55 protein-coding genes and 4 tRNA genes (1 of these 59 only partly in view) are annotated in these 56,473 nt (G+C 72.8%); 11 read left to right on the top strand and 48 right to left on the bottom strand.

The features are described from left to right. From carA to pyrR, 5 genes are all read right to left on the bottom strand, one after another. Positions 1-357 carry the start of a glutamine-hydrolyzing carbamoyl-phosphate synthase small subunit gene (gene carA, locus H300_RS0122900; protein WP_028429238.1) on the bottom strand. Its footprint begins 786 nt before the window's first position, so 357 of the gene's 1,143 nt are visible here — the first part of the coding sequence; it begins with the start codon at positions 355-357; the stop codon falls past the left edge of the window. Further along, positions 354-974 carry a PH-like domain-containing protein gene (locus H300_RS0122895; protein WP_037981600.1) on the bottom strand — a complete coding sequence of 207 codons (621 nt, stop codon included), beginning with the start codon at positions 972-974 and terminating at the stop codon, positions 354-356. Before H300_RS0122895 ends, carA begins: the two co-directional genes overlap by 4 nt. Continuing rightward, positions 971-2,266 carry a dihydroorotase gene (locus H300_RS0122890; RefSeq protein WP_028429236.1) on the bottom strand — a complete coding sequence of 432 codons (1,296 nt, stop codon included), beginning with the start codon at positions 2,264-2,266 and terminating at the stop codon, positions 971-973. The genes H300_RS0122895 and H300_RS0122890 overlap by 4 nt, the downstream gene beginning before the upstream one ends. After that, the gene (locus H300_RS28810; protein ID WP_051270300.1) at positions 2,263-3,291 is read right to left on the bottom strand and encodes an aspartate carbamoyltransferase catalytic subunit; all 1,029 of its coding nucleotides are present in this window, start codon (positions 3,289-3,291) and stop codon (positions 2,263-2,265) included. Before H300_RS28810 ends, H300_RS0122890 begins: the two co-directional genes overlap by 4 nt. Before the next feature lie 90 nt (positions 3,292-3,381). Further along, entirely contained in the window at positions 3,382-3,975 is a 594-nt protein-coding gene (pyrR, locus tag H300_RS0122880) for a bifunctional pyr operon transcriptional regulator/uracil phosphoribosyltransferase PyrR (RefSeq protein WP_028429235.1), read from the bottom strand. A 206-nt stretch (positions 3,976-4,181) separates the two neighbouring features. Between pyrR and bldD the strand changes: the two genes are divergently transcribed. Further along, positions 4,182-4,682 (top strand): transcriptional regulator BldD, encoded by a 501-nt coding sequence (gene bldD / locus H300_RS0122875; protein WP_028429234.1) that lies wholly within the window; start codon positions 4,182-4,184, stop codon positions 4,680-4,682. Positions 4,683-4,811: 129 nt separating this feature from the next. Here bldD and nusB read toward each other — a convergent pair whose 3' ends face one another. The 14 genes from nusB to H300_RS0122805 form a co-directional block, all read right to left on the bottom strand. After that, positions 4,812-5,237 (bottom strand): transcription antitermination factor NusB, encoded by a 426-nt coding sequence (gene nusB / locus H300_RS0122870; RefSeq protein WP_028429233.1) that lies wholly within the window; start codon positions 5,235-5,237, stop codon positions 4,812-4,814. 2 nt (positions 5,238-5,239) lie between these two features. After that, entirely contained in the window at positions 5,240-5,806 is a 567-nt protein-coding gene (efp, locus tag H300_RS0122865; RefSeq protein WP_028429232.1) for an elongation factor P, read from the bottom strand. A gap of 70 nt (positions 5,807-5,876) precedes the next feature. Then, positions 5,877-6,992, bottom strand: a complete 1,116-nt coding sequence (locus H300_RS0122860) for a M24 family metallopeptidase (protein ID WP_028429231.1) — start codon at positions 6,990-6,992, stop codon at positions 5,877-5,879. A 118-nt stretch (positions 6,993-7,110) separates the two neighbouring features. After that, complete coding sequence (locus H300_RS0122855) at positions 7,111-7,998, bottom strand: AAA family ATPase (RefSeq protein ID WP_028429230.1); 888 nt, start codon at positions 7,996-7,998, stop codon at positions 7,111-7,113. A gap of 158 nt (positions 7,999-8,156) precedes the next feature. Then, positions 8,157-8,609 (bottom strand): type II 3-dehydroquinate dehydratase, encoded by a 453-nt coding sequence (gene aroQ, locus H300_RS0122850; protein ID WP_028429229.1) that lies wholly within the window; start codon positions 8,607-8,609, stop codon positions 8,157-8,159. Beyond that, a complete protein-coding gene (gene aroB / locus H300_RS0122845; protein WP_051270299.1) occupies positions 8,606-9,736 on the bottom strand; it encodes a 3-dehydroquinate synthase in 1,131 nt (376 codons plus the stop codon). The genes aroQ and aroB overlap by 4 nt, the downstream gene beginning before the upstream one ends. Further along, positions 9,733-10,245: a shikimate kinase gene (locus tag H300_RS0122840; protein WP_028429227.1), complete on the bottom strand. Its 513-nt coding sequence runs from the start codon at positions 10,243-10,245 to the stop codon at positions 9,733-9,735. Before H300_RS0122840 ends, aroB begins: the two co-directional genes overlap by 4 nt. Then, positions 10,242-11,426, bottom strand: a complete 1,185-nt coding sequence (aroC, locus tag H300_RS0122835; RefSeq protein ID WP_028429226.1) for a chorismate synthase — start codon at positions 11,424-11,426, stop codon at positions 10,242-10,244. Before aroC ends, H300_RS0122840 begins: the two co-directional genes overlap by 4 nt. A gap of 130 nt (positions 11,427-11,556) precedes the next feature. Continuing rightward, on the bottom strand, positions 11,557-12,411 hold the full coding sequence (locus tag H300_RS28805; protein WP_037981594.1) for a shikimate dehydrogenase: 855 nt from the start codon (positions 12,409-12,411) through the stop codon (positions 11,557-11,559). Continuing rightward, positions 12,408-14,267 carry an endolytic transglycosylase MltG gene (gene mltG / locus H300_RS0122825; protein WP_028429225.1) on the bottom strand — a complete coding sequence of 620 codons (1,860 nt, stop codon included), beginning with the start codon at positions 14,265-14,267 and terminating at the stop codon, positions 12,408-12,410. The genes H300_RS28805 and mltG overlap by 4 nt, the downstream gene beginning before the upstream one ends. Positions 14,268-14,357: 90 nt before the next feature. Then, positions 14,358-14,822 carry a Holliday junction resolvase RuvX gene (gene ruvX, locus H300_RS0122820; RefSeq protein WP_028429224.1) on the bottom strand — a complete coding sequence of 155 codons (465 nt, stop codon included), beginning with the start codon at positions 14,820-14,822 and terminating at the stop codon, positions 14,358-14,360. Beyond that, on the bottom strand, positions 14,822-17,494 hold the full coding sequence (gene alaS, locus H300_RS0122815) for an alanine--tRNA ligase (protein ID WP_028429223.1): 2,673 nt from the start codon (positions 17,492-17,494) through the stop codon (positions 14,822-14,824). The genes ruvX and alaS overlap by 1 nt, the downstream gene beginning before the upstream one ends. Next, entirely contained in the window at positions 17,494-17,853 is a 360-nt protein-coding gene (locus H300_RS0122810; RefSeq protein ID WP_028429222.1) for a DUF6167 family protein, read from the bottom strand. The genes alaS and H300_RS0122810 overlap by 1 nt, the downstream gene beginning before the upstream one ends. Before the next feature lie 7 nt (positions 17,854-17,860). Continuing rightward, a complete protein-coding gene (locus tag H300_RS0122805; RefSeq protein ID WP_028429221.1) occupies positions 17,861-18,295 on the bottom strand; it encodes a DUF948 domain-containing protein in 435 nt (144 codons plus the stop codon). 293 nt (positions 18,296-18,588) lie between these two features. Between H300_RS0122805 and H300_RS28800 the strand changes: the two genes are divergently transcribed. Then, entirely contained in the window at positions 18,589-20,898 is a 2,310-nt protein-coding gene (locus H300_RS28800; protein ID WP_051270298.1) for an AAA family ATPase, read from the top strand. A 40-nt stretch (positions 20,899-20,938) separates the two neighbouring features. Here the strand turns inward: H300_RS28800 and rpsD are convergent, their stop codons facing one another. Beyond that, complete coding sequence (gene rpsD / locus H300_RS0122795; RefSeq protein ID WP_028429220.1) at positions 20,939-21,550, bottom strand: 30S ribosomal protein S4; 612 nt, start codon at positions 21,548-21,550, stop codon at positions 20,939-20,941. 122 nt (positions 21,551-21,672) lie between these two features. Between rpsD and H300_RS0122790 the strand changes: the two genes are divergently transcribed. Further along, positions 21,673-22,449, top strand: coding sequence for a DUF2470 domain-containing protein (locus H300_RS0122790; protein WP_486584014.1), 777 nt, complete (start codon positions 21,673-21,675; stop codon positions 22,447-22,449). Positions 22,450-22,502: 53 nt separating this feature from the next. On the opposite strand, the gene H300_RS0122785 is transcribed toward H300_RS0122790, so the two are convergent. The 4 genes from H300_RS0122785 to H300_RS0122770 all read right to left on the bottom strand — a co-directional run bounded on the left by H300_RS0122785 (position 22,503) and on the right by H300_RS0122770 (position 26,669). Further along, positions 22,503-23,867: a replication-associated recombination protein A gene (locus tag H300_RS0122785; RefSeq protein WP_028429218.1), complete on the bottom strand. Its 1,365-nt coding sequence runs from the start codon at positions 23,865-23,867 to the stop codon at positions 22,503-22,505. A gap of 99 nt (positions 23,868-23,966) precedes the next feature. After that, a complete protein-coding gene (locus tag H300_RS0122780; RefSeq protein ID WP_028429217.1) occupies positions 23,967-24,617 on the bottom strand; it encodes a vitamin K epoxide reductase family protein in 651 nt (216 codons plus the stop codon). A gap of 67 nt (positions 24,618-24,684) precedes the next feature. Continuing rightward, entirely contained in the window at positions 24,685-25,944 is a 1,260-nt protein-coding gene (hisS, locus tag H300_RS0122775) for a histidine--tRNA ligase (protein ID WP_028429216.1), read from the bottom strand. 11 nt (positions 25,945-25,955) lie between these two features. Next, positions 25,956-26,669, bottom strand: a complete 714-nt coding sequence (locus H300_RS0122770) for an MBL fold metallo-hydrolase (protein WP_028429215.1) — start codon at positions 26,667-26,669, stop codon at positions 25,956-25,958. A 193-nt stretch (positions 26,670-26,862) separates the two neighbouring features. On the opposite strand from H300_RS0122770, the gene H300_RS0122765 reads away from it, so the two are divergent. Next, positions 26,863-27,696, top strand: a complete 834-nt coding sequence (locus H300_RS0122765; protein WP_028429214.1) for a peptidylprolyl isomerase — start codon at positions 26,863-26,865, stop codon at positions 27,694-27,696. 204 nt (positions 27,697-27,900) lie between these two features. Continuing rightward, positions 27,901-29,130 (top strand): DUF349 domain-containing protein, encoded by a 1,230-nt coding sequence (locus tag H300_RS0122760; protein WP_028429213.1) that lies wholly within the window; start codon positions 27,901-27,903, stop codon positions 29,128-29,130. Positions 29,131-29,277: 147 nt separating this feature from the next. Here the strand turns inward: H300_RS0122760 and H300_RS0122755 are convergent, their stop codons facing one another. From H300_RS0122755 to pgsA, 15 genes are all read right to left on the bottom strand, one after another. Further along, positions 29,278-31,989, bottom strand: a complete 2,712-nt coding sequence (locus H300_RS0122755) for a RelA/SpoT family protein (protein WP_028429212.1) — start codon at positions 31,987-31,989, stop codon at positions 29,278-29,280. Positions 31,990-32,156: 167 nt separating this feature from the next. Then, a complete protein-coding gene (locus H300_RS0122750; protein ID WP_028429211.1) occupies positions 32,157-32,705 on the bottom strand; it encodes an adenine phosphoribosyltransferase in 549 nt (182 codons plus the stop codon). A 17-nt stretch (positions 32,706-32,722) separates the two neighbouring features. Then, positions 32,723-33,859 (bottom strand): protein translocase subunit SecF, encoded by a 1,137-nt coding sequence (gene secF, locus H300_RS0122745; RefSeq protein ID WP_028429210.1) that lies wholly within the window; start codon positions 33,857-33,859, stop codon positions 32,723-32,725. Position 33,860: 1 nt separating this feature from the next. Then, the gene (gene secD / locus H300_RS0122740) at positions 33,861-35,657 is read right to left on the bottom strand and encodes a protein translocase subunit SecD (RefSeq protein ID WP_028429209.1); all 1,797 of its coding nucleotides are present in this window, start codon (positions 35,655-35,657) and stop codon (positions 33,861-33,863) included. 114 nt (positions 35,658-35,771) lie between these two features. Continuing rightward, positions 35,772-36,233, bottom strand: coding sequence for a preprotein translocase subunit YajC (yajC, locus tag H300_RS0122735; protein ID WP_028429208.1), 462 nt, complete (start codon positions 36,231-36,233; stop codon positions 35,772-35,774). 162 nt (positions 36,234-36,395) lie between these two features. Next, complete coding sequence (gene ruvB, locus H300_RS0122730) at positions 36,396-37,463, bottom strand: Holliday junction branch migration DNA helicase RuvB (protein WP_028429207.1); 1,068 nt, start codon at positions 37,461-37,463, stop codon at positions 36,396-36,398. Positions 37,464-37,538: 75 nt separating this feature from the next. Further along, positions 37,539-38,168 carry a Holliday junction branch migration protein RuvA gene (gene ruvA / locus H300_RS0122725; RefSeq protein ID WP_028429206.1) on the bottom strand — a complete coding sequence of 210 codons (630 nt, stop codon included), beginning with the start codon at positions 38,166-38,168 and terminating at the stop codon, positions 37,539-37,541. After that, the gene (gene ruvC, locus H300_RS0122720; RefSeq protein ID WP_028429205.1) at positions 38,165-38,779 is read right to left on the bottom strand and encodes a crossover junction endodeoxyribonuclease RuvC; all 615 of its coding nucleotides are present in this window, start codon (positions 38,777-38,779) and stop codon (positions 38,165-38,167) included. Before ruvC ends, ruvA begins: the two co-directional genes overlap by 4 nt. A gap of 187 nt (positions 38,780-38,966) precedes the next feature. Further along, positions 38,967-39,719 (bottom strand): YebC/PmpR family DNA-binding transcriptional regulator, encoded by a 753-nt coding sequence (locus H300_RS0122715; RefSeq protein WP_028429204.1) that lies wholly within the window; start codon positions 39,717-39,719, stop codon positions 38,967-38,969. A gap of 169 nt (positions 39,720-39,888) precedes the next feature. Next, the gene (gene pdxT / locus H300_RS0122710; protein WP_028429203.1) at positions 39,889-40,497 is read right to left on the bottom strand and encodes a pyridoxal 5'-phosphate synthase glutaminase subunit PdxT; all 609 of its coding nucleotides are present in this window, start codon (positions 40,495-40,497) and stop codon (positions 39,889-39,891) included. Positions 40,498-40,561: 64 nt separating this feature from the next. Continuing rightward, positions 40,562-41,500: a pyridoxal 5'-phosphate synthase lyase subunit PdxS gene (gene pdxS, locus H300_RS0122705; protein ID WP_028429202.1), complete on the bottom strand. Its 939-nt coding sequence runs from the start codon at positions 41,498-41,500 to the stop codon at positions 40,562-40,564. Positions 41,501-41,704: 204 nt separating this feature from the next. Continuing rightward, positions 41,705-42,271, bottom strand: coding sequence for a membrane protein (locus tag H300_RS0122700; RefSeq protein WP_028429201.1), 567 nt, complete (start codon positions 42,269-42,271; stop codon positions 41,705-41,707). 49 nt (positions 42,272-42,320) lie between these two features. Then, positions 42,321-43,478 (bottom strand): glycosyltransferase family 4 protein, encoded by a 1,158-nt coding sequence (locus tag H300_RS0122695; RefSeq protein ID WP_028429200.1) that lies wholly within the window; start codon positions 43,476-43,478, stop codon positions 42,321-42,323. Then, positions 43,475-44,395 carry a phosphatidylinositol mannoside acyltransferase gene (locus H300_RS0122690; protein WP_028429199.1) on the bottom strand — a complete coding sequence of 307 codons (921 nt, stop codon included), beginning with the start codon at positions 44,393-44,395 and terminating at the stop codon, positions 43,475-43,477. Before H300_RS0122690 ends, H300_RS0122695 begins: the two co-directional genes overlap by 4 nt. Then, on the bottom strand, positions 44,392-45,162 hold the full coding sequence (pgsA, locus tag H300_RS28795; protein ID WP_078516238.1) for a phosphatidylinositol phosphate synthase: 771 nt from the start codon (positions 45,160-45,162) through the stop codon (positions 44,392-44,394). The genes H300_RS0122690 and pgsA overlap by 4 nt, the downstream gene beginning before the upstream one ends. Positions 45,163-45,494: 332 nt before the next feature. Here pgsA and H300_RS0122680 point away from each other — a divergent pair, with 332 nt between their 5' ends. After that, positions 45,495-47,162 carry a hypothetical protein gene (locus tag H300_RS0122680; RefSeq protein WP_037981588.1) on the top strand — a complete coding sequence of 556 codons (1,668 nt, stop codon included), beginning with the start codon at positions 45,495-45,497 and terminating at the stop codon, positions 47,160-47,162. A 25-nt stretch (positions 47,163-47,187) separates the two neighbouring features. Here H300_RS0122680 and H300_RS0122675 read toward each other — a convergent pair whose 3' ends face one another. From H300_RS0122675 to H300_RS0122660, 4 genes are all read right to left on the bottom strand, one after another. Continuing rightward, positions 47,188-47,751 carry an HIT family protein gene (locus tag H300_RS0122675; RefSeq protein ID WP_028429197.1) on the bottom strand — a complete coding sequence of 188 codons (564 nt, stop codon included), beginning with the start codon at positions 47,749-47,751 and terminating at the stop codon, positions 47,188-47,190. 123 nt (positions 47,752-47,874) lie between these two features. Next, complete coding sequence (gene thrS, locus H300_RS0122670; protein ID WP_028429196.1) at positions 47,875-49,854, bottom strand: threonine--tRNA ligase; 1,980 nt, start codon at positions 49,852-49,854, stop codon at positions 47,875-47,877. A gap of 200 nt (positions 49,855-50,054) precedes the next feature. Then, positions 50,055-50,129 (bottom strand) — tRNA-Val (locus tag H300_RS0122665). 166 nt (positions 50,130-50,295) lie between these two features. After that, positions 50,296-50,367, bottom strand: a tRNA-Val gene (locus H300_RS0122660). A gap of 285 nt (positions 50,368-50,652) precedes the next feature. Between H300_RS0122660 and H300_RS0122655 the strand changes: the two genes are divergently transcribed. Continuing rightward, the gene (locus H300_RS0122655) at positions 50,653-51,066 is read left to right on the top strand and encodes an SsgA family sporulation/cell division regulator (protein ID WP_003959770.1); all 414 of its coding nucleotides are present in this window, start codon (positions 50,653-50,655) and stop codon (positions 51,064-51,066) included. Between the two features lie 186 nt (positions 51,067-51,252). Then, entirely contained in the window at positions 51,253-51,813 is a 561-nt protein-coding gene (locus H300_RS0122650) for a CGNR zinc finger domain-containing protein (protein WP_028429195.1), read from the top strand. A gap of 21 nt (positions 51,814-51,834) precedes the next feature. Here the strand turns inward: H300_RS0122650 and H300_RS0122645 are convergent, their stop codons facing one another. Beyond that, on the bottom strand, positions 51,835-52,023 hold the full coding sequence (locus tag H300_RS0122645; protein WP_028429194.1) for a hypothetical protein: 189 nt from the start codon (positions 52,021-52,023) through the stop codon (positions 51,835-51,837). Positions 52,024-52,091: 68 nt separating this feature from the next. Beyond that, on the bottom strand, positions 52,092-52,598 hold the full coding sequence (locus H300_RS0122640; RefSeq protein ID WP_028429193.1) for a hypothetical protein: 507 nt from the start codon (positions 52,596-52,598) through the stop codon (positions 52,092-52,094). Positions 52,599-52,739: 141 nt separating this feature from the next. Here H300_RS0122640 and H300_RS0122635 point away from each other — a divergent pair, with 141 nt between their 5' ends. Beyond that, positions 52,740-53,249, top strand: coding sequence for a DsbA family protein (locus H300_RS0122635; RefSeq protein ID WP_028429192.1), 510 nt, complete (start codon positions 52,740-52,742; stop codon positions 53,247-53,249). Positions 53,250-53,306: 57 nt separating this feature from the next. On the opposite strand, the gene H300_RS0122630 is transcribed toward H300_RS0122635, so the two are convergent. From H300_RS0122630 to H300_RS0122620, 3 genes are all read right to left on the bottom strand, one after another. Continuing rightward, positions 53,307-54,155 (bottom strand): GNAT family N-acetyltransferase, encoded by an 849-nt coding sequence (locus H300_RS0122630; RefSeq protein ID WP_028429191.1) that lies wholly within the window; start codon positions 54,153-54,155, stop codon positions 53,307-53,309. A gap of 66 nt (positions 54,156-54,221) precedes the next feature. Continuing rightward, the gene (locus tag H300_RS0122625) at positions 54,222-55,040 is read right to left on the bottom strand and encodes an aminodeoxychorismate lyase (RefSeq protein ID WP_037981701.1); all 819 of its coding nucleotides are present in this window, start codon (positions 55,038-55,040) and stop codon (positions 54,222-54,224) included. A gap of 10 nt (positions 55,041-55,050) precedes the next feature. Further along, positions 55,051-56,118 (bottom strand): chorismate-binding protein, encoded by a 1,068-nt coding sequence (locus H300_RS0122620; RefSeq protein WP_028429189.1) that lies wholly within the window; start codon positions 56,116-56,118, stop codon positions 55,051-55,053. Between the two features lie 112 nt (positions 56,119-56,230). On the opposite strand from H300_RS0122620, the gene H300_RS0122615 reads away from it, so the two are divergent. Together H300_RS0122615 and H300_RS0122610 are read left to right on the top strand one after the other, a co-directional pair. Then, positions 56,231-56,303, top strand: a tRNA-Gly gene (locus H300_RS0122615). 27 nt (positions 56,304-56,330) lie between these two features. Further along, positions 56,331-56,404, top strand: a tRNA-Cys gene (locus H300_RS0122610). The last annotated feature ends 69 nt before the right edge of the window (positions 56,405-56,473 follow it).

Below are 56,473 nucleotides of genomic sequence, written 5' to 3'. Positions count from 1 at the left end.
GCTGATGCCGACGACGCCCTGGGCGTCCAGCTCCTCGTCCAGGGTGCGCACCGAGCGCCAGTTCGATGGCCTGCGGGCCGGGTCGCGGACGACGTAGCCGGCGACCCAGATCCGGTGCGACTCCGGGTCCTCGTCGTTCACTCCGGTGTTGCCGATGTGCGGGGCGGTCATCACGACCACCTGGCGGTGGTACGAGGGGTCGGTGAGGGTCTCCTGGTAGCCGGTCATCCCGGTGGAGAAGACCGCCTCCCCGAAGGTCTCCCCCACCGCACCGTAGGCGCGGCCGCGGAACGTGCGGCCGTCCTCCAGGACAAGTACGGCGGGAGCACTGCCGGCTCCCCGGGCGGCGGTCGTCATCGTGCGCCTTCCTGATCGTGAGCGTCGTGCTGGTCGGCGGCCGCTTCTGCGGGGCCGCCGGAGAGTGCGTCCACGGCCGCCACCCAGGCGGCGTGCTCGGCGGAGGTGTCGGAGCGGAAACCGGAGTCCAGCCGGCGCCCGCCGAGCTGCCAGGTGACGACCAGCAGGCCGCCGGCCGTGGTCACCTTGCCGGCGATACCGGTGTCCAGGCGCGCGCCGCGCAGGTCCGCGGCGGGGATCCGGAAGTCCGCGGCTCCCGGTCGCCGCACGGTCAGGCCGCCGTCGTCGAGCGTGAGCCGGACCCGGCTGCGGGTGCCCAGTCCGTACGCCACGATCCGGTCGAGCCACTGCCCGGCGACGGTGGAGCCGTGGTAGCGCCCGTCCAGGGCGAGGCGCGGCTCCGGCCCGTCGGCCTCGTCCGGGGCGGGGGCCGGTGCGGGCAGGTCGCCCTGGAGGGTGCCTCGCCACTTCCAGCCCTCGCGCATCAGCCAGTACAGCAGCGCCACGAGGAGCAGCAGACCGACCACCCAGCCGATGCGGGCGGCCCAGTCCGTCACCTCCTGCGACCTGGGCTCGGCCGCGCCGTCCGCGAGGAGGGTCAGTATCGAAGGATTCACGCCAGCTTCCCGTCCACAACCGTTGCCCGGCCCCGCAGGAAGGTGTGCATCACCCGGCCCGGCAGCTCGCGCCCCCGGTAGGGGGTGTTGCTGCTGCGGGAGGCGAAGCCCGCGGGGTCCACTTGTCCACGGTAGGCGGGATCGGCCAGCGTGAGGTTCGCGGGCTCACCTGCCGAGACGGGACGTCCGTGCCCGGCGAGCCGGCTGATCGCCGCGGGCCGGAAGGACATCCGGTCGGCGACCTCGGCCCAGCCCAGCAGCCCGGTGTCGACCATGGTGTGCTGGACGACGGACAGGGCCGTCTCCAGCCCGACCATGCCCATGGCGGCGGCGCCCCACTCGCAGTCCTTGTCCTCGTGCGGGTGCGGGGCGTGGTCGGTGGCCACGCAGTCGATGGTCCCGTCGGCCAGCGCCTCCCGCAGGGCCAGCACGTCGGCCTCGGTGCGCAGCGGCGGGTTCACCTTGTAGACGGGGTCGTAGGAGCGGACCAGTTCGTCGGTCAGCAGCAGGTGGTGCGGGGTGACCTCGGCAGTGACGTTCCAGCCCTTGGACTTGGCCCAGCGCACGAGCTCCACCGAGCCGGCGGTGGACAGGTGGCAGATGTGCACCCGGGAGCCGACGTGTGCGGCGAGCAGCACGTCGCGGGCGATGATCGACTCCTCGGCGACGGCGGGCCAGCCGCCCAGGCCCAGCTCGGCGGAGACGATGCCCTCGTTCATCTGGGCGCCCTCGGTCAGCCGCGGCTCCTGGGCGTGCTGGGCGACGATCCCGTCGAAGGCCTTCACGTACTCCAGGGCGCGCCGCATGATGACGGCGTCGTCCACGCACTTGCCGTCGTCGGAGAAGATCCGCACTCCGGCGGCGGACTCGTGCATCGCGCCGAGTTCGGCCAGCTGGCGTCCCGCGAGCCCGACGGTGACGGCGCCGATCGGCTGGACGTCGCAGTAGCCGGACTCGGTGCCGAGCCGCCAGACCTGCTCGACCACACCGGCCGTGTCGGCGACGGGGAAGGTGTTGGCCATGGCGTGCACGGCCGTGAAGCCGCCGGCGGCGGCGGCCCTCGTCCCGGTGAGGACGGTCTCGGAGTCCTCCCGTCCGGGCTCGCGCAGATGGGTGTGCAGGTCCACCAGTCCGGGGAGGAGGACGAGGCCGCCCGCCTCGACAGTACGGTCGCCGGCTCCCGCGGGGGCTTCCAGCGCGGGCCCGACCTCGGCCACCCGCTCGCCGTCGATCAGTACGTCGGCGGTCTCGCCGCCCATGATGCTCGCGCCGCGGATCAGGGTCCTGCTCATGTCTGGTCGCTCTCCTCGGTGACGGTGCCGGCGTTCCGGGACGGGACTGCCGGGTGCGGCTCGGCGAGGGCCGCGGGATCGCTGACGGCCGGCTCCGAGCCGCCGAGCAGCAGGTAGAGGACGGCCATCCGGATGCTGACGCCGTTGGTGACCTGCTCCACCGCCGTGCAGCGCGGGGAGTCGGCCACGTCGGCGGTGATCTCCATGCCGCGGTTCATCGGGCCCGGGTGCATGACGAGCGCGTGCTCCGGCATCCGGGCCATCCGGCGCCCGTCCAGGCCGTAGCGGCGGGCGTACTCGCGCTCGGTGGGGAAGAAGGCCGCGTTCATCCGCTCCCGCTGGACGCGGAGCATCATCACCGCGTCGGACTTCGGGAGCACCGGGTCCAGCTCGTAGGAGACCTCGCAGGGCCAGCTCTCGATACCCACCGGCACCAGGGTGGGCGGGGCGACGACGGTGACCCGGGCGCCCAGGGTGCTGAGCAGCAGGACGTTGGACCGGGCGACGCGGCTGTGCAGGATGTCGCCGACGACGGTGACGTGCCGGCCGTCGAGGTCGCCGCCGACGGCGCCGCCGAAGCGGCGGCGCAGGGTGAAGGCGTCGAGCAGCGCCTGGGTGGGGTGCTCGTGGGTGCCGTCCCCGGCATTGACGACCGAGCCGCCGATCCACCCGGAGGTGGCGAGCCGGTGCGGGGCACCCGAGTCGTGGTGGCGGATGACGACGGCGTCCGCGCCCATCGCCTCCAGGGTGAGGGCGGTGTCCTTGAGCGACTCGCCCTTGGACACCGAGGAGCCCTTGGCGGAGAAGTTGATGACGTCCGCGGAGAGCCGCTTGCCGGCCGCCTCGAAGGAGATCCGGGTGCGGGTGGAGTCCTCGAAGAAGAGGTTCACGACGGTGCGGCCGCGCAGGGTGGGCAGTTTCTTGATCGGCCGGTCCGCGAGCCGGGCGAGTTCCTCTGCGGTGTCGAGGATCAGGACGGCGTCGTCGCGGGTGAGGTCGGCGGCCGAGATGAGGTGGCGCTTCATCTGTTCAGGCTCCGTGGGCTGAAAAGGCCGGGGCGCGCGGGCAGGCCGCGGCACGGCCCGGCGTGCGGGCGCGGCGGGTCGGGCGGGGAGCTACTGCTCGCCGGCCGGGAGGTGGTCGGCGGCCGGGAGGCTGTCGCGCCGGCCGAGCAGCACGTCGTCGCGGCCGTCCTCCTCGGAGAGCCGGACCTTGACCGTCTCGCTGTGCGAGGTGGGCAGGTTCTTGCCCACGTAGTCGGCACGGATCGGCAGTTCCCGGTGGCCGCGGTCGACCAGGACCGCGAGCTGCACCGCTCGGGGGCGGCCGATGTCGCCCAGGGCGTCCAGGGCCGCGCGGATGGTGCGGCCGGAGAAGAGCACGTCGTCCACCAGGACGACCAGCCGGCCGTCGACGCCGTCGCCGGGGATGTCCGTCCGCGCAAGGGTGCGGGCCGGGCCGAGGCGCAGGTCGTCGCGGTACATCGTGATGTCGAGCGAGCCGACCGGTGTCGGGCGACCGGTGATGTCCTCCAGCTTGGCCCCCAGGCGGCGGGCGAGGTGCACGCCGCGGGTGGGGATGCCCAGCAGCACCACGTCCTCGGCGCCCTTGGCGCGCTCGACGACCTCGTGGGCGATGCGGGTGAGGACGCGGGCGATGTCCGGTGCCTCCAGCACGGGACGTGCCGGGGTGGTGCCGTTGATGTTCATACGTGACGGAGCTCCTTCCCCGCCTCACGGGACGGGTCTTAAAGGACGCCGGAAAGTGCGTGCCCACTCTAGCAGGGGGCACGCACCGCCTCGCGGCCGAGCACATCGTCGCTGGTCGGCGCCCGAAGTGGTCCCCTCAGCTTGACGGCAGACATTACGCTGCGTAACCTCACAGTGAGTTACGAAAACCTCATCCGGGGAGCCATATGTCCAGCGAATACGCCAAGCAGCTCGGGGCCAAGCTCCGCGCCATCCGCACCCAGCAGGGCCTTTCCCTCCACGGCGTCGAGGAGAAGTCCCAGGGCCGCTGGAAGGCGGTCGTGGTAGGCAGCTACGAGCGCGGCGACCGCGCGGTGACCGTACAGCGTCTCGCCGAACTGGCGGACTTCTACGGAGTCCCGGTGCAGGAGCTGCTGCCCGGGACCACGCCGGGCGGCGCCGCCGAGCCGCCGCCGAAGCTGGTGCTCGACCTGGAGCGGCTGGCCCACGTGCCGGCCGACAAGGCCGGCCCGCTGCAGCGCTACGCCGCCACCATCCAGAGTCAGCGCGGCGACTACAACGGCAAGGTCCTGTCCATCCGCCAGGACGACCTGCGCACCCTCGCGGTGATCTACGACCAGTCCCCCTCGGTCCTCACCGAGCAGCTCATCAGCTGGGGCGTGCTGGACGCGGACGCCCGCCGGGCCGTCGCACACGACGACGTCTGACTCGCGCAATGTGAACTCCCGGCCGGTTCCGTGCTGATGACCGGCCGAACGGCGAACGGGCCCGGAACGCAGAAGCGTTCCGGGCCCGTTCGCCGTTCGGCTCGCGCCCGCCGGGCGGCGCCGGCGCGGTCAGCGGCCGAGGCTGGGCTTGAGCTCCTTGAGCCGGCCCAGCAGCCCGTTGATGAACCCCGGCGAGTCGTCGGTGGAGAACTCCCGCGCCAGCGACACGCACTCGTCGATGACCACCGCGTCGGGGGTCTCGTCCTCCCAGATGAGCTCGTAGGCACCGAGCCGCAGGATGGCGAGGTCGACCACCGGCATCCGGTCGAGCGGCCAGTCCACCGTGTGGGTGCCCAGCAGTTCGTCGATCCGGTCGATGTGGTGCGCGTAGCCCTCGACCAACTGCATGGTGTACTCGGTGACCGGCGGCTGGCGCTGGTCGCTGCGCGCGTGCCGCAGCCAGTCGGCGAGCACCTCGGTGACGGTGCTGCCCCGCTGGTCGGCTTCGAAGATGATCTGGAAGGCGCGCTTGCGGGCCTTGCTCCGAGCAGCCACGGTTAGCTGTTCACCCGGCCGAGGTACTCGCCGGTGCGGGTGTCGACCTTGATCTTCTCACCACTCGTGATGAACAGCGGCACCCCGATCTCGTAACCGGTCTCCAGCTTGGCCGGCTTGGAGCCGCCCGTGGAGCGGTCGCCCTGGACGCCCGGCTCGGTGTGCTCGATGACGAGCTCGACGGCGGCCGGCATCTCGACCGAGAGCGGGTTGCCCTCGTACATCGCCACCGTCGCCTCGAAGTTCTCGATCAGGTAGTTGGCGGCGTCGCCGACCACCTCGCGGGTGACGTGGATCTGGTCGAAGGTGTCCATGTCCATGAAGACGAAGTGCTCGCCGTCCATGTAGGAGAACTGCATGCTGCGTCGGTCGACGGTCGCGGTCTCGACCTTCGTGCCGGCGTTGAACGTCTTGTCGACGGTCTTGCCGGACAGCACGTTCTTCAGCTTGGTGCGCACGAAGGCGGGGCCCTTGCCGGGCTTGACATGCTGGAACTCGACAACGGACCAGAGCTGGCCCCCTTCGAGCTTGAGCACCATGCCGTTCTTGAGGTCGTTCGTGGTGGCCACGGTCGCGGAATCTCCTGAGACGCTGCTTCGGAAAACCAGGGAACCGGCCCGCCCGTGCCCCTGTTCCGGGCTAGAGAGCGAGCAGCTCCTTGGTCGTGATGGTGAGTAGCTCCGGCCCGCCGTCTGCTCGCGGGCGGACGACGAGTGTGTCATCGATCCGGACCCCGCCCCTACCCGGGAGGTGAACCCCCGGCTCGACGGTGACCGGCACACAAGCGTCCAGTTTACTCATGGCCGCCGGGCACAGCCGAGGGTCCTCACCGATTTCGAGCCCCACGCCGTGGCCGGTGCGCCCGCCGAGCGCCTCCCCGTACCCGGCAGCGGTCAGTACCGAGCGGGCGGCGCGGTCCACCGCACGGCACTCCGCCCCCGGCGCCAGAGCCTCCCGGCCGGCCCGCTGAGCTGCGAACACCAGGTCGTACAGCTCGACCTGCCAGTCGGCCGGTGGGGACCCGATGACGAAGGTCCGGCCGATCTGGCAGCGGTATCCGCGGTAGCGGGCGCCGAGCCGCACGGTGAGGAAGTCGCCCTCCTCCACCCGTCGGTCGGTCGGACTGTGGGTGCCGAGACCGGAGTGGCGGCCGGTCGCCACGGAGGTGGGGAACGCGGCGCCGTCGGCGCCGTGGTCGATGAGTCGACGCTCCAGCTCCAGCGCGAGGTGGCGCTCGGTACGGCCCACCAGAATCGACTCCAGCAACTCGCCGAGCGCCTGGTCGGTGATCTCGGCGGCGATCCGCAGCGCGGAGAGCTCCTGCCGGTCCTTCACCAGCCGCTGCTGCTCCACGACGCCGCCCAGGTCGGTCAGGCGGAGGGCGGGCGCGGCGGCGGCCAGCTCCCGGTGCCGGGCCACGGTCAGGTGGTGCTCCTCCACCGCCAGCCGCCGGGCGCCCGTCCGCAGCGCGAGTTCGGCCGCGGCGGCGGCCGGGTCCCCGCGGTCCGGCAGCTCGCGGACCCGCAGCTCGTCGTCCGGGTCCACCGGCCCCGGTCCGGGAGCCGACGGGCCCCCGGGCGGGCCGAGCAGGGTGTCCCGGCCGTCGGCGCCGAGCAGCAGGGCCGCGCGGGGCAGTTCGCGACCGGTCAGGTAGCGGAGGTTGGCGGCGCCGGAGACCAGCGCCGCCACCGCGCTGTCGGTCGCGGCGCAGCGGTCACGGAGGCGGTTCCGGCGGGCTGTGTGCACCTCGGGCATGTCCCGAGCGTACGAGCGCACCCGCGGGGGCGCCTGTCGGACGCGGCCGGACGGACCACCCGGACGGGCGGACACGGCCCGGCGAACGGGCGCGGTACGGCGACGCCGGGCCGCGCGGTCACCAGGTGGGCGGGCTGGCCAGGCTGCGGGCGACGATCTCGTCCAGCATGCGGGCAGTGGTGTCCACGTCCTGCCGCGAATTGTCGAGGATCGGCAGCCCGGAGCCGTACCAGCCGGCCATCCGGCCGTGGATTCGGGCGACCTCCTCATCGCTCAGCCGGCGGTTGCCACTGCGCTGCGCGTTGCGCTCCAGCACGACCTCCAGGCCGGGAAGCAGCACGACCGGTATCAGCCCGGGGCCGACGTGCCGCTTCCAGCCGCCGAGTCCGATCACCGGGCGGTCCGGGAAGACGGCGTCATCCAGGATGCAGGAGATCCGGTTGGCCAGGAAGTTGCGGGCGGCGAAGCCGCAGGTCCGCCGGGCCAGCCGGTACTGCGCCTCGGAGTGCTCGTTCCAACCGGTCTGCGGGTCGGCGAAACCGGCCCGTACCCATTCCCGCACGTCGTCGAGGCTGATGTGCGCGGTGGAGACCGGGCGACGGTCCGCCCAGTGACGCGCCACCGTCGTCTTCCCGGCGCCGGCGGGCCCGATGAGCAGCACCGCCACGGCCGCGTGCGCGGCGTCCACCGCGGCCGGGTCCGCCACCGCGGCGGGGATCTCCACCGGCCCGCCGGGCGGCAGCCGCACGTGGCCGGTGGCCTCCGCGGGCGGGCCCGGGGTGCGGGCGGCCGGCGGCGGCCCGGCGGGCCACGGCTGCTGCGGTGCGCCTGTCGGCGCGGGATGCGGCGGGGCGGGACGCGACGGCGCGGGGCCGGGCGGGGGCGCGGGGGCGGCCGGCTGCGGAGGCGCGGCGGGCTGCGGGACCGACGGCCCCGAGGCGGGCGGACGGGTGGGATGCGGAGGGCGCCCCGGAGGGTGCGGGTGCTGCGACCCGTAGTGCTGCATCCGGTCCCCACTCCGTTCCTGAGGGCAGTGTCCCGATGCCCGTCGCAGTCGTCGCCCGAACCGTATCGTCCCGGGCCGCCGTGGTGTGAACGGACCGGCGGGCCCGCGGGTGCCCGGCGGGCGGGACTTTCCCGCCCGCCCGTCCGCCGGCCGTCTCCTCAGCCGTCCAGCTCCTCGGCGAGCGCGCGCAGCGCGAGCCGGTAGGAGCCGATGCCGAAGCCCGCAACCGTCCCGCTGGCCACCGCGGCGACCACCGAGCGGTGCCGGAACTCCTCGCGGGCGTACGGGTTGGAGAGGTGCACCTCGATCAGCGGCGCGGTGCGCTGCGCCGCCGCGTCCCGCATCCCGTACGAGTAGTGCGTGAAGGCGCCGGGATTGAGTACCACCGGGAGCGAGCCGTCGGCCGCCTCGTGCAGCCAGCGGATCAGCTCGCCCTCGTCGTTGGTCTCGCGCACCTCCACCGCGAAGCCCAGCCGCTCGCCGAGCGCGGTGCAGCTCTCCACCAGGCCCGTGTAGGAGGTGCTGCCGTACACGTCCGGCTCCCGGGACCCCAGCCGCCCCAGGTTCGGGCCGTTGAGGACGAGGACCCGGCGTGGCGGGGGGCCGCTCACGCCGCGATCTCCGCGTGCGCGGCGAGCAGCATCGCCGGGTCGGGGCCCTCCAGGACGACGGGACGGGCCAGCCCGTCGAGCACGATGAACCGCAGCCGGTCGCCGCGGGTCTTCTTGTCGACCTTCATGGTGTCCAGCAGCTTCGGCCACTGGTCGCCCCGGTAGGTGACCGGGAGGCCGACGGACTCCAGGACGGCGCGGTGCCGGTCCGCGGTGGCGTCGTCCAGCCGGCCGGCGATCCGGCCCAGCTCGGCCGCGAAGACCATGCCCACCGCGACGGCGGCGCCGTGCCGCCACTCGTAGCGCTCGTTCTTCTCGATCGCGTGGGCCAGGGTGTGCCCGTAGTTGAGGATCTCCCGGCGGCCGGCCTCCCTGAGGTCGCCCGCCACGACCTCGGCCTTGACCCGGACCGACCGCTCGATCAGCTCGGCGGTGTGCGGCCCGGCGGGCGTGCGCGCGGCCTGCGGGTCGCCCTCGATCAGCTCCAGGATCGCCGGATCGGCGAGGAAGCCGGCCTTGATGATCTCGGCGAGGCCGCTGACGTAGTCGTGGACCGGGAGCGACTCCAGCGCGGCCAGGTCGCACAGCACGCCGGCAGGCGGGTGGAAGGCGCCGACGAGGTTCTTGCCCTCGGCGGTGTTGATGCCGGTCTTGCCGCCGACAGCGGCGTCCACCATGCCGAGCACGGTGGTGGGCACGGCCACCCAGCGGACCCCGCGCAGCCAACTGGCGGCGACGAAGCCGGCCACATCGGTCGTGGCGCCGCCGCCGACGCCGACGACGACGTCGCTGCGGGTGAAGCCGGTCTGCCCGAGCGCCTTCCAGCAGTACGCGGCCACCTCGGCCGTCTTGGACTCCTCGGCGTTGGGCAACTGCACGGCGATCGCCTCGTAGCCCTGGGCGGCGAGATCCTCGCGGAGCACCTCGCCGGTCTCGGCGAGCGCCTCCGGGTGCAGGACCGCCACCCGCTGGGCGGGGCCGATCAGCGCCGGCAGCTCGCCCAGCAGCCGGTGGCCGATGAGGACGTCGTACGGATCGGTGCCCGCGCTGCCGCCCACCGTGATCCGGACGGGTGCTTCGGGGGTCGGGGCTGGTCCGGTGTCGGCGTCGGTCACAGGGCCTGTCATTCCTTCAGCTCCAGAGCGTCGAGGACGCCGTCGGCGACCTCTTCGGGGGTGCGGTTCGCGGTGCCGACCACGGCCCGGGCGACCTCGGTGTAGAGGGGACGCCTGTCCTCCATCAGCCGGCGCCACTGCTGGCGCGGGTTGACGAGCAGCAGCGGCCGGGGGGCGTCGAGGCCGACGCGGCGGACCGCCTCGGCCACGTCCATCTCCAGCAGGGCGACGGGCCGGCCGGCGAGCAGGGCCCTGTTCTCGTCCGCCAGAACAGCGCCGCCGCCCAGTGCGAGCACGCCGTCGTGCTCCGCCAGCGCGGTGCGCACGGCGGAGCGCTCCAGTTCCCTGAAGCGCTCCTCGCCGTCGTCGAGGAAGATGTCGGCGACGGGCTTGCCCGCGGCGCGCACGACGTCGTCGTCGGTGTCGCGGAAGGGCAGGCCCAGGCGCTCGGCGAGCAGGGTGCCCACGGTCGTCTTGCCTACCCCCATCGGGCCGACGAGGACGAGCACCGGGCCGGTCACCGGACGGCCAGGTTGTCGAGGTAGCCGCGAACGTTGCGGCGGGTCTCCGGCACGCTGTCGCCGCCGAACTTCTCCGCGACGGCGTCGGCGAGGACCAGGGCCACCATCGCCTCGGCCACGATGCCGGCCGCCGGCACCGCGCAGACGTCCGAGCGCTGGTGGTGCGCCCTGGTCGCCTCGCCGGTGGCGACGTCCACGGTGGCCAGCGCCCGGGGGACGGTGGCGATGGGCTTCATCGCGGCCCGCACTCGCAGCAGTTCGCCAGTGCTGAGGCCTCCCTCGGTGCCGCCGGAGCGGCCCGAGCTGCGGCGCAGGCCCTCTTCGGTGCCGACGATCTCGTCGTGCGCCTGCGAGCCGGGCACCCGGGCGAGGTCGAAGCCGTCGCCCACCTCGACGCCCTTGATCGCCTGGATGCCCATCAGGGCCGCGGCGAGCCGGGCGTCCAGCCGGCGGTCCCAGTGCACGTGCGAGCCCAGCCCCACGGGGACGCCGTGCGCGGCCACCTCGACCACACCGCCCAGGGTGTCCCCGTCGGAGTGCGCCTGGTCGATCTCGGCCACCATGGCCCGGCTCGCATCGGGGTCCAGGCAGCGGACCGGGTCGGCGTCCAGGCGCTCCACGTCGCCGGGAACGGGTACCGCGCCGTACGGCGCCTGCGCCCGGCCCAGCTCCACCACGTGCGAGACCAGCTCGATGCCGGCCGTCTCCCTGAGGTACGAGCGCGCCACGGTGCCCAGGGCCACCCGTGCGGCGGTCTCCCTGGCCGAGGCGCGCTCCAGCACCGGGCGGGCCTCGTCGAAGCCGTACTTCTGCATGCCCGCGAGATCGGCGTGGCCGGGGCGCGGCCGGGTCAGCGGCGCGTTGCGGGCCAGTTCGGCGAGCTCCGCCGGGTCCACCGGGTCGGCGGACATCACCTGCTCCCACTTGGGCCACTCGGTGTTGCCGACCATGATCGCGACGGGTGAGCCGAGGGTGAGTCCGTGGCGGACACCGCCGAGGAAGGTGACCTCGTCGCGTTCGAACTTCATCCGGGCACCGCGGCCGTAGCCCAGCCGCCTACGGGCCAGCGCGTCGGCGACCGCCCCGGTGGTGATCGGCACGCCGGCGGGCAGCCCCTCGAGCGTCGCCACGAGGGCCGGTCCGTGCGACTCCCCCGCCGTCAGCCAGCGCAACCTGCTCAACGGTGCTCCTTCTGTTCGGGCGCGATCTGTTAGCCCTCCCGATCCTGCCACGTTCGCAGCCGGGGCCCGGACCACGGTCCAGCAGGCGGACCGGGACGCGGACGGCCGGGGCCGGGACAGCGCGGACGGGTCAGTTCCGGCGGGCCGCCGGGCCGGTGCGCTCGCGCAGGGCGGCCTCGCCCGCGGCGCGCATCGCCGCCAGCGGCGCCGGTGACCGACCCGTCATCAGCTCGACCTGCAGCACGGCCTGGTGCACGAGCAGGTCGAGACCTCCCAGCACCTCGCCCCCGCGCCGCGCCCAGGCCGCGGCCAGGGGCGTCGGCCACGGGTCGTACAGGACGTCGAAGAGCACACCGGGGCGCTCGGGCACCCCTGCCGCCAGCGCGTCGGTCGCACCGGCCGGGGTAGTGGCGACGACCAGCGGGGCCTCCAGGGCCGCGGCGGCCCGGGACCAGTCGACGGTCTCCACCTCGACGCCGAGGCTGCCGCCCCAGCCGCGCATCTCCTCCGCGCGCCGAGAGCTGCGTACGCAGGCGGTCACCGGTCCGGCGCCCAGCCGGGCGAGCGCGGCGAGCACCGACGCGGCGGTGGCGCCGGCGCCGAGCACCGTGGCCGGGCCGGCCCGCTCGACGCCGCGCTCGGCCAGGGCGGCGACAAGGCCGGGGACGTCGGTGTTGTCTCCGGTCAGCCGACCTTCGGGGGTACGCAGCACGGTGTTCACCGCCCCCACCGACACGGCGGTCGGCCACACCTCGTCCAGCAGCGGGACGACGGCGCGTTTGAGCGGCATGGTCAACGAGAGGCCGGCCCAGCTCGCGTCCAGACCGGAGAGGAAGGCGGAGAGGCCGCTCTCGTCCAGTTCGAAGCGCTCGTAGCTCCAGTTGTCCAGTCCGAGTTCCCGGTGGGCGGCACCGTGCAGCACCGGCGAGAGGGAGTGCGTGACGGGGGAACCGAGCACCGCCGCCCGTCGGGCCCCGGTGGTCACTCGCCCTCCTCGCGCTTCTTGCGCTGCTCGGCGTTGAAGTCCTGCACGTGCCGGTTGTGCTCCTCGATGTTCGAACTGAACCGGGTGTCACCGGGTTTGACGGTGACGAAGTACAGCCAGTCGCCCTCGGTCGGGTTCAGCGCGGCCTCGATGGCCTGGTGGCCCGGGTTGTCGATCGGGCCGGGCGGCAGACCGCGGTTCTGGTACGTGTTGTAGGGCGAGTCGATCTTCGTGTCGCCCACCGAGACGTCCAGTGTCGAGCGGCCGAGCGCGTAGTTGACGGTGGAGTCGAACCCGAGCTTGCCGTTCGTCGGGCTGTTCGCACCGGCGTCCAGGCGGTTGTAAACCACCTGCGAGACCTTGCCGAACTCGCTGTCCTCCTGGGCCTCCGCCTGGATGAGCGAGGCGATGGTGAGCACCTCGTAGGGGGTGCGGTCGATCTTGGCCGCCTCCGCCTCCATGTCCACCTTCGCGAACTCCTCGTTGGCCCGCTCCACCATCTTCCTGAGCACCTCCGCGGGGTCGGAGTCCTCGGTGACGCTGTACTTCGACGGGAACAGGAAACCCTCGATGCCGCCCTCCCCCGCCCAGTCGGGCAGCGGCAGGTCGGCGGAGTCGGCCGCCGCCTCGGTGGTGCCCTCCTCGGAGCCGGTCTCCTCGTCGATCAGCGCGTAGACGGCGGAGGCCCGCAGCCCCTCGGGGACGATCAGGCCCGCCTGGCTCTGCGGATCGAGCATCATCGCGATCGCGGCCTGCGCGGACATCTCCTCACGGAGGTTGTAGCTGCCCGCCTGGATGGTCTGGGCGCTGTTCCCGTCCTCCTGCGACGCCTGGACGAAGGCGTCGTGGCTCTTGACCACCCCCGCCTTCTTCAAGATGTTGCCCATGTCGGAGACCGAGGAGTTCTGCGGGATCTCCACCTGGATCTCACCGCTGCCCTCCCCCGCGAAGTCCGGGGCGTCCGCGAAGCGGGCGGCGAAGTAGTCGTAGCCGAGGTAGAGGACACCGCCGCCGCCGCCCACCAGCACGGTGGCGACGAGCAGGCAGGCCAGCCCGTTCTTCCGCTTGCCGCCACCCTTGCGGGGCTTGCGGCCGCCGCGGCGCCCGCCGTCGCGTCCGTCGTCACCGGAGACGTCCCGGTCGTCGGACCGGCCTGTCCAGTCGTCCTCGTCCGCACCGCTGAAGAACGCGTGCTCCCCCTGGTCCGGTCCCGGGTCCCACTCGGGGTCGGGTTCCGGTTCGCGCTCCTGCGGCCGGCGCTGCTCGCGGCGCGGCGGCGGGTAGGCGTCCGGCGTGCCGTAGGGGTCGTCCCGGCCCTGCGTTCCCTGCGGCGCCGCATAGGAGTCCGGGGGCAGTTGCTCGCCGTAGGGGTCCCCGACGCCGGTCGGGCCACCGTCCCAGCCCGGCTGCCCGTAGCCGCCCTGCTGCGGGTAGTGCTGCTCGTACTGCTGCGGGTGGGGGTGCTGCTGCGGGTCGTACCCCTGCGGGTGCCGGGGGTCGTACTGCTGCGGATGCTGCGGGTCGTGCCCCTGGGGCCCGTACTGCTGCTGAGGGTCCTGCGGCCCCGGATGCTGGTACTGCTGGGCGTCCTGCGGGTAGTACGGCTGCTGCGGCTGCTGGTACGCCCCGGCGCCCTGCGGCGCGTACGGCTGCTGCCCGCCCTGCTGGTAGGGGTCGTGCTGCGCCTGCGGGGAGTACTGCTGCTGCGCCGAGCCGTCCTGCGGGTAGTACTGCTGCTGGCTGCCGTCCTGCGGGTCCCGACCGGCCTGCTGCCGCTCGTTCCACCCCTGGTCGCCGTACAGCGGGTCCTCGGGATACCACGGTTGGGAGCCTCGGCCCCGGCCATACTCGCTCATCGATCCCCTATGCCGCGCCCGGACGCGCTGCCCCTTGTCGTACGGCGTTCGAAACGTTCTCGCGTCGCGCGGAACGTTACCGCACTGCGATCAGACAACCACTTCGACACACTGCCCCGGCGGCGCGCCGGACACCCGTTCGGTCTCCAGGGCGCTCTGCAGGATCACCACCGCCGCCGCCTGGTCAATACGTGCCCGACCCTTCCTGGCGTTCACGCCGGAGGCACGCATCGACTGCGCCGCGGTCACCGTACTCATCCGCTCGTCCACCAGGCGCACCGGGACCGGCGCGACCGCCGCAGCCAGCCGGGCGGCGAAGGTGCGCACCTTCGCCGCAGCCGGCCCCTCCCGCCCGTTGAGCGAGCGGGGCAGGCCGACGACCACCTCCAGCGGCTCGTATGCGGCGACGAGTGCGGTCAGCCGACGGCGCGCGGCGGGAAGGTCGCGGCCGGGGACGGTCTCCACCGGAGTGGCGAGGAGCCCGTCGGGGTCGCTGCTCGCGACCCCGATCCGGGCGTCCCCGACGTCGACCGCGAGGCGGCGTCCGCGGCGCATCATGCGGCGCTCTCCGCCACCAGTCGTTCGACGGCGGCCAGGGCGTCCTCGACGGCGGCCGGGTCCTGGCCGCCGCCCTGGGCCACGTCCGGCTTGCCGCCTCCGCCGCCGCCCAGCGTCTTCGCCGCGGCCCTGACCAGGTCGCCCGCCCTGAGGCCGCGTTCCCTGGCGGCCTCGTTGGTGGCGATCACGGTGAGCGGGCGCTCCTTGACCACGCTGAACAGCGCCACCACCGCGGGGCGGTCCCCGGGGACCCGGCTGCGCACGTCCAGGACGAGCGTGCGCAGGTCGTCGGCCGCGGTGCCGTCCGGCACCCGGGCGGCGGCCAGCGCGACACCGCGGACGTCCTTGGCCTCCCGGGCCAGACCTCCGGCGGCCTGGAGCACCTTCTCCGCACGGAAGCGCTCGATCTCCTTCTCGGCCTCCTTGAGCTTCGCCAGCATGCCGGACACCTTCTCCGGCAGCTCCTCCGGCCGCCCCTTGACCAGTTCGGTCAGCTGGGCGACGACGGTGTGCTCCTTGGCCAGGAAGTTGTACGCATCGGTGCCGACCAGGGCCTCCACCCGACGGACCCCGGAGCCGATGGAGGACTCTCCGAGCAGCTTCACCAGGCCGAGCTGCGCGGTGTTGTGCACGTGGGTGCCGCCGCAGAGCTCCTTGGAGAAGTCGCCGATCGTCACGACGCGGACCCGGTCGCCGTACTTCTCGCCGAACTCGGCGATGGCTCCCTGCTTGCGGGCGTCCTCCATGCTCATGACCTCGGCCTGCACGTCCAGCTCCCGGCCGAGGACCTCGTTGATCTTCTGCTCGACGTCGCCGAGCACGCTTCCGGGCACCGCGGCCGGGGAGCCGAAGTCGAACCGGAACCGGCCCGGCGAGTTCTCCGAGCCGGCCTGCGCGGCGGTGGGGCCCAGGGCATCCCGCAGTGCCTGGTGCGTCAGGTGCGTGGCGCTGTGCGCGCGGGCGATGGCACGGCGGCGGTCGACGTCGATGGTGGAGTGCGCCCCGGCCCCGACGGTCACCTCACCCACCTGGACGACGCCCTTGTGCACGGTCACACCGGCGACCGGCTGCTGGACGTCCCGGACCTCGATAGCGGCTCCGCTGTCCAGCCTGATGCGGCCGGTGTCGGCGAGCTGGCCGCCGCCCTCGGCGTAGAACGGCGTGCGGTCGAGCACCACCTCGACCTCGTCGCCCTCCTGGGCGGCGGGCGAGCTGACTCCGCCGACGAGGAGTCCGACGATCGAGGCCTCGCCCTCGGTGTGCGCGTAGCCGGTGAACTCGGTCGTGCCGGCGGTGTCCGCGACCTGGCGGTAGGCCGACAGGTCGGCGTGGCCGGTCTTCTTGGCGCGGGCGTCGGCCTTGGCCCGGTCGCGCTGCTCGCGCATCAGGCGCCGGAAGCCGTCCTCGTCCACCCGGAGGCCCTGTTCGGCGGCCATCTCCAGGGTGAGGTCGATCGGGAAGCCCCAGGTGTCGTGGAGCAGGAAGGCCTGGCCCCCGGAGAGGACCGTGCCGCCGGCGGACTTGGTCTCGCTGACGGCGGAGTCCAGGATGTTCGTCCCGGCCCGCAGCGTCTTCAGGAAGGCCAGCTCCTCTGCCAGCGCGACCGTCTCGATGCGGGTGCGGTCGGTGAGCAGCTCGGGGTACTGCCGGCCCATGGTCGTGAGCACCACGTCGACCAGCTCGCCCACCACGGGCTCGGTGGCGCCGAGCAGCCGCATGTTCCGGATGGCCCGGCGCATGATGCGGCGCAGGACGTAGCCACGGCCCTCGTTGCCGGGAGTGACGCCGTCACCGATGAGCATCACCGAGGTGCGCAGGTGGTCGGCGACCACCCGGAGCGAGACGTCGGTGTCCTCGGTGGCGCCGTAGTGGACGCCGGTGAGCCGGGTGGCCCGGTCCATCACGACGCGCAGGGTGTCGGTCTCGTACATGTTCCGGACGCCCTGGAGGATCATCGCGAGGCGTTCCAGGCCGAGGCCGGTGTCGATGTTCTGGCTCGGCAGGTCGCCGAGGATCGGGAAGCTGTCCTTGCCCGTGCCCTCGCCGCGCTCGTACTGCATGAAGACCAGGTTCCAGATCTCCACGTACCGCTCGTCGTTGACGGCAGGACCGCCCTCGGGCCCGAACTCCGGGCCGCGGTCGTAGTTGACCTCCGAGCAGGGGCCGCAGGGGCCCGGGACGCCCATCGACCAGTAGTTGTCGGCCATGCCGAGACGCTGGATCCGCTCGGCGGGCACGCCGACCACGTCGCGCCAGATCCGCTCGGCCTCCTCGTCCTGCTCGTAGACGGTGATCCACAGGCGCTCGGGGTCGAGGCCGTAGCCGCCGGCCGCCACGGAGGAGGTCAGCAGCTCCCAGGCCAGCTCGATGGCGCCCTGCTTGAAGTAGTCGCCGAAGGAGAAGTTGCCGCACATCTGGAAGAAGGTCCCGTGCCGGGTGGTCTTGCCGACCTCCTCGATGTCCGGGGTGCGGACGCACTTCTGCACGCTGGTGGCGCGGGCGTAGGGAGGCTTGACCTCGCCGAGGAAGTACGGCTTGAACGGGACCATGCCGGCCGGGACCAGCAGCAGCGTCGGGTCGTCCGCGATCAGCGACGCCGACGGCACGACGGTGTGCCCACGCTCCTCGAAGAAGCTCAGCCAGCGGCGGCGGATTTCAGCCGACTCCATCAGTGGTCCTCGTTTCCGGTCGTTCGGTGGTGCGGGCCGAGTTCGGCCCGGCGGTGCTGCTGCGGCCCGGCGGGGAAGGCCGCCGGGCCGGTGCCGCCCGGGCGCAGCGCGGCGGGTGCGGCGTCGTCCGGGTGGGCGTGCAGACCCAGCGCGTCCTGGAGTTCGTCCTCCCGCTGCGCCATCGCGGAGCGGACCTCGCCGGCGAGTTCGCGCAGTCGGTGCCCGGTGTCGACGGCCCGGTCCGCCGCGCGGGCGGCCAGGGACTCCGGGGTGAGCGCGCGGAGCTTGCGGTTGACCTTGTGGGTGGCCCAGACGCCGGTGGCGGCGCCCGCTCCGAACCAGAAGACTCGACGGAACATTGCGGCATCAGTCCTTTCCGCGGTCGCGCCGCCCGCCGCGGCGGGCCCGCGGCACAGAGCGGCCGAGCACGACGGTGCGGCGGGGGGTCGGCGGCGTGGACCGGCGGCCCAGTGCCCGGCGCACCCCGTACCCGAAGGCCGCGACCTTGACGAGGGGGCCGCCGAACGCGGTGGAGACGGTGGACGAGAGCGCCGAGGCGTTCGAGGCGACCTCCTGGACGTCCGACGCGATGGCGTCGACCCGTTCCAGCTGGCTCTGCGCGGAACGCACCGTCGCCGAGGCCTCGCCCAACAGGGGTACGGCCTTCTCGGTCACTCCCGCCACCAGATCGGTGGCGGCCCTGAGCGTCTGGGCCAGTCTCACCAGCACCACGGCGAGGAAGGACACCAGGATCGCCCAGAAGACGGCCACCAGGAGGCCGGCCACCTCTCCACCGGACACAGCGCACCGCTTCCGTCACATCGGTTGGTCTTGGGAAGTACTCACTCGGGCAGTACCCGGAACGCCGCTCGGCATCCCCGGCCGCCGCGCCGGTTCCCGGAAACGCGCCGCTCCCGGTGCGCCGACGGACAACGACCTTATCGCGCCACCGGTGCTGTCCCGTAACGGATTGCCGGGGCGGGGCCGTCTGCGCGTCCGGCGAAGGCGACCGGCCCCGTGCACCACCGGCGCGGAGGACGGTGGCGCACGGACGGTTGTACGGTGCGCGCACCGGTCAGTACGCTCCGTGTCCCATGCGAGAGCGCAGGCGCCACGACGCCCTTCCCCGACCGGACCGCCCGGACAACCTCCCCGCGGAACTCGACACGTTCGTAGGACGCGGCGCCGAACTGGAGGCGCTGGACCGCTGCCTGACCGGCGCCCGGCTGGTGACCGTCACCGGCGCCGCGGGGATCGGCAAGAGCCGGCTGGCCCGGCACACCGCCCGGCGCGTCCGTGCGCGCTTCCCGGACGGAGTGCGGCTGGTGGAGGCGGGGCTCCTCACTGCCGACGGCGTGCTCGACCTCGCCGCGGCCGAGGCGGTGGGGCTCCCCGACGCGGGCGGACGCCCGGTCCGCGCCGTGCTGCGCGAGCGGTTAGCCGGGCGGCGCACGCTACTGGTCCTGGACGGTTTCGAGCACCTCGTGGAGGAGGCCGCGGAACTGGTCCACGACCTGCTCAGGGCGGCACCGGAGCTGCGGGTGCTGGCCACCGGCCGGCGTCCGCTCGGCGTACCGGGAGAGCACACCGTCCCTCTCGCACCGCTCGGCACCGCCGTCCGCACCGGCAGCGGGACCGGTCCGGCGTCGGCCGGGGTCGCCGCGGACCACGAGGACGGTGCGGCGGAGCTGTTCGCGGCCCGCGCCGCCGCCGTCGTGCCCTCGTTCACGGTCGGCCCGGAGAACCGGGAGCAGGTGCGGCGGCTCTGCCGCCGGCTGGAGGGCATCCCGCTGGCACTGGAGTTGGCGGCGGGGCAGTTGCGTGCGCTGTCGGTCGACCAGTTGCTGGAACGGACGGACGACCGGTTCCGGCTGCTCGTCGGCGGCCCGCGGCAGGCACCGTCCCGGCACCGCGCGCTGCGCACCGCCGTCGGCTGGAGCCACGAGCTGTGCTCCGGTCCGGAGCGCCTGCTGTGGGCCCGGCTCTCGGTGTTCGCCGGCAACTTCGACCTGGAGGCGGCGGAGTACGTCTGCTCCGGCTCCGAGCTTCCGGCGGAGGAGCTGTTCGACGTGCTGGCCGCCCTCGTCGGGCAGTCGGTGCTCCTCCGGGAGGAGGGGGCGCGGGGCGTCCGCTACCGGATGCTGGACACGCTCCGGGACTACGGCCGCGGCTGGCTCGACGCGCTCGGCGACACCGGGCGGATGCGCCGGCGGCACCGCGACTGGTACGTCGGTCTGGCCACCTGGTGCGAGTCGGACTGGTTCAGTTCCCGGCAGGAGCAGGTCAAGGAGAAGGTGGAGGAGGAGCTGCCGCAGCTGCGCGCCGCACTGGGGTTCAGCCTGGAGGACCCGGTGGACACGCACCTCGGGCAGCACCTGGCGGGCACCCTGTGGTTCTACTGGGTGGGCTGCGGCCAGCTCGCCGAGGGCCGCCACTGGCTGGAGCGGGCGCTCGACCAGCCCTGCGACCATGTGGAGTCCCGGTTGAAGGCACTGTGGGTGACCGGCTACACCTCGGTGCTCCAGGGTGATGTGGCGGGCGCCGTGGCCGCGCTCCGGGAGTGCCGGGAGGGCGCGAACCTGACCGGCAACGCCCTGGCCGCCGCCTACGCCGGGCACCGGATCGGATGCCTGGCGCTGCTCTCCGACGACCTGCCGCGCGCCGAGCGGATGTTCCGCCGGGCCCTGGCGGAGTACCGCGCGGTCGGGGAGCTCAACAGCAACGTCCTGATGGGCCAGGTGGAGCTGGCCATGGCGCTGGCGCACAAGGGCGACCTGGCGGGTGCCGAGACGCTCTGCGAGGAGGTCAGGGCGATCTGCGGGGATCACGGGGAGCGCTGGACCCTGGCCTACGCCCTGCACGTGCTGGGCTTCGCCGCCCTGAGCCGCGGGGACGTGCTCCGGGCCAGGGGCCTGCTCACCGAGTGCCTGGTCATCAACCACGCCTTCCACGACCTGCTGGGGCTGGCGCTGGGGCTGGAGCTGCTGGCGCTGGTCACCGCGACGGACGGACGGCCGTCCGAGGCGGCGGTGCTCCAGGGGGCGGCCGGGGCCGTCTGGCCGCTGGTCGGCCCGAAGCTGTTCGGCTCCCGGTACTTCTCGGCCCCGCACCTGCGGTGCGCGGAACTGGCGCGGAGCGCGCTCGGCGAGTCGGAGTACGCGCGGCTGCTGCGGGTGGGCGGGAGGCTGGACCTCGACGCGGCGGTACGCAGGGCCGTCGCCGTGCCGCCCGGCCGAAGCCGCCGGTCGGCCGCGGCGGCCGCCCGTGAGGAAGCGGCGTCCGCGCTGCCGGAGGGGGCGGACCGGCTCGACCCGGCACCGTGCGGTTCGGACCAGGCGGCCACCGGGCACCCCGGAAACACCCCTGCCCCACCGGCCGTGCGGCGCGGTGAGGCAGGGGACTGACTCGCTCGATCGGTCCGGCCGCTACGGGCGGCCGGCCGGATCAGCGGGCGTAGTACTCGACGACGAGCTGCTCGTCGCAGATGACCGGAACCTCTTTGCGGTTCGGGTCGCGGTCCAGGCGGAACGCCAGCGCCGGGAGGTTGACCTCCAGGTAGCGCGGGGTCTCGCCGTCCGTGTCGTAGCCACCCTCGCGGGCCACCTGGAAGGGGTGCTTGCTGCGGCTGCGCTCGCGGACCATGACGACGTCGTCCGGGCTCACCCGGAAGGACGGCTTGTCGACCTTCCGACCGTTGACGTCGATGTGACCGTGGACCACCATCTGGCGGGCCTGGTAGATCGTGCGGGCGATTCCCGACCGCAGGACGAGCGCGTCCAGACGGCGCTCAAGCTCGATGATCAGGGCCTCGCCCGTCTTGCCGTCGACCTTCCGAGCGCGGTCGTAGGCACGGGCCATCTGCTTCTCGCTGATGTCGTACTGCGCCCGCAGGCGCTGCTTCTCCAGCAGACGGACCTTGTAGTCACTGTTCTGCTTGCGGCCCCGGCCGTGCTCACCCGGCGGGTAGGGGCGCTGCTCGAAGTACTTGACGGCCTTCGGGGTCAGCGCGATGCCGAGCGCACGCGACTTCTTGACCTTGGGACGCGACTGGTTCACGTGGAACGAACCTCCATGTAGGTTAGGTTAGGTTTACCTTAGCGGAGGAGAAACGCATGTTTCGACCTGGGATCCCCCTGCCCAGCACCGATCACGATGCCGGGACGGGTCAGCCGCGTCCCATGGAAGAAGACCCGCGACAGCCCACGGCTGCCGAGCGGGTGCGCACCCTCGTGGAGTCCAGCGTATCCGCAACCCTGGGAATTCCGGGAATCGGGCCCGGGGAGCCCGGTTGCGGGGTGCCGGAGTCGAGAACCGTGAACGCCGACGGAGACGTGGTCGTGCTGGTCCCGGCGAACTCTCCGGCCGCTCGCACCGCAGCATACGCCCAGCACGACGACGTCCGCGCGGTGATGGAGATCACCGACGTCGCCCCCGTCTCGGTCCCGCACCGCATCCGGGGACGGGCCCAGGTAGCCGGCTGGCTCACCCCGGTCCGCGGCGGCGACCGCACCGGCAGCGCCCGGCTGCTCACCGTTCGGGTCCCCGGCGGCCCCGACCCGACCGGCCCCGGGTGGATGATGCTCCGCCTGGAGGTGGCGGAGGCACACGTCGAAGACCTCTGGGGCACCGAGCAGGTGGAGCCCGAGGACTTCTCCGCGGCCGAGCCCGACCCGCTCGCCCCGCACGAGGCCGAACTGCTCCAGCACCTGGCCGCCGCCCACGGCGACCAGGTGCAGCGGCTGCGCGCGCTGCTCGGGCACGGGGAGACGGCACACTGCCCGGGCGCCCGTCGCGCCGTCCCGCTGGCCCTGGACAGGCACGGACTCCGTATCCGCTACTGCGGCACGTCCGGGGGCTTCGACGTGCGCTTCGAGTTCCCCGAACCCGTCCGCGACGTCGCCGAACTCCGCCTGGCGATGCACCGGCTCTTCGAGGCGGCGGAGGAAGGCCGCTGACCCCGGCAGGGGCGGGCCGCGGGGCAGGGGCGCACGGCCGGGGCGCACCTGCCTCAACCGCTCTCCGGGGACTCCCCGCGCAGCCGGCCGCGTACGCGTTCGACGACGTCGGCGTAGCGGGCCTCCGCGCCGTACCGGGTCGGGTGGTAGTACTCCTTGCCGTGCACCTCGTCGGGCGCGTACTGCTGCGCCGCGATACCGCCCGGCACGTCGTGCGGATAGCGGTACCCCTCGCCGTGGCCGAGCTTCTTCGCCCCGGGGTAGTGGCCGTCGCGCAGGTGGCCCGGCACCGGCCCGGCCAGACCCGCCCTGACGTCGGCGAGCGCCGCGTCGATCGCCAGGTAGGCGGCGTTGGACTTGGGTGCCAGCGCGAGCGCGACGGTGGCCTGCCCGAGAGTGATCCTGGCCTCCGGGAAGCCGATCATGGCGACCGCCTGGGCCGCCGTCACCGCCGTCTGCAACGCGCTGGGATCGGCCAGGCCGATGTCCTCGCTCGCCGAGATCATCAGCCTGCGGGCGATGAACCGCGGGTCCTCGCCCGCCTCGATCATCCGGGCGAGGTAGTGCAGCGCCGCGTCCACGTCCGAGCCGCGGATGGACTTGATCAGGGCGCTGGAGACGTCGTAGTGCTGGTCGCCGTCCCGGTCGTACGTCACCGCGGCGCGGTCGACGGCCTCCTCCAGGGTCCGGAGCGTGACGCTGCTCTCGCCCTTGGCCATGGCCGCCCCGGCCCCGGCCTCCAGGGCCGTCAGCGCCCGCCGGGCGTCGCCGCCGGCTATCCGCAGCAGGTGGCCCTCGGAGTCCTCCGGAAGGGAGACGGCGTCCGCCAGTCCGCGCTCGTCGGACACCGCGCGGCGAAGCAGGCCGCGCAGGTCCTCCTCGGTGAGCGGTTCCAGGGTGAGCAGCAGCGAGCGGGAGAGTAGTGGCGAAATGACCGAGAAGTACGGGTTCTCGGTGGTCGCGGCGATGAGGGTGACCCACCGGTTCTCCACCGCGGGCAGCAGCGAGTCCTGCTGCGCCTTGCTGAAGCGGTGGATCTCGTCCAGGAAGAGGACGGTGTCCTTGCCGTACGCGCCGGAGGAGCGCCGGGCGCCCTCGATGACGGCACGGACCTCCTTGACGCCGGCGGTGATCGCGGAGAGCTCGACGAAGCGGGCGTCCGTGGCCCGGCTGACCACGTGCGCCAGGGTCGTCTTGCCGGTGCCCGGCGGGCCCCAGAGGATCACCGAGGAGGAGCCGGCGGGCCCGCCACCGCCCTCGCCGACCAGGCGCCGGAGCGGAGCCCCGGGGCGCAGGAGATGCTGCTGCCCCACGACGTCGTCGAGCGAGCGGGGGCGCATCCGGGCGGCGAGCGGGCTGGCGGACGGATCGGCCTCCCGGCGGTCCTCGGCAGCGGCAGTGAACAGATCGGGTTCCACGCCCGAAACCCTAGTCGACCCCACCGACAACCCGCGGCGGCCCGGACGGTGCCCGGCGCGGCAGCGCGGCCTGCTGCGGCCCTCCGCCGGGCTCCGGTGTCAGCTCACCCAGAAGTCCCACCAGCGGGTGAGGACCAGCATGCCCATGATGCCGACATGCACCACCGGCAGCACCCAGTGGAACTCCAGCAGCGCGCCGCGCAGCCCCCCGGGAGCCGGCAGCAACCGGTGCCGGACGTTGTGCACGAGGGTGTACCAGAACATCAACGCCGTGGCCACCCACGCCAGGCTGCACCAGAGGCAGAGCGCGTTGATCTCGTAGAGCGACTGGTACATCAGCCAGGTGCAGAAACCGACTCCGAAAAGGGTGCCGGCCTGGAGGCCGAGCCAGAACCAGCGCCGGTGCCGGGCACCGGACAGCGCGGCGACCCCGATGGACACGACCACCGCGTAGGTCACCAGCCCGAGCATCGGGTTCGGGAAACCGAAGACCGCGGCCTGGTCGCTCTCCATGATGTTCTCGCAGGAGACCACCGGATTCAGGCTGCACCCCGGGGTGAAGACGGTGCCGTCGACCTCCGCCTGGAGCAGCCTGAACTTGTCGAGGGTGATCACCCAGGCGGACAGCAGTCCGGCCGCACCGGTGACGACCAGCAGCCACGCGAAGGCGCGCCCGGCGGCGACGGCACCTCCCGGAGGCGGATCCTGCCGGTCGGTGCCGGCCGTTTCGGTGGGTGCCGTCGTCGTCATGGCGTGTGTCGTCCTGTCGTCAGGGGGCTGGCCTCATTGTGCCTCACCCGCCTCAACGAGAAGGGGGTCAGCCGAGTTTCGCCACCAGCTCGGCCACCGCCGCGTCGAGCGCGACGGCGGCCTGCTGGCCGGTGCCCAGATCCTTCACCTGCACGAGGCCCTCGGCGAGGTCGCGCTCCCCCGCCACCAGCGCATAGCGGGCGCCGGAACGGTTGGCGGACTTCATGGCGTTCTTCATGCCCTTGCCGCCGTGTGCGAAGTCGGCGGCGACCCCCTGCCGGCGCAGTGCGGTGACGATGCCGAACAGCGCGCGCCTGGCCTCCTCGCCGACGGGGACGGCGAAGACGTCCGTGCCGGCGGCGGGCGCGGGCGCGACGCCCTCCGCGCGCAGCGCGAGGACCGTGCGGTCGACACCCAGGGCCCACCCGACGGAGGGCAGCGCCGGACCGCCGATCATCTCCGAGAGCCCGTCGTACCGGCCGCCGCCGCCCACCGCGGACTGCGAGCCCAGGCCGTCGTGGACGAACTCGAAGGTGGTGCGGGTGTAGTAGTCCAGACCGCGGACCAGGCGCGGGTCGTCCTCGAAGTCCACCTCGGCCGCCGTCAGCAGCGCACGGACCTGCTCGTGGTACTCCCGGCACTCGGCGCACAGGTGGTCGCGCATCATCGGCGCGTCGGCGAGCTGCTGCTGGACGGCCTCACGCTTGTCGTCGAGCACCCGCAGCGGGTTGATCCCGATCCGGGCCCGCGTCTCCTCGTCCAGGTCGAGGCCGCACAGGAAGTCCTGGAGCGCGGCCCGGTAGTCCGGGCGGCAGCGGGCGTCCCCGAGCGAGTTCAGCAGCAGACGGAAGCCGCGCAGCCCGAGCGAGCGGTAGGCGTCGACGGCGAGGATGATCAGCTCGGCGTCGAGCGCCGGGTCCTCGGCGCCCAGCGCCTCCGCGCCGACCTGCGAGAAGTGCCGGTAGCGGCCGGCCTGCGGGCGTTCGTAGCGGTAGTACGAGCCGGAGTACCAGAGCTTGACCGGCAGCGCTCCGCGGTGCAGGTTCGCCTGGAGCGCCGCCCGCAGTACCGAGGCGGTGCCCTCGGGGCGCAGCGCCAGGCGGTCGCCGCCCTTGGTGGTGAGGGTGTACATCTCCTTGGTCACGATGTCGGTGGACTCGCCGACGCCGCGGGCGAAGAGTTCTGCCTGCTCGAACCCCGGTGTCTCGACGTAGCCGTAGCCGGCGCGGCGCAGCGGCGCGGAGAGCGCCTCGCGGACCGCGAGGAAGTCCGCCGACTCGGGCGGGAGCAGATCGTAGGTGCCCCGGGGGGCGGAAAAGGTGCTCACGGGAGTTCTCGTCACATTCCTCGTCGTGGGGCCGACGGTGCGTCGGGGCCCCGGCCGTCGGCCACTTCCCGCAGGAACGGGTTGGCGGCGCGCTCCCGACCGATGGTGGTCTGGGGGCCGTGCCCGGCGAGCACCACCGTGGAGTCCTCCAGCGGCAGGCACACTCGTGCCAGAGAGCGGAGGATCTCGGCGGGGTCGCCACCGGGCAGGTCGGTGCGTCCGACGGAGCCGGCGAACAGCAGGTCGCCCGAGAACAGGACCGGCGGTACGTCGGCCTGCTCGGGCATCCGGAAGGTCACCGACCCCCCGGTATGGCCGGGCGCGTGCGAGACGGTCAGGTCGAGGCCGGCCAGCCGCAGGGCGGCGCCGTCCGCGAGTTCCCGCAGGTCGTCCGGTTCGCCGACGGTGAGCTCGCCCATCAGCGGCTGGCCGATGGCGCGGCCGAGCGCCTTCTCCGGGTCGCTCATCATGTAGCGGTCGGCCGGGTGGATCCAGGCGGGCACGTCGTGCGCGCCGCAGACCGGTACCACCGAGGCGACGTGGTCGAGGTGACCGTGGGTCAGGACCACGGCGACCGGCTTCAGCCGGTGCTTGGCGACGGCCTCCGCGACGCCGTCGGCGGCCTGGTGGCCCGGGTCGATGATCACGCACTCCTCGCCGGCGGCGGGGGCGACCAGATAACAATTGGTCCCCCAGGCCCCGGCGGGGAACCCGGCAATGAGCACGATCGTCCTTCAGTCGTCCGGCAGCTTGGGCGGGCAGGCGCACCGCCTGCCGGGACGCCCGGCAGCGGCCGACGGCGTCCCCGCCCGAGCCTACCGGCGCGGGCGCCGCCGTCGCGAACCCGTATACGGTACGGGGCGGACTCCAGCAGCCGGGCGGGGAACCGGTCGGACATCGACACGGAAAAGAGGTCTCGTGGTCACCAGTGAGCAGCGGCGGAAGCAGCTCGCACGCGAGAAGTTCGAACGCCAGCAGCGGCGGCGGGCCACGGCGCGTCAGCGCGCGAAGACCCGCAACACGGTGATTGCCGCGCTGCTGGTCGTCCTGCTGGGCGCCGGGGGCACCTGGGCCGCGGTGAGCGCCGGCGGCGACGGCCAGGAGGCCGGGAGCGAGGACACCGCCGCCGAGAGCACCCCCAGCGCGGCGCCGGACCCCTGCGAGCAGCCCGCCGAGGGCGAGCCGGGCGACCAGCAGTGGAAGGAGGAGCCGGAGCTCACCGTGGTCGGGTCCGCCTCGTACACCATGACGCTGGAGACCACCTGCGGGGACATCGGCATCACGCTGGACGCGGAGAACGCCCCCCGGACGGTCAGCTCCTTCGCGTTCCTCGCCGGGGAGGGCTACTTCGACCACACCCGGTGCCACCGGCTGGTCGACCAGGGCATCTTCGTCCTCCAGTGCGGCGACCCGACCGGCACCGGACAGGGCGGGCCCGGCTACACGATCCCGGACGAGAACCTGGACGACCCCGCGGTGGCGGACGGCACGTACCCGGCGGGCACGGTGGCCATGGCGAACACCTACAACGCCCAGGCGGACGAGGGCCGGGACACCGGTGGCAGCCAGTTCTTCCTGGTATACGAGGACAGCCCGCTGCCGCCCGACTACACGCCCTTCGGTGAGATCACCGAGGGTATGGACGTCCTGAACAAGATCGCCGACGCCGGTTCGCGCGAGGACCAGGAGATCGCGGCGACCGTCCCCAACGCGACCGTGGTGATCGACCGGGCGGAGGTCGCCGAGGGCTGACGCCGGCCGGGCCGCCGCGACCCGGACGGGGAGGCATTTCTCCTCGCGCCGGATGCGGACAGCCCGGCCACCGGTCGCCTATGTTTGGCGTGGTGCGGGCCCGCTCCGGCCGGGCCGCCTGCACCGGGAACCTGACTGCCGGACGACAACCGTGGACGACGCCGGGGGCACCGCGCCCCGCCGGCGTCATGTGGAGGAGGCGCTGTGAGCAGCGACCCGTGGGGCCGCGTCGACGAGACGGGGACCGTGTACGTGCGTACCGCCGACGGCGAGGAGGTCGTCGGATCCTGGCAGGCGGGCTCGCCCGACGAGGCACTCGCCTACTTCGAGCGCAAGTACGAGGGCCTGGTCGTGGAGATCGGCCTCCTGGAACGCCGGGTGAGGACCACCGACCTGTCCACGAAGGACGCGACGGCCGCCATCGAGCACCTGCGCGAGCAGGTGGACGCGCACCACGCCGTGGGCGACCTGGCCGCGCTGACCGAGCGGTTGGACAAGCTGGCGGGCACCGTCGAGGCCCGCCGCCAGGAGCGCAGGGCGGCGAAGGCCAAGCAGGCGGAGGAGGCCAGGTCCGCCAAGGAGGCCCTGGTCGCCGAGGCGGAGGAACTGGCGCAGAGCGAGCAGTGGAGGGCCTCCGGCGAGCGGCTGCGCGCGCTGGTGGACACCTGGAAGGGACTGCCGCGGCTGGACCGCAAGAGCGACGACGAGCTGTGGCACCGGTTCTCGCACGCCAGGTCGGCCTTCTCCAAGCGACGCAAGGCGCACTTCGCCGCGCTGGACGCGCAGCGCGAGGAGGCCCGGCAGCGGAAGGTGAAGCTGGTCGCCGAGGCCGAGGCGCTCTCGGGTTCGCGCGACTGGGGCCCGACCGCGGCCAAGTACCGGGACCTGATGCAGGAGTGGAAGGCCGCCGGGCGGGCCCAACGGGAGCACGAGGACGACCTGTGGCAGCGGTTCCGCGGCGCACAGGACGTCTTCTTCCAGGCCCGCGGCGAGGTCTTCGCCGAGCGGGACGCCGAGCAGCGCGAGAACCTCGCCCGCAAGGAGGAACTGGCGGCCGAGGCCGAGAAGCTGCTGCCGATCACGGACCTGAAGGCGGCCAGGGCGGCCTTCCGCGGCGTCAACGAGCGCTGGGACGCCGTCGGGCACGTGCCGCGGGACGCCAGGCCGAGGGTCGAGGGCCGGATGCAGGCCGTCGAGCGGGCTCTGATGGAGGCCGAGGAGACCGAGTGGCGGCGCACCAACCCCGAGGCCAGGGCGCGCGCGGCCGGGCTGACCGGGCAGTTGCAGGACGCGGTGGACAAGCTCCGTGAGCAGGCCGACAAGGCCAGGGCGGCGGGCAACACCGCGAAGGCGGAGAAGCTGGAGAAGGAGCTCGCCGGCCGGCAGGCGCTGCTGGACCAGGCGCTGAAGGGCCTGGAGGAGTTCGGCGGCTGAGTCACGCACCGCGTGGCCGGGGCGCGGAAGGTCCTGGCCCCTCCCCCGCCCACGCACGGTGCCCCGGAGACCGACCGCGTCTCCGGGGCACCGTGCGTGCTGCGGCCGTCGCGGGCGGGGTGCCGTTCGGGTCCGGGCGGGCCGGCGTCAGGACTTGCGGGTGGACGTGACCCGGTAGACGTCGTACACGCCCTCCACCCCGCGGACGGCCTTCAGCACGTGTCCGAGGTGCTTGGGGTCGCCCATCTCGAAGGTGAACCGCGAGGTGGCCACCCGGTCCCGGGAGGTCTGCACGGCCGCCGAGAGGATGTTGACGTGCTGGTCGGACAGCACCCGGGTGACGTCCGAGAGCAGCCGGGAGCGGTCCAGTGCCTCCACCTGGATGGCGACCAGGAACACCGAGGACTGGGTGGGTGCCCACTCGACGTCCAGGATCCGCTCCGGCTCGCGGGAGAGCGAGTCGACGTTGACGCAGTCCGCGCGGTGCACCGAGACCCCGCTGCCGCGGGTGACGAAGCCGATGATGGGATCGCCCGGCACCGGGGTGCAGCAGCGCGCCAGCTTCACCCAGACGTCCTCGACACCTTTGACGACCACCCCGGGGTCCGCCGCCGACCGCCGCTTGCTCCGGGTGTTCAGCGGCGGCGCGGTCTCGGCGATGTCCTCGTTCGCGGCGTCCTCGCCGCCGAGCGCCTGCACCAGCTTCTGGACGACGTTCTGGGCGGTGACGTGGCCCTCGCCGATGGCCGCGTACAGCGAGGAGATGTCCGGGTAGCGCATCTCGTGCGCCAGCGTGACCAGGGAGTCGCCGGTCAGGATGCGCTGGATCGGCAGGTTCTGCTTCCGCATCGCCCGGGCGATGGCGTCCTTGCCCTGCTCGATGGCCTCGTCGCGGCGCTCCCGCGAGAACCAGGCCCGGATCTTGTTGCGGGCCCGGGGCGACTTGACGAAGCCCAGCCAGTCCCGGGAGGGCCCCGCGCCGGACGCCTTGGAGGTGAAGACCTCCACGGTGTCGCCGTTGTCCAGGGTGGACTCCAGCGGGACGAGCCGGCCGTTCACCCGCGCGCCGATGGTGCGGTACCCGACCTCGGTGTGCACGGCGAACGCGAAGTCCACCGGTGTGGCGCCCGCGGGCAGGGCGATGACGTCGCCCTTCGGGGTGAAGACGAAGACCTCGTTGACGGACAGGTCGAAGCGCAGCGACTCCAGGAACTCGCCGGGGTCCTCGGTCTCCTTCTGCCAGTCGAGCAGTTGGCGCAGCCAGGCCATGTCGTTGAGGGTGTCCTGGCCCTTGCCGACGTGCCGGGGCACGTCGGTGCGCACCTTGGAGGCACCGGCGACGGCCTCCTGCTTGTACTTCCAGTGCGCGGCGATGCCGTACTCGGCGCGGCGGTGCATGTCGAAGGTGCGGATCTGCAGTTCGACGGGCTTGCCGCCGGGACCGATCACCGTCGTGTGCAGCGACTGGTACATGTTGAACTTGGGCATCGCGATGTAGTCCTTGAACCGCCCCGGGACGGGGTTCCACCGCGCGTGCACGGTGCCCAGCGCCGCGTAGCAGTCCCGGACGGTGTCCACCAGGACCCGGATGCCGACCAGGTCGTAGATCTCCGCGAAGTCGCGGCCCCGCACGATCATCTTCTGGTAGACGGAGTAGTAGTGCTTGGGCCGCCCGGTGACCGTGGCCTTGATCCGGGCACCGCGCAGGTCAGCCTGCACCTCGTCGGTGACGGTGGCGAGGTACTCGTCCCGCTTCGGGGCGCGCTCGGCCACCAGGCGCACGATCTCGTCGTACATCTTGGGGTAGAGGATCGCGAAGGCGAGGTCCTCCAGCTCCCACTTGATGGTGTTCATGCCCAGCCGGTGGGCCAGCGGTGCGTAGATCTCCAGCGTCTCGCGGGCCTTCTGCTCCTGCTTCTCACGGCGCAGGAAGCGCATCGTGCGCATGTTGTGCAGCCGGTCGGCGAGTTTGATCACCAGGACCCGCGGGTCCTTGGCCATGGCGACGACCATCTTGCGCACGGTCTCCGCCTGCGCCGCCTCGCCGAACTTGACCTTGTCCAGCTTCGTGACGCCGTCCACCAGGAGCGCGACCTGGTCGCCGAAGTCCCGGCGCAGGGTCTCCAGGCCGTACTCGGTGTCCTCGACCGTGTCGTGCAGCAGCCCGGCCATCAGCGTCGCCGGGTCCATGCCGAGTTCGGCGAGGATGGTGGTGACCGCCAGCGGATGCGTGATGTACGGGTCGCCGCTCTTGCGCTTCTGGCCGCGGTGCCAGCGCTCGGCGACCTGGTAGGCGCGCTCGATCTGCCGCAGCACCGCCGTGTCGGCCTTGGGGTCGTTGCCGCGCACTATCCGCAGCAGCGGCTCCAGTACGGGGTTGTACGGCGTGGAGCGCTGCACCCCGAGCCGGGCCAGCCTGGCGCGCACCCGGTTGGAGGAACCGGACCGGCCGGAGACACCGGAGACGGCACGGGCGGGCACCGGGGGCTGCGCGTCGGGCAGCGTCTCGGAACCCGGAGCGGTGCCGGCCGCGGGCGCCTCCCCGCCACTGCCGTTCTCCGTCCCGGCGCTCCGGCTGCGGGCGGAGCCCTGCCGCTTCTTGCGCGACTTCCCCGGCCGGGTCTGCGGCGCCTCAGCCTGCTCGCTCTCGGAGGCGGGAGCCACCCCGGCGCTCCCGTGCCCGGGGGCGTCACGGCCGCCGGAACTCCGGCCTCCGGCCGCCGGCCGCTCGGCGGGCCGGGAGCTGCCGCCCTCCCCCGCGCCGGACCGTCCGTCGTCCGCGCCGGTACCCGACGCGGACGCAAGCGGTTCGCTGTTCTGCCGCCGGGCGGCGGCGAGCGGCTGGGCGTCGTCTGGCAAGAGCACTCCTCAAGCGCGTCCGGCCCCTTCCGGGGGTCGGACTGCCATCGTATCGACCCGGGGCGGCCGCGGCGCCGGGGGCATCCCGGGCGGGAGCGGTCGTACACGGCACGACGGGCCGCCGGCGCAGTCGCCGGCGGCCCGTCGTGTGCGCTCGGGCTCCCTGGTCAGACGGCCACCAGGGAGTCCAGCGGGATGCCCGCGAGAGCCCCCGCCAGCCGTTCCCGGCCACCGAGGAAACCCAGTTCGAGCAGCACGGCGACACCCGCCACGCGGGCACCGGCGCGCTGGATGAGCGTGATCGACGCCTCGGCCGTGCCGCCGGTGGCGAGGACGTCGTCGATCACCAGGACCCGGTCGTCCGCGCCGAGGTCCTCGGCGTGCACCTCGATCTCGGCCTGGCCGTACTCCAGGTCGTATGCCTGCGACAGGGTGGCGCCCGGGAGCTTGCCCGCCTTGCGGACGGGGACGAACCCGAGCCCGGCCCGCACGGCCACCGGCGCGGCCAGGATGAAACCGCGGGCCTCCAGACCGGCGACCTTGGTGGCGCCGTGCTCCACGCAGAGCGCGGCCAGCGCCTCGGTCAGCGCGCGGAAGGCGACCGGATCCGCCAGCAGCGGGGTGATGTCCTTGAACACCACCCCGGGCTGCGGATGGTCGGCCACGTCGCGAATCCGGCTGAGCAGCAGCTCGGCCAGGTCACCCGATTCGGTCACCGCGGTCCCCACCCCGCTCACCGCCGCTTTCCGGAGGCTCCGCCGCGGCGGCTGCCGCGGGCCGCGGTGCCCTGGCGCGGGCCGGGGGCGGAACCGGCGGTCGCCGGGGCCGCGGGTGCGGGCCGGTCGGCCGGGGGCTCGTCGGCGTTGTCGTCCTCGTCGGTCCAGTCCTCGGGACCGGCCCAGCCGGCCTTCTCCCGCTTGGCCATCACCCGTCGGTCGTGCGCCTTCACCTCGGGCTCGCGGAGCTTGAGGTCGACCACCACCGGGGTGGCGATCATGATCGAGGAGTAGGTACCGGCGGTGAGGCCCACGAACAACGACAGGGCGATGTCCTTGAGCATGCCGCCGCCGAGCAGACCCGCGCCGATGAAGAGCAGGCCGCCGACCGGCAGCAGGGCGACGATCGAGGTGTTCACCGAGCGGATCAGGGTGGAGTTCAGACCGAGGTTCGCCAGTTCGGAGTACGTGAACCGGTTCTGCTTGGTCAGCCCCCTGGTGTTCTCGTTGACCTTGTCGAACACCACGACGGTGTCGTACAGCGAGTAACCGAGGATGGTCAGCACGCCGACCACGGTGCCCGGGGTCACCTCGAATCCCACGAGGGCGTAGACGCCGACCGTGATCACCAGGTCGTGAATCAGGGCGACGAGCGCCGCCGCGGCCATCCGCCACTCGAAGGTGATCGCCAGGTAGACGCTCACCAGCACCAGGAAGATCACCATGCCGGTGACGGCCTTGCTGGTCATCTGCTCGCCCCAGCTCGGGCCGACCAGCTCCGCGTCGAGGTCCTCGGTGGCGATGCCGAGGGTGTCGGCGAGTGCCCCGCGGGTCGAGTTGGAGGTCTCGGTGTCGAGTCCGGTGACCGTGATCCGCAGCGACCCGCTGCCCAGCCGCTGCACGCGGGCCTCGTTGCCGGAGGCCTCCTGTGCCTGCACCCGCGCCTCCTCCACCGAGATCTCGGTCGGCGGGGTGGTGAAGACCGCGCCGCCCTGGAACTCGACGCCCATGAAGAGGCCCTTGGCCCCCAGGCCGCCGAGCGAGATGGCGATCAGCAGGGCCGAGATCGCGTACCAGATCCTGCGGCGCTTGACGAACTCGAAGGTCGCCTCCCCGCGGTACAGCTTCCCGCCGAGCTCACCGATGCGTGACATCTCAGGCCTCCTTCGGTTCGGCGCGGCCGGTCGTGCGGCGACGGAGCGGCGGGCGTGAGCCGAGGCGCTTGGGGTCGAGTCCGGACCACGGGTGCCCACTGGCGAAGAACTCGCGCCGGGCCAGGATGCTGGTCAGCGGCTTGGTCATCAGGAACACCACGAGCACGTCCAGCAGCGTGGTCAGGCCCAGCACGAAGGCGAAGCCCTGGACGGAGCCGACGGCGGCGAAGAAGAGCACCACGGCGGCCAGGAAGGACACCACGTCGGAGACGAGGATGGTGTGCCGGGCGCGGGGCCAGGCGCGTTCGATGGCCGGCCGGATGGAGCGGCCCTCACGCACCTCGTCCCGGATCCGTTCGAAGTAGACGATGAACGAGTCCGCGGTGATGCCGATGGCGACGATGGCGCCGCACACCGCCGGCAGGCTGAGCGCGAACCCGATGCCCGGTCCGAGGAGCGTCATGATGACGTAGGTCAGACCGCCCATGGCCAGCAGGCTGGTGATGGCCACCAGGGCCAGTACCCGGTAGTAGAAGAAGAGGTAGAGCGCCACGAGGGCGAGGCCGATGGCTCCGGCGACCAGACCCGCCTTGAGCTGCTCCCCGCCCAGCGAGGGGGAGATGGTGACGACGTTGGCTTCCTCGAAGCTGATCGGCAGGGCGCCGAACTTCAGCACGTTGGCCAGGTCGGCCGCGGAGTCCTGGTTGAAACTGCCGGAGATCTCCGCGCTGCCGCCGCCGATCCGCGAACTCACCGACGGAGCGGAGACGACCTCGCCGTCCAGGGTGATGGCGAACTGGTTCTGCGGCTGCGGGAGCTGGGAGATCCGACCGGTGATGTCCGCGAACTTCTTCGCACCGGCCGAGTTGAACTCCATCGTGACGATCCACATGGTGCGCTGCTGGTCGAACACGGCCTCGGCGCCGTCCACGTCGGTACCGGGCACCTCGACGGCGCCGAGCACGTACTTGAACTGGCCCTCCTGGTCGCAGGCGACGACCGGGTCGGAGTTGTCCGCGGCCGCGACCTGCTGGCCCGCCTCGGCTCGGGCCGCGGCGGTGCTGCAGTCCAGCTCCTCGAACTCCTCGGTCAACGCGGCGGGCACGCCGCCGTCACCGGCGGCCGGGTCCTCCTGCGGGTCGGTGGACGCATCGGGTTCGCCGGACTCCTCGGGCGAGCCGGAGGCGTCGGGCTCGTCGGAGGGGTCGGCCTTGAGCGCCTCCGGGACGCTGCGGCCCTGCGTGCCGTCGGAGGGCTCCCCGGTGGCTTCGGAGCCGGGGCTAGCGCTCTCGTCCTGCGAGGGTTCCTCGGCGCTGTCGCCCTGTTCCCCGCCGTCCTCGGCACCGGCCGAGGCCTCGCCGGTCGGCTCGTCCGCAGGAGCCGCGGCCGCCGGGGCGACGTTCTGCACGGTGCGGAAGGCGAGCTCGGCAGTCGTACCGACCTGCTCCCTGGCCTGCTGCTCGTCGGTGCCCCGGGGGATGTTGACGGTGATGTTGCGGTCGCCCTGGGTGGCCACCTCGGCCTCGGAGACGCCGAGACCGTTGACGCGGCGGTCGATGATCGACACGGCGGTCTTCATGTTGGCCTCGGTGACGGCGCTCTCCTCACCGGGTTGGTCCTTGGCCGAGAGCGTGATGCTCGTACCGCCGGCGAGGTCGATGCCCAGGCGTGGGGTGTTCGCCCCGGTGAGCAGCATCCCGCCGGTCAGGACCACCATCAGTGCCAGGATCAGCCCTAGGGGGCGCCAGGGTTTCCCCTGCCCCCGCGGGGAACTGCGCCGCTTCTTCGGTGTCGCCACCTTCTCGTATCTCCCTGTCCAGCCGCCCGCGCGCGTCGGTCACCGCGCGGCACGCGAAGTGGTGTGCGGAACATGCGGCGCCCTTCGGGCCCGGGGGCCCGGCGGCGCGGGCCCTTACTTCTTGCCGTCCTCGCCGCGCTCGCCGTCCCTGGTCTCCGTCTCGGAGTCCGCGGGGCGGGAGGCGTCGTCGTCCTTACCGAGGTCGATCTTCTCGCCCGGGCCGGTCTCCTCGGAGCCGGTCAGCGAGGAGGCGTCGTCCGGCACCACCGGGGACTCCTCGTCGTCGGTGCGGGTGACACCGTTGACGATCTCGTCGAACTCGTCGTCCTCCAGGACCGCGCCGATGGCGTTCTTGGCGTAGCGGGCGTGCAGACCCGGGGAGATCTCCAGGAGGACCGTGTCCTCGCCGACCTCCTCGACCCTGGCGTACATGCCGCCGATGGTCCGGACACCGGTGCCGGACTGCATCTGGTCACGCATCTGCACGGCCTGCTGCTGCTTCTTCTTGGCCGATCGGGTCATCAGGAACATGGCGCCGATGAGCACGATGAAGGGGAGGAGAATTGCGATATCCACGGCGGAAGAGTTTCCTTCGTATGACCGCGGGGGGCGGCCTGGGTTGGGGGACGGTCGCGCCGACCGCGAGAGACGGCGTCGGCGGAGTCTAAGCGAGCCCGCACCTGTGGAACAACGTCCGGTGCCCGGCAGAGGTTCCGGGGTGCGCTCCGGTACGCCCTCTCACGCGCCGAACAGCCCGGCCTGCCCCGGCGCGGCCGCTTGCGGGGGCGGCGTCAGCCCCAGGTGTGCCCAGGCCGCGGGAGTGGCCACCCGCCCACGGGGGGTTCGGGCCAGCAGTCCCTCCCGGACCAGGAAGGGCTCGGCCACCTCCTCGACGGTCTCCCGCTCCTCCCCCACGGCCACGGCCAGCGTGGACAGGCCGACGGGACCGCCGCCGAACAGCTTGAGCAGCGCCTCCAGCACCCCTCGGTCGAGCCGGTCGAGCCCCCGCATGTCCACCTCGTACACCGCCAGCGCCCGCTCGGCGATCTCCCGGGTGATCGCGCCGTCCGCCTTGACCTGGGCGTAGTCGCGGACCCGGCGCAGCAGCCGGTTGGCGATCCGCGGGGTGCCGCGGGAGCGCCCGGCGATCTCCGCGGCCCCCTCCGCGTCGGTGCGCACGTCCAGCAGTCCGGCGGAACGGTGGATCACCTGTTCCAGTTCCCCCGGCTCGTAGAATTCCATGTGCGCGGTGAACCCGAAGCGGTCGCGCAGCGGTGGCGGCAGCAGTCCGGCCCTGGTGGTGGCACCGACCAGGGTGAAGGGGGGCAGCTCCAGGGGGATTGCGGTGGCGCCGGGGCCCTTGCCCACGATCACGTCCACCCGGAAGTCCTCCATCGCCATGTAGAGCATCTCCTCGGCCGGCCTGGACATCCGGTGGATCTCGTCCAGGAAGAACACCTCTCCCTCCTGGAGCGACGAGAGGATGGCGGCCAGGTCCCCGGCGTGCTGGATGGCGGGCCCCGAGGTGATGCGGATCGGGGCGCCCATCTCCGCGGCGATGATCATGGACAGGGTCGTCTTGCCCAACCCCGGCGCTCCGGAGAGCAGGACGTGGTCGGCCGTCGCCTCGCGCTGGCGGGCGGCGCGCAGCACCAGATCGAGCTGTTCGCGGACCTTGCGCTGGCCCACGAACTCGCTGAGGTCCTTGGGCCGGAGCGCGGCCTCGACCGCCGTCTCCTCGCTGTCCGCGCCGGCATCGACCAGGCGCTCCTCCCCCTCGGGTGCACGGTCGTCGTCCCAGTTCATCGCCGGATCTTCCTCGCAGGTCGTGGGTGGTACCGGCCTCGGCGGGCGGTGCCCGGCGGGCCCGGCCGGGGCAGGTCAGCGGGCGCGGTTGAGGCTCTGCAAGGCCGAGCGCAGCAGTTGCGGGACGGGCGGGCGCCCACCGGCGGCGGCGATTTCCTCCGCCTGCGGCGCCACCGCGGTGACCGCGTCCTCCGCCTCGCGCGGGGCGTAGCCGAGGCCGATGAGCGCGCTGCCGAGCTGCTCCCGCCAGTCCTCGGATTGCCCGCCGGCCGGGCCCGCCGCCGGGCGGGACGCGGCTCCCGTCGGCGCTCCGAGCCGGTCCTTGAGCTCCAGCAGGAGTTTCTGCGCACCCTTCTTGCCGATGCCGGACACCGCGGTCAGGGCCTTCTCGTCCCCGGTGGACACCGCGCGGCGCAGGGCGTCGGGGCTGTGGGTCGCGAGCATCGCCTGCGCCAGCCGGGGCCCGACGCCGCTGGCGGTCTGGAGCAGTTCGAAGACCTGGCGCTCGTCGTCGTCGGGGAAGCCGTAGAGGGTGAGGGAGTCCTCGCGCACCACCAGCGAGGTGGCGAGACGGGCCGGCTCGCCGGGCCGCAGCGCGGCGAGGGTGCCCGGAGTGCACTGCACGGACACGCCGATGCCTCCCACCTCCACCACTGCGGTGTTCGGGGTGAGCGCCGCGACCGGGCCGGAGACGAAGGCGATCATGGGGTGGTGCCCTTCTCGGTGCTGCCTGCCCGGAGCGCCGGGGCTCCGGGGGACGGGACGCCGGTCGCGCCGCGGGGCGCACCGGCGGGACGGGCCGGACGGCGGGCCTCCTGCTCGGCCCGTTGGAGCCGGCCCAGGGCGGGCGCGCGCCAGATGTGGCAGATCGCCAGGGCCAGGGCGTCGGCGGCGTCGGCGGGGCGGGGCGGGGCGTCGAGCCGCAGCAGTCTGGTCACCATTGCTCCCACCTGGGCCTTCTCCGCCCGCCCCGATCCGGTGACGGCGGCCTTGACCTCACTGGGGGTGTGCAGGGCCACGGGCAGGCCGCGGCGTGCGGCGCAGAGCATGGCGACGGCGCTGGCCTGGGCGGTGCCCATCACCGTGTTGACGTTGCGCTGGCTGAACACCCGTTCCACCGCGACCGCTTCGGGCCGGTGGGTGTCGAGCCAGTTCTCCATGCCCTGCTCGATGCCGACGAGCCGGCGGGCCGTCTCGGCTTCCACCGAGGTCCGGATCACGCCGACCGCCAGCATCCGCAGCGGCCGGCCCGCGGTGCCCTCGACCACGCCGATGCCGCAGCGGGTGAGTCCCGGATCCACCCCGAGCACACGCAACGGGCGCTCCCCTCGGTTCTGCTTCCGTCCGGCCCGACGAGTGTCGCACCGGTGGTTCCGCCGTCCTCGCGGGCGCACCGCGGTGGCGCGCCCGCGAGGGCGGCCGTGCCACGGAGGCTATCGGTCGGCACCGACAGCGCCGACCCCTGCGGCCCGTGCGGCCCGCAACGGCCGGATGCCGCCGCGCTCAGGCGTCGACCTTGGCCATCACGTCGTCGGAGACGTCGAAGTTGGCGAAGACGTTCTGGACGTCGTCGCTCTCCTCCAGGGCGTCGATGAGCTTGAAGATCTTGCGCGCGCCCTCCTCCTCCAGCTCGACCTGCATGGTCGGCACGAAGCTGGCGTCGGCGGAGTCGTAGTCGATCCCGGCCTCCTGGAGTGCCGTGCGGACGGCGACCAGGTCGGTGGCCTCGCTGAGTACCTCGAAGGAATCGCCGAGGTCGTTGACCTCCTCGACGCCCGCCTCCAGCACCGCGGCGAGCACGTCGTCCTCGCTCATCCCCGCCTTGGGGACGAGGACGACGCCCTTGCGGTTGAAGAGGTACGAGACGGAGCCGGGGTCCGCCATCGACCCGCCGTTGCGGGTCATGGCGACCCGCACGTCCGAGGCGGCCCGGTTGCGGTTGTCGGTGAGGCACTCGATGAGCACGGCCACGCCGTTCGGGCCGTAGCCCTCGTACATGATCGTCTCGTAGTCGGCGCCACCGGCTTCGAGACCCGCACCGCGCTTGACCGCACTGTCGATGTTCTTGTTGGGGACGGAGCTCTTCTTCGCCTTCTGGATGGCGTCGTAGAGCGTCGGGTTCCCCTCGGGGTCGGCTCCCCCGGTTCGGGCCGCGACCTCGATGTTCTTGATCAGCTTCGCGAAGAGCTTGCCGCGCTTGGCATCGATCACGGCCTTCTTGTGCTTGGTGGTTGCCCACTTAGAGTGGCCGGACACAGCCTCGCTCCTTCGATGTCACCTACGGTTCGAACTCTTGCCAACGCGGTGATCCTACCGCCAGGCCCCGAAGGTGCGGGCCGCCGTCACCGGCCCCGGGGGCGCGGCGGCGCCCCGTCCGCGCGCTCCGCGCCGGTCCGCCGGGGTCCCGGTATCAGGTCGGCGGCTCCTATCCCCGCGCCAGGGCGTCCCGCACCATACCGGTGAACAGGCGGTGCACCCGGTGGTCGCCGGTGAGTTCCGGGTGGAACGCGGTGGCGAGGAGGTCCCCCTGGCGCACCGCGACGGGACGGCCCCCGCAGACGGCCAGCACCTCGACACCGGCACCGAGCGACTCCGCCCAGGGAGCCCTGATGAACAGCCCCTCCACGGGGCCGCCGCCGACGCCGGCCATCTCGACCCCGGCCTCGAAGGACTCGTTCTGCCGGCCGAAGGCGTTCCGTCGGACGATCATGTCGATGCCGCCGACCGTCTCCTGGCCGGAGCGCGGGTCCAGGATCTTGTCCGCCAGCATGATCATTCCCGCGCAGGAGCCGTAGGTGGGCATCCCCGCCCGCACCCGCTCCCGGAGCGGTTCGAGCAGGCCGAAGACGGTCGCCAGCTTGTGCATGGTGGTGGACTCGCCCCCGGGGATCACCAGTCCGTCCACCGCCGCGAGTTCCTGCGGGCGGCGGACCGGGGACGCCTGGGCGCCCGCGCCGGCCAGCGCCGCGAGGTGCTCGCGCACATCGCCCTGGAGGGCGAGGACGCCGATGCGGGGAGTGCTCGGATCAGTCAAGGGAGAAGAACCTTTCGGCACGCCCGGCGGGCGGTCGGCCCCGACCGCCCACCGGGTGGGGCGGTCACCAGCCGCGGGCGGCGTAGCGCTCGGTCTCGGGCAGGGTGTCGCAGTTGATTCCCACCATGGCCTCGCCCAGGTCCCGCGAGGCGTCGGCGACGACCTTGGGGTCGTCGTGGAAGGTGGTGGCCTTGACGATGGCGGCCGCGCGCCGGGCGGGGTCACCGGACTTGAAGATCCCGGAGCCGACGAACACGCCCTCGGCACCGAGTTGGCGCATCAGCGCGGCGTCGGCGGGGGTGGCCACACCACCGGCGGAGAACAGCACCACGGGGAGCCTGCCGAGTCCGGCGACCTCCTTGACCAGCTCGTACGGGGCACGCAGCTCCTTGGCCGCGGCGTACAGCTCATGGTTGTCCAGACCCTTGAGCCGGTTGATCTCGCCCCGGATCTGCCGCATGTGGCGGACGGCCTCCACCACGTTGCCGGTGCCGGCCTCGCCCTTGGAGCGGATCATGGCGGCACCCTCGCCGATGCGGCGCAGCGCCTCGCCGAGGTTCGTGGCTCCGCAGACGAAGGGCGTGGTGAAGGACCACTTGTCGCTGTGGTTGACCTCGTCGGCCGGAGTGAGCACCTCGGACTCGTCGATGTAGTCCACACCCAGCGCCTGGAGCACCTGTGCCTCGACGAAGTGCCCGATGCGCGACTTGGCCATCACGGGGATGGAGACCGCACCGATGATGCCCTCGATCATGTCCGGGTCGGACATCCGGGCGACGCCGCCGTCCTTGCGGATGTCGGCCGGGACACGCTCCAGCGCCATCACGGCGACGGCGCCGGCGTCCTCGGCGATCTTGGCCTGCTCGGGCGTGACGACGTCCATGATCACGCCTCCCTTGAGCTGCTCGGCCATGCCGCGCTTGACGCGGGCGGTGCCGGTCTCGGGGGTCCGGACGGGGCCGGCGGAGTCGGCCGCGGACGTGCTGGGGGGCGTGCTGGACACGGTGTGACCTCACTCGAAGGAGAAAATATGACAAGAACCATCGTATGCGTACGGCTCGGAGCCGACGCCGCCTGGTCGGCCCGCTGCCCCGCCGTGCGGGAGCGGGACGGGGACGGAGCGGCGACGGACCGCCGTCCGGACACGTCGGTGGACACTGCTCAGGGAACGCCCCGGGCTCCAGTGACGAAAAGGGCCAATCCGCGGTCAGTGGCTCTCGCCGGGCAGGGTCGCGGCACGGTCGGCGAGGGCCGGTGGCGGCTCGTCGTCCATCTCGAAGGCCACCGGGACCCTCGAGTGCCCGGCGAGCCGGAGCCAGCGCACCGTGCGGTACCGACGCAGCGCCCGGGCCGCCCGGACCGAGTCGTTGTGGAACCTGCGCGCCATCGGGACCCGCCGGACGGCCGCGACCAGTTCGGCCGCGGTGTCCTCGCCGCCCGGCACCGCGCGCATCTCCGCCACCTGGGCGCTGTCCGCGAAGACCGCCCGAAGAGCCTGGCTGAGTTCGCTCTCGGCCACCTCGCGCTGCTCCTCCTCCTCCGCAAGCCGGGCGTCGTGGGCGGCCCGGTAGAGCACCATCGAGGCCGCCGGATCGAAGACGCCGGAGGTCGCGAGTTCCTGGGCGATGGAGGCACGGCGCAGCAACTGGGCGTCCAGCGCCGCCCGGGAGGCGTCGATCCGGGCGTGCAGCCGATCCAGCCGGCCCGCTGTCCAGCTCAGGTAGACGCCGAGCAGCAGCAGCGCGGCGGTGATCCAGAAAAGCCAGAGGAACATGCTCACGGCAGGCCACAGTACCGGCACCGCGCCGAAGCGCGGTCCGCCCTCAGTTCCACAGCCGCAGCCGGCCGAGCTGCCTCGCCCGGTCGTCGGCCGCCACCGTGGAGGCGCCCTCGGCAACCGTCTCGTAGACCGCCAGGATGTCCGCACCGACGGTGGACCAGTCGAAGCGGCGCACGTGGCGCGCAGCGAGGTCCTGGAGCTCCTTGCGCCGCCGCGGGTCGCCGAGCAGCTCGACGGCGGCCGCCGCCAGCCCCGCCGCGTCCCCGCTGGAGAACAACCGGCCGGCCGCTCCCCCGTCCAGCACCTGCGCGAAGGCGTCGAGATCGCTGGCCAGGACCGGCGCGCCCGCCGACATCGCCTCCACGAGGATGATGCCGAAGCTCTCGCCGCCGAGGTTGGGCGCCACGTACACGTCCACGCTGCGCAACAGCCGGGCCTTGTCCTCGTCGCTGACCATCCCCAGGAACTCCACCCGGTCGCGGTACTCCGCGGGCAGGCCGTCGACCGCCTCTTCCTCGTCACCCCGGCCCGCCACCAGCAGGCGGGCCTGCGGCCGGGCGTCGAGGATCGCGGGCAGCGCCCGCATCAGGACGGGCAGGCCCTTGCGCGACTCGTCGATCCGGCCGATGAAGCCGATCGTGTCGCCCTGCCACTCGGCCTTCGGCTCGGCGTCCGCGAAGAAGTCCACGTCCACGCCGTTGGGAATGACCACCGCGTCACCGCCGAGGTGCTCCACAAGCGTGCGCCGGGCGTACTCGCTGACCGCGATCCGGGCGCTGATCTTCTCCAGGGCCGGTTGCAGGATCGGGTAGGCGGCGATCATTGCCCGGGACCTGGGGTTGGAGGTGTGGAACGTGGCGACCATCGGGCCGCGGGCCGCCCAGCAGGCGAGCAGTGCGAGCGAGGGCGCGGCCGGCTCGTGGATGTGCAGGACCTCGAAGTCGCCCTCGTTGACCCAGCGCCGGGCCCGGGTGGCGGACAGGAAGCCGAAGTTCAGCCGCGCCACCGAGCCGTTGTAGGGCACCGGCACCGCGCGCCCGGCCGACACGACGTAGTCCGGCAGCGGGGTGTCGTCGTCGGCCGGCGCCAGCACCGAGACGTGGTGGCCCAGCCGGAGCAGGTGCTCCGCCAAGTCCCTGATGTGGAACTGGACCCCTCCGGGAACGTCCCAGGAGTAGGGACAGACGATGCCGATCCTCACGGCTGCTCCGATCCGGCCGGGGCCCGGGGTGAGGTCTCCAGGTCGGCGAGCCAGAGCCGTTGCAGCATGTGCCAGTCCTCGGGGTGGCGGGCGATGCCGTGGGCGAAGGCGTCGGCCATCGTCTGGGTCATCGCCTGCGCCTTCTCCTTGCGGCTGCCGAGCGCGGGTACGTCCACCGGAGGGTGCACGTACCCCTTCATGGTGGCCGTCTCGTCGAACCAGAGGTTGACGGGCAGAAGCAGCGCCCCGGTCTGCTGGGCGAGCAGCGCGGGGCCGCCGGGCATCCTGGTCGTCTCGCCGAAGAACGAGACCTCCAGCCCCGCCGCCGAGAGGTCGCGGTCGGCGACCAGGGCGATGAGCCCGCCGGCCCGCAGCCGGCGGGCGAGGGTCCCGAACGTGGTACCGCCGGTGTGCGGCAGCACCTCCATGCCGAGACTCTCGCGGTAGGCGACGAAGCGGTCGTAGAGGCTCTCCGGCTTCAGCCGCTCGGCGACCGTGGTGAACGGGATGCCCTGATGGGTGGCGAGCCAGGCGCCGGCGAGGTCCCAGTTGGCCATGTGCGGCAGGGCGAGGACGACGCCCCGCCCGGCGGCCAGTCCGTCGTGGAGGCGGTGGATGTCGGTGATCTCCACGCTGCCGCCGAGCCGCTCGGGGTCCCAGGCGGGGAGCCGGAAGGACTCCACCCAGTAGCGGAGGTAGGAGCGCATCCCGGCCCTGGAGAGGTCCGCGAGTTCCTGCGGTCCCGCGTGCGGGACCACTCGGGAAAGGTTGGCCTCCAGTTGCCGCACCGCCCGGCCACGCCGCTTCCAGGTGCGGTCCGCGACGGTTCGGCCCAGGCGTACCGCGGCCCCTTCGGGCAGCCGCTTCACCGCGCCCCAGCCGAGCCCGTAGAGGCCGCCGGCGACTCGTTCCCTCATCCCCGGCCGCCTTCCCGCCCGGCGTCCGGGTCGGTGCGCCCGGCGTCGGTGCGCGGTGCCTCGGCACGGGCGGCGGTGTCGGAGGACGCGGAGGGGCTCCCGGCCGCCGGAGGGGCGGGCGGCGCGAGCGGGGACGCGGCGTCCGCCTCTGCTGCCTCCCGCCGCACGGTGACCATCCGCTGGACGAGGGTGACCAGGCTCCCGGCGGCCACCGCCCAGAGGGCGATCGGCAGCAGCAGCTGGATGTGGGGCACGCCGAAGATCTCGAACCCGGAGAGCCCCGTCAGCACCAGCGTGACGACCATCCGCTCGGCGCGCTCCACCAGTCCGTTCACCCGGACCGGCAGGCCGATACTCTCTCCCCGCGCCTTGGTGTAGGACACCACCTGGCCGCTCGCCAGGCAGAAGATCGCGACCGCGCAGAGCAGCACGTTGTCGCCCTCGCCCGCGTACCAGAGCGCGATCCCCCCGAAGACCGCCGCGTCGGCGACCCGGTCGAGGGTCGAGTCGAGGAAGGCTCCCCACCGCCTGGAGACACCGGTCTGGCGCGCCATCGTGCCGTCGATCATGTCGGAGAAGACGAAGACGGTGATGAAGACGGTGCCCCAGAAGAAGGAGCCCTGCGGATAGAACACCAGCGCGCCGGTGGCCACACCGGCGGTTCCCACCATCGTGACGGCGTCCGGGCTCACGCCCAGACGCAGCAGCAGAGCGGCGAACGGGGTGAGGACACGCGTGAAGAAAGCACGCGCGTACTTGTTCAGCATGGCTGTCCCGATGGTCGTGTGCGAGCCGGGTGGCGTTGGGCCACCGGCGGCCCCATCGTAGCCAGGCCCCGCCCGGGCTCCGCGAACGGATCGCGGCCGGCGGCCCGCGGACGTCCGGGCCGCCGGCACCGGCCCCGGGCCGGGCGCGTCCGCCGTGCCCGCGTCCCGGACGTCATGATCCGACACACCGTCAACTCCCGCAGCATTTCCCCGAACCGGGGCGGGTGGCCGGGCCGGGCCCGATACGCTGGCAGCAGGGCAGAAAGTGTGCGGCGCCACGCTGCGGGGAACTGCCATGGCAGCAGCCGGTGCCGAGGGAAGTGGGGGCATACGTGGCGGGCTTCGATGACCAGCAGCACGGTGTGGAGGTCGGCTTCAGCCCTGGCGCCCAGGTGCCGCTGTCCGGCAGCTCCGGCAAGACCGCGGCCACCCAGGCCCTGGCCTCCGCTGCCTACCGCGACACGGCGGTCGACGGGCTGTCCGCGGCCAACGAGGACACCGTGGTCAAGCCGGCGAAGCTCTCCCTTTTCGAGCCGAACCTGGGGGAGGCGTTCTCCCGCGCGGTGCAGTCGCGGATGTTGGGCAAGGGCCGGGCTCCGCTGATCCAGTCCTTCGGCATCGACACCCAGTCCGTGGTGGACCACTGCCTGGCCGCGAACCGGATCCGCAAGGCCCGGGACACCCGGCTCACGGTGGTCATGCTCGTCTTCGGCGTGCTCTTCCTGCCGGGTGTGCTTCTCTGGCTGGCCGGTTTCCAGCTCCGGCGCTCGCTGGCCGGCTCCAAGGACCGCAGGGCGGGCGCGGTCGGGGCGGGGGCCCTCGTCGCCCTGGCCGGCCTGGTCGTCCTGGCCGCGGTGCAGCTCCCGGTCGACGGGCTGCTGGCCCTCTACCTGCGGGCGATGCTGGTGGCGCCGGTGATCGGCTGGCTGTGGGCCAAGCAGATCTGCGAGCGTTCCGCCAGGAGCCTGCGGGAGAACTGGCAGGCGCTGCTCGGCAGCGTCGGAGTCGGCGCCCGCATCCCGGAGGCGGTACCGCAGAACCCCGGGGACGCGGAGGCCGAGCGGCTGCGGCAGGCGCTGGTCGAGCTCCAGTCCGAGCAGGCGAGCAACGTGGTCTTCTACGCCGGCCCCAAGGGCATACTGGGCATGGGCACGCGCTGGGGCGGCTGGAACCTGGCCGAGGACCTGGTGCCCCGCAAGGACGTCGACGACATCAACGGCTTCCGGAGCTGGGATGTCGTCAGGGCCATCCAGGACCAGCTCCGGATGCTGGAGCGCGGCCCCCTGCACACCGGCGGCTTCCCCAAGCCGTCCATCCGGCACTGGATCGTCTCCCCGGTGGGCGAGGGCGCCAAGGCGGTCTCCAGGCCCGAGGGCCAGGAGGTCGAGGGCTCCCGGGTCCGCGACTTCGAGGTCCAGCGGATCTGCAACGAACAGCAGTTCGGCAGCGGCGACCGACACTACCTGGGAGTGCAGTGGGTGCTGTGGGACGGCCAGCTGGTACTGACGATGCTGATCACGGTCACGGTGCTCCACCAGACGCTGCGCATCGAGGTGACGGGCCACGCGCTGGGCCCGGTGAACCCGTTCTTCACCACGAAGCCCGCGGCGAAGGAGAAGGAGGTCTCCAAGACCTTCCGGTTCTGGGAGACGAAGAAGGTCCCGCTGCCCCTGGTGCAGGCCCGCGAGGTGGTGCGGCTCGCTGCGCGCGCTCCGCTGACCTGGTTCCCACCCGTGCTGGACTTCCTCGGCGGCAAGCTGGTGCTGCCCGAGCCGTTCGGGCTCCGCCACGTCTGGGCGGACAAGCCCTGGCGGCACCGGTTCATGGCCGACGACGCGCTGCGCGCCGCCGCCCCGGTACTGCGGGTGGTGCACTCGGCGGCGTTCCGGGTGCTGGAGGAGAACGGCGTGGACACCGAGAAGTTCGGCGCCCGCTCGTCCGGCCTCAGCGGTGCGGTACAGGCTCCCAGCCCCGGGAACAGCGACGACTACTCCGTCTGAACCGCGGCGGCGGCCCCGGAGGCGCTCAGGCGGACGTCCGCCAGGTCTCGGCGAGCATCCGCCGGGTGTCGCCGAGGAGCTGCGGGAGAATCCGGGTGTGCCCGACGACCGGCATGAAGTTGGTGTCGCCGCCCCAGCGGGGCACCACGTGCTGGTGGAGGTGGGCCGCGATGCCCGCTCCGGCGACCCCGCCCTGGTTCATCCCGATGTTGAAGCCGTGCGCGCCGGACGCGGTGCGCAGGACCCGCATCGCCTGCTGGGTGAAGGCGCCGAGTTCCGCGGTCTCCGCGGCGTCGAGATCCGGGTAGTCGGCGACGTGCCGGAACGGCACCACCATGAGGTGACCGCCGTTGTACGGGTACAGGTTGAGCACCGCGTAGACGCGCTCGCCGCGCGCGAGGACCAGGCCGTCCTCGTCGCTCTTGCCGGGGATGGCGCAGAACGGGCAGCCGTCGCCGGCGCCGGGCCCGCTGGGTTTGTTCTCCCCCTGGATGTACGCCATCCGGTGCGGCGTCCACATGCGCTGGAACGCGTCCGCCGTGCCTACCCCGATCTGCTGCTCCGGCTCGCTGCTCATGCCGCTCAGCATAGGACGTCCGCACCGCGGTGCGTCGGCCGGGCGCCACGGGCGGGCCTTTGCGCGGCCCGGCCCGGGCGCCCGCGCCTCCCCCGGCCGCTGAGGCGGCCGGGGGAGGCGCGGGGGGGGCGTTTCTCAGGCCCCGGAGCGCTCCCGGACCGCCGTGCGCAGCTCGGCGAGCGCCTCGTTTGTGGGGACGCCGTTGCGCTGCGTGCCGTCGCGGTAGCGGAAACTCACGGCGCCGGCGGCGATGTCCTCGTCGCCCGCGATGAGCATGTACGGCACCTTGGACTTCTGCGCGTTGCGGATCTTTTTCTGCATCCGGTCCGAAGAGGCGTCGACCTCCACTCGCAGGCCCTCGGCCCGCGCCGCGGCGGCGAACTCCCGGAGGTAGGGGACGTGGTCGTCGCCGATCGGGATGCCGACCGCCTGCACGGGGGCGAGCCACGCGGGGAAGGCGCCCGCGTAGTGCTCCAGCAGTACCGCGAAGAACCGCTCGATCGACCCGAACAGTGCCCGGTGGATCATCACGGGGCGCTGTCGGCTCCCGTCGGCGGCGGTGTACTCCAGGTCGAACCGGTCCGGCAGGTTGAAGTCGACCTGGATGGTCGACATCTGCCAGGTGCGGCCGATCGCGTCCCTGGCCTGCACCGAGATCTTCGGACCGTAGAAGGCGGCACCGGCCGGGTCCATGACGAGATCCAGGCCCTGCTTGCCGGCGGCCTGCCGGAGCGCCTCGGTGGCCTGCTCCCAGTTCTCGTCCGAGCCGATGTACTTCTCCGGGTCCTTGGTGGAGAGCTCCAGGTAGAAGTCCTCCAGGCCGTAGTCCCGCAGCAGGTTGAGCACGAAGGTGAGGAGCGAGTCGAGCTCGTCGGCCATCTGCTCACGGGTGCAGTAGATGTGCGCGTCATCCTGGGTGAAGCCCCGCGCCCGGGTCAGACCGTGCACCACGCCGGACTTCTCGTACCGGTAGACCGTGCCGAACTCGAACAGCCGGAGCGGCAGTTCGCGGTAGGAGCGTCCCCGGGCGTCGAAGATCAGGTTGTGCATCGGGCAGTTCATGGGCTTGAGGTAGTAGTCCTGGCCCTCGTCGAGCTGCATGGGCGGGTACATGCCGTCGGCGTACCAGTCCAGGTGGCCGGACTTCTCGAACAGGGTGCCCTTGGTGGCGTGAGGGGTGTAGACGAACTCGTACCCCTCCTCCTCGTGGCGCCGCCGCGAGTAGTCCTCCATGGTGCGGCGGACGATTCCGCCCTTGGGGTGGAAGACCGCCAGGCCGGAGCCGATCTCCTCCGGCACGGAGAAGAGGTCCAGCTCGGCGCCGAGCTTGCGGTGGTCGCGCTTCTCGGCCTCCGCGAGGAACTCCAGGTGCGCCTTGAGCTCGTCCTTGGTCGGCCACGCGGTCCCGTAGATCCGCTGGAGCTGCTTGTTCTTCTCACTGCCGCGCCAGTAGGCGGCCGCCGAGCGCATCAGCTTCACGGCCGGGATGTTGCGGGTGGTCGGCAGGTGCGGGCCCCGGCAGAGGTCCTTCCAGCACAGCTCGCCGGTCCGCGGGTCCAGGTTGTCGTAGATCGTCAGCTCACCGGCGCCGACCTCGGCGGACGCGCCCTCGGCCGCGTCGGCCGCCGAGCCCTTGAGCCCGATCAGCTCCAGCTTGTACGGCTCGTCGGCGAGCTCCTGCCGGGCGTCCTCGTCCGTGGTGACCCGGCGCGAGAAGCGCTGCCCGCGCTTGACGATCTCCTGCATCTTCTTCTCGATGCGCCTGAGGTCTTCCGGCTGGAAGGGCTGCTCCACGTCGAAGTCGTAGTAGAAGCCGTCCTTGACCGGGGGGCCGATACCGAGCCGGGCTTCCGGGAAGAGCTGCTGCACCGCCTGGGCCATCACGTGGGCGGCGGAGTGCCGCAGGATGTCCAGTCCGTCCGGGCTGGACATCTCGACCGGCTCGACGGTGTCGCCTTCGGCGACCTCGTGGGCCAGGTCGCGCAACTCGCCGGACACCCGGACGGCGACGACGGTGCGCTCCCCGGGGAACAGCTCGGCGGCCGTCGTGCCCGTGGTCACCACGCGCTCTTCCCGCTCGGAATCGCGTTGGATCATCACACGGACGTCTGACACCGGGTTTCTCCTGACTCGTGCTGCGTCAGCGCCGACGTGCGCCGGGCGCCGGGCGAATCGTACCGAGAACGGCACCCCCGGTGCGAAACGGTTCCCGGGCCCGGACGGCGGGAGGCGTTCCCGGACTGGGCCGGTGGGCGGGCCGCCCGGGAGAGCACGCGAGGGTCGGTCCGTCGTGACGACGGACCGACCCTCGCGAGTGGTGGGCGATACTGGGTTCGAACCAGTGACCTCTTCGGTGTGAACGAAGCGCTCTTCCACTGAGCTAATCGCCCGCGGCGCCCTGCGGCACGGACAGAACCATACAGGGCCGCCCAGCCTCGTCCAAACCGCGTTCCGCGCGTTCGTCCCGGGGTCGCGGCCCCGGTCCACGCGACGCCCGAGCGGCCCGCAACGCAGAGCGGGACCGGCGGGGCACTGCCTGCCGATCCCGTGCGGACGTGGGCGATACTGGGTTCGAACCAGTGACCTCTTCGGTGTGAACGAAGCGCTCTTCCACTGAGCTAATCGCCCGCGGTGCCCTGCGGCACGCGGAAGACACTACCGCATCCGCGGGGCTCGCCAGGACCGCCCCGGCGCCCCGGGACGGTCGCCCGCGAGGAGGGCCCGGAGGTCCGCACGGGCCGCGGAGGCCGTTCACTGGATCGGCGGTACCGGACAAACCCGCTGCCCGCTGTACGAACGACTTCAAGCCTCACAAATCCGTCAGAGGGGTTTACAAGCGACCCGCAGGTGGCATGTCGATTTCGCCGACGTGCGAATCCCCGAGCGCACACTGAGCGAAAGGCCTGGGCGCTTATGAACACCACGGTCAGCTGCGAGCTGCACCTGCGCCTCGTTGTATCGAGCGAGTCCTCCCTGCCCGTACCTGCGGGCCTGCGGTATGACACGGCCGACCCCTACGCCGTGCACGCCACCTTCCACACCGGAGCCGAGGAGACCGTCGAGTGGGTATTCGCCCGCGATCTCCTCGCCGAAGGCCTGCACCGACCCACCGGCACCGGTGACGTCCGTGTCTGGCCCTCCCGAAGCCACGGGCAGGGCGTCGTCTGCATCGCCCTCAGCTCACCGGAGGGCGAAGCACTGCTGGAGGCCCCCGCACGGGCCCTGGAGTCGTTCCTGAAGCGAACGGACGCAGCCGTGCCTCCCGGCACCGAACACCGACACTTCGACCTCGACACAGAGCTCTCGCACATCCTCGCCGAGAGCTGACGCCCCACCGGCCCACCCGCGCCGTCCGACTCGGGGCGACGGCGCGGGCCCGGTGGGAGAACCGCCTGGCCAGTCAAGGCGCCGTCCGCACGTGCGGACGGCGTCTTCGCCATGCGAGCGGCTAGAGTCTCCCGGCAACAGTGACCGCCACAGGAAAGCCGTCTCCACAGCGGCCAGGGAGCGACCGTGCTGATCAACCACGACACCCGGTGCGCGCTCGACAACGTGGTCGACCTCCTCAACACGGCACCGGACGCGGACACCCCCGACACGCTCACGAGCCTGCCGGCGCTCCGCGACTTCGTCCGGCGCAACGACGTCAGCGGGGTGGGCGAACTCCGGGAGCCCGACCTCGATGCCGTCCGCGAGGTCCGGGGCCGGTTTGCGGCGGTCTTCGCGGCGCCCGGTGCGCGGGCCGCCGCGACGCTCATCAACACCCTGGTGGCCGAGGCCGGCACCACCCCGCAGCTCACCGACCACGACGGCTACGACTGGCACGTGCACTACTTCGCACCCGGTGCCTCGGTGGCCGAGCACCTCGCGGCCGACGGGGGGATGGCACTCGGCTTCCTCATCGTCGCCGGGGAGCGCGAGCGGCTGCGTCGCTGCGCCGCCCCCGACTGCCGCCGGGCCTTCATCGACCTGTCCCGGAACCGCTCCCGCCGCTACTGCGACAGCCGCACCTGCGGAAACCGCCTGCACGTGGCCGCCTACCGGGCACGGCAGCGCGAGGCAGGCGGCGCCTGAACCCGCCCCCGGCCCGCGGGGTCACAGCAGGAACAGGTCATGCACCGCCGTGAGCAGCAGGAGCGCCCCGATCAGGGCCAGGAAGAACATCAGCGGGGGTTGGGAGAGGGCGAAGAGGCACCCCTGGGGCTCCGGGTCGGCGGGCCCGGAGTCGACGTCGGACGGGTTCTGCGCGGGAGGCGGGGTGAAGTCCCCGGGGTTGTACGGCATCTCGCCGTGATGATGGCGCAGCCGACACCTTCTGGAGGCTCAAAATGCCTGCGCGACCTCGGAGTTCATCAGATTCCGTGCTTTTTCAGGATCGCTTCGATGTCCGAGAAGTCATCCCCCTGGGTGGTTTCGCTCTCCTTGGCGGGCCTCTTGCCGCTCCCCGCTACAGACGCGCCGGCGCCTTGGCCCGCCGGGACCGCCGGCGACGCGGCGGCACCCCCGGCAGCTGCGGCTGCCGGACGGCTCCCGGACGAGACGGCCGCGTCCCGGGCCGGCTCCTGGCCGTGGGAGCGCGACCGGGCGAACCGCGAGACCAGGTAGAGGACCACCGCCAGCGCAAGCACACCGAAGCCGGCCCAGACCGTCGGCTTGAGGACGAGGTCGCCGGCCCAGGACGCGACCGCACGGGCGACGGAGGCTCCCAGCCCGACCAGCCCGGCCATCGCCAGCCCGACGGGCACCAGCGAGAAGGCCGCCAGGCGGGTGGCGGCGGCGTAGCGGCGACGGTAGGCAGTCAGGAACGAGACAGCCAGACCGGCCGCGGAGAGGGCGGCGCATACGGTCACGGTCAGCATGTCTCCATCCTGCCCGGCACACGGCGCCCGACGCCATGCCGGAGGGAAACTTCGGGGACATCTCCGGGTGAACCCGTCCGGAAGCGGCTCCGACTGCGCCCGGAAGGGCGCACCGTGCACGGCTCCTGCCAGACTGTGGGCATGAACGACACCTCCGGCGGCCGTCCCGTCCTCGACATCTGGTGCGACCTCCAGTGCCCCGACTGCCACCGGGCGCAGCGCGACCTGCGGGCGCTGCGCGAGCGGTACGGGGACGCAGTGGAGGTCCGGCTGCGGCACTTCCCGCTGGCCAAGCACCGGCACGCGGTGGCAGCGGCCCAGGCCGCCGAGGAGGCCGGCGTGCAGGGGCGCGGACGGGAGTACGCAGAGGCGCTGCTCGCCCGCACCGGAGCGCTGGGCGAGCGGGGCGAGCCGGTGCTGCTGGAGGTTGCCCGGGAGCTCGCCCTGGACGCCGAGGAGATCGGGACCGCCCTCATCGACGGACGCCATCTGCTGGCCGTCGACGCCGACCAGGCCGAGGGGCAGGCCCTCGGGGTCCGAGGCACCCCGACGTACCTCCTCGGCGACGAGCGCTGGGACGGCTCGCAGAGCCAGGACGGGCTACGGGAGCGGATCGAGTGCCGGCTCGACGAGCTGCTCGCCGGGCGCTGACCGGCCACGGCGCCCGGCCCGAGGCCTCGCAGAGGCCCCACCCCGGGCGCGGAGCCGTCAATGCGGCGGACGGGCGCCGGGCAGAGGTTTCACCAGGTAGTGCGTGACGGGCCGGTAGTCCAGCGCGTGGTACAGCCGCTCGGCGGGGGTGTTGCCCGCGAACACGTTCAGCGCCAGACCCCTGACGCCCTCCGCCAGGCACACGCGTTCGGCGGCCTCCATGAGGGCGCGGCCGTGCCCCTCGCCCCGGCGCCCGGCGTGCACCTCCACCAGGTAGACGAAGCCGTCCTCCCGACCCGCGGCACGCAGCGACACCCAGAGCGTGCCCACGTCGGCGCCCCGGTGCGCGAGCACGCGCAGCACGGTGCGCGGCGTGTCAGGACCCTGCGGCAGCAGCCGCAGGTGGTCCGCGCGCGCCTTGGTGGCGGCCGCCTCGGCCGTCAGCCCGCGATCGCGCCACGACCGCGCGTAGGAGGCGTCCCGGCCGGCCCGCCAGACCTCGTACGCCGCGGCGTCCATGGCGCGTACCTCGTACTCCTCGCCGAGCGGGGGCGGCGTTCCGAGGTCCTTGCGGAGGTGGTGGTTGCGCGGGCGGTAGCCCAGGGCGAGCGCCAGGTGGTGTGCCGCCTCGGCCTCGGCCGGCACCGCCGCCTCCACCTCGGCGCAGCCCCAGTCCCGCAGCACCTCCTCCGCGGCCAGCACGGCCACGGTCGCCCGGCCGCGGCGGCGGTCGGGCCCGTCGACGGTCAACTCCTGGATCCGGCCCGACACGAAGCCGCCGATACGCGCGGTGGTCAGGCGCAGCGAGCCGACGGGGCGGTTGTTGTCCCGGACGAGGAACCTGCGGGTCCGCCCGCCCGCGTCGTCGTGTCTCTCGGGCCCGTCCGGGCGCAGCGTGGTGGTCACGACGGAAGTCCTACCCGCTGCGGGGGCCGCACGCTCCTCGATTCCGCGCCCCTCCCGCACGACGGCTCAGGGATCGAGGTCGGCGGCGGCGCGCTCCTGGAACACCCGGCGCGCCTTGGTCGTCACGGGGCCCGGCGCCGACGGCGTCTCCCGGCCGTCGAGGCGCCGTACACCCTGGACGTCTCGCAGGCTGGAGGTCAGGAAGACCTCCTCGGCCCGCTCCAGCACGTCGAACGGCAGCTCCGTCTCCCGGGCGCCGGTCCACTCCAGCACCAGCGCCCGGGTAATGCCCGCAAGGCAGCCGGAGCTCGTCGGCGGGGTGTGCAGCTCCCCGTCGAGGACGACGAAGACATTGGTGCCGGTGCCCTCGCAGAGCTGCCCGCCGGTGTTCGCGAAGAGCGCCTCGGACGCCGCCTGCCGCCGGGCGTGCGCGAGCGCCACGACGTTCTCGGCGTACGAGGTCGTCTTCAGGCCGGTCACCGCACCGCGCTCGTTGCGCGTCCAGGGAACGGTGACGGCGGCGGTGGACTCGGACATCGGGCTCGACGCGGAGGCGGCCACCACGAGAGTGGGGCCGGCGTCGCCGCGGTCGGAGCCGAGCGGGGAGATGCCGCCGGTGTAGGTGATGCGCAGCCGTCCGAGCGGCATCGGGTCGGCCTCCAGCACCGCGGCGCAGGCGCGGCGCACCTCGTCCCGGTCCGGCTCGGGGAGGCCGAGGCCGCGCGCCGAGGCAGCCAGCCGGTCGAGGTGCCGGGTCAGGGCGAAGGGACGCCCGGAGACGGCCTTGAGCGTCTCGAACACTCCGTCGCCGACGGTCAGGCCGTGGTCGAGGACGGAGACCCGCGCGCTGTCGGGGTCGCGCAGCCTTCCGTCCAGCCAGATCAGCGTCACGGTCCTACCTCTCGGTCGAGTTGCCCGCGTACGTCCCCGACGCTACCCCCAACAGGCGCTCGGCCTTGAGTTCGGTCTCGGCCCATTCGTGTTGCGGGTCCGATCCCCAGGTGATGCCGGCGCCGGTGCCGAAGCGCAGCAGGGGCCGTTCCGCCGACGCCCGGTCGATCCAGAAGGTCCTGATGCCCACGGCGAGTCGACCGGTCCCGCGGTCGGCGTCCACCCAGCCGATCCCCCCGCAGTAGGGTCCGCGTGGCGCCGTCTCCAGCTCGGCGATGACCCGGAGTGCGCTGGCCTTCGGCGCGCCGGTCACCGAGCCGGGCGGGAAGGTGCCCGCCAGCAGTTCGGACCAGCCCGCCCCCGGGGCCAGCTCCCCGCGGACGGTGGACACCAGGTGCACCAGGCCCGGGTGGGGCTCCACGGCGCACAGCGAGGGGACGCGCACCGTTCCGGTGGCGCAGACCCGGCCGAGGTCGTTGCGGACCAGGTCGACGATCATCACGTTCTCGGCGCGGTCCTTGTCGAGCAGGTCGGCGGCGGTGCGGCCGGTGCCCTTGATCGGTCCCGACTCCACCGTCCGGCCGGCGCGCCCGAGGTACAGCTCCGGGGAAGCGGTGGCCACTTCGACGCCGTGGGCCGGCAGCCGGACGGTTCCCGCGTAGGGCGCCGGGTTGCCGGTCTCCAGCAGGGCGGACAAGGCGTCCACGTCCGCGCCCGCCGGGTCGGGCAGCGGGGCCTCCAGCACCCGGCAGAGGTTGGCCTGGTAGATCTCGCCCCGCGCGATGAGCTCCCGGACCCGGCCCACACCTGCCACGTAGGCCGCCCGGTCCAGCGAGGTGGACCAGGCGCCTGCGGCCGGTCCGCGCCAGGCGCGGGCCCGCCGGGCGGCGTCCGCCGGGTCCGGCCGTACGGTGCGCACGTCGCCGAACCGGGCGCACACCGGGCGGCCCCCGAAGTCGGCGACCACCGCCCACCACCCGCGCGAGTCCAGCGCCGCGGGGTCGCTGGTGACATCCCGCAGGTCGGAGGCGAGCAGCCGGCCGAAGCGGGCGAGGGGAACCTGGTCGAGCACGGTTTCGAGTCTATGGCGCCCCCGGGAGCGGAACGGAATTTGAGCTGACCCAGGAATCCGCTAGAGTTCACCACGTCGCCGGTTGTGTCAGTGGACCGGAGCAACGGCACCTGCGGACGTAGCTCAGTTGGTAGAGCATCACCTTGCCAAGGTGAGGGTCGCGAGTTCGAATCTCGTCGTCCGCTCGAAGGGGATCCCCCGGGATCCTCCTCGGTGGAGTGGCCGAGAGGCGAGGCAACGGCCTGCAAAGCCGTCTACACGGGTTCAAATCCCGTCTCCACCTCCAAGGACGATTAGCTCAGCGGGAGAGCGCTTCCCTGACACGGAAGAGGTCACTGGTTCAATCCCAGTATCG

Source organism: Streptomyces sp. TAA040, assembly GCF_000424845.1.
Note: the sequence above shows the minus strand (reverse complement) of the source record. Positions and strands in the feature narration are given on the sequence as shown.

Bases quoted from the DNA above. Each gene is read 5' to 3' on its own strand.
- ruvB (WP_028429207.1), bottom strand. From the start codon at position 37,463: ATGAACTGGGACGACGACCGTGCACCCGAGGGGGAGGAGCGCCTGGTC.
- alaS (WP_028429223.1), bottom strand. From the start codon at position 17,494: ATGGAGTCGGCTGAAATCCGCCGCCGCTGGCTGAGCTTCTTCGAGGAG.
- ruvA (WP_028429206.1), bottom strand. From the start codon at position 38,168: ATGATCGCCTTCGTCTCCGGCCCGGTCGCGGCGCTCACCCCGAACACC.
- pgsA (WP_078516238.1), bottom strand. From the start codon at position 45,162: ATGCTGAACAAGTACGCGCGTGCTTTCTTCACGCGTGTCCTCACCCCG.
- H300_RS28800 (WP_051270298.1), top strand. From the start codon at position 18,589: ATGCGAGAGCGCAGGCGCCACGACGCCCTTCCCCGACCGGACCGCCCG.
- H300_RS0122675 (WP_028429197.1), bottom strand. From the start codon at position 47,751: ATGCTGAGCGGCATGAGCAGCGAGCCGGAGCAGCAGATCGGGGTAGGC.
- bldD (WP_028429234.1), top strand. From the start codon at position 4,182: ATGTCCAGCGAATACGCCAAGCAGCTCGGGGCCAAGCTCCGCGCCATC.
- H300_RS0122635 (WP_028429192.1), top strand. From the start codon at position 52,740: ATGAACGACACCTCCGGCGGCCGTCCCGTCCTCGACATCTGGTGCGAC.
- H300_RS0122790 (WP_486584014.1), top strand. From the start codon at position 21,673: ATGGAAGAAGACCCGCGACAGCCCACGGCTGCCGAGCGGGTGCGCACC.
- H300_RS0122690 (WP_028429199.1), bottom strand. From the start codon at position 44,395: ATGAGGGAACGAGTCGCCGGCGGCCTCTACGGGCTCGGCTGGGGCGCG.
- H300_RS0122860 (WP_028429231.1), bottom strand. From the start codon at position 6,992: ATGCCCGAGGTGCACACAGCCCGCCGGAACCGCCTCCGTGACCGCTGC.
- H300_RS0122645 (WP_028429194.1), bottom strand. From the start codon at position 52,023: ATGCCGTACAACCCCGGGGACTTCACCCCGCCTCCCGCGCAGAACCCG.
- H300_RS0122655 (WP_003959770.1), top strand. From the start codon at position 50,653: ATGAACACCACGGTCAGCTGCGAGCTGCACCTGCGCCTCGTTGTATCG.
- H300_RS0122890 (WP_028429236.1), bottom strand. From the start codon at position 2,266: ATGAGCAGGACCCTGATCCGCGGCGCGAGCATCATGGGCGGCGAGACC.
- aroB (WP_051270299.1), bottom strand. From the start codon at position 9,736: ATGACAGGCCCTGTGACCGACGCCGACACCGGACCAGCCCCGACCCCC.
- secF (WP_028429210.1), bottom strand. From the start codon at position 33,859: ATGTCACGCATCGGTGAGCTCGGCGGGAAGCTGTACCGCGGGGAGGCG.
- pyrR (WP_028429235.1), bottom strand. From the start codon at position 3,975: ATGAACATCAACGGCACCACCCCGGCACGTCCCGTGCTGGAGGCACCG.
- H300_RS28810 (WP_051270300.1), bottom strand. From the start codon at position 3,291: ATGAAGCGCCACCTCATCTCGGCCGCCGACCTCACCCGCGACGACGCC.
- H300_RS0122810 (WP_028429222.1), bottom strand. From the start codon at position 17,853: ATGTTCCGTCGAGTCTTCTGGTTCGGAGCGGGCGCCGCCACCGGCGTC.
- H300_RS0122640 (WP_028429193.1), bottom strand. From the start codon at position 52,598: ATGCTGACCGTGACCGTATGCGCCGCCCTCTCCGCGGCCGGTCTGGCT.
- H300_RS0122855 (WP_028429230.1), bottom strand. From the start codon at position 7,998: ATGCAGCACTACGGGTCGCAGCACCCGCACCCTCCGGGGCGCCCTCCG.
- H300_RS0122780 (WP_028429217.1), bottom strand. From the start codon at position 24,617: ATGACGACGACGGCACCCACCGAAACGGCCGGCACCGACCGGCAGGAT.
- mltG (WP_028429225.1), bottom strand. From the start codon at position 14,267: ATGAGCGAGTATGGCCGGGGCCGAGGCTCCCAACCGTGGTATCCCGAG.
- ruvX (WP_028429224.1), bottom strand. From the start codon at position 14,822: ATGCGCCGCGGACGCCGCCTCGCGGTCGACGTCGGGGACGCCCGGATC.
- H300_RS0122700 (WP_028429201.1), bottom strand. From the start codon at position 42,271: ATGTTCCTCTGGCTTTTCTGGATCACCGCCGCGCTGCTGCTGCTCGGC.